The organism is Ottowia sp. VDI28 (genome assembly GCF_049532675.1).
In the GTDB taxonomy this organism is placed as follows: Bacteria; Pseudomonadota; Gammaproteobacteria; order Burkholderiales; family Burkholderiaceae_C; genus Ottowia.
The window spans coordinates 1,082,497-1,138,809 of the sequence record NZ_CP149820.1; the positions used below are offsets into that span (position 1 = coordinate 1,082,497).

The 56,313-nt window shown below is 63.3% G+C and carries 49 protein-coding genes and 9 pseudogenes (2 of these 58 cut by a window edge); 38 read left to right on the forward strand and 20 right to left on the reverse strand.

What is annotated here, in order from left to right:
- Positions 1-1,877 carry the 3' portion of an efflux RND transporter permease subunit gene (locus WJU18_RS05015; protein WP_423459039.1) on the forward strand. 1,291 nt of this gene lie to the left of the window's left edge, so the window shows 1,877 of its 3,168 coding nt (coding positions 1,292-3,168); its start codon lies beyond the left edge, outside the window; it ends in the stop codon at positions 1,875-1,877.
- Between the two features lie 104 nt (positions 1,878-1,981).
- Positions 1,982-3,354: pseudogene (locus WJU18_RS05020) on the forward strand (efflux transporter outer membrane subunit).
- A gap of 19 nt (positions 3,355-3,373) precedes the next feature.
- Here the strand turns inward: WJU18_RS05020 and WJU18_RS05025 are convergent.
- Complete coding sequence (locus WJU18_RS05025) at positions 3,374-4,093, reverse strand: hemerythrin domain-containing protein (protein ID WP_423459040.1); 720 nt, start codon at positions 4,091-4,093, stop codon at positions 3,374-3,376.
- Between the two features lie 180 nt (positions 4,094-4,273).
- On the opposite strand from WJU18_RS05025, the gene WJU18_RS05030 reads away from it, so the two are divergent.
- Together WJU18_RS05030 and WJU18_RS05035 are read left to right on the forward strand one after the other, a co-directional pair.
- Positions 4,274-4,765 (forward strand): hypothetical protein, encoded by a 492-nt coding sequence (locus WJU18_RS05030; protein ID WP_423459041.1) that lies wholly within the window; start codon positions 4,274-4,276, stop codon positions 4,763-4,765.
- Positions 4,762-6,210 carry a GAF domain-containing protein gene (locus WJU18_RS05035; RefSeq protein WP_423459042.1) on the forward strand — a complete coding sequence of 483 codons (1,449 nt, stop codon included), beginning with the start codon at positions 4,762-4,764 and terminating at the stop codon, positions 6,208-6,210. The genes WJU18_RS05030 and WJU18_RS05035 overlap by 4 nt, the downstream gene beginning before the upstream one ends.
- A gap of 38 nt (positions 6,211-6,248) precedes the next feature.
- Here WJU18_RS05035 and WJU18_RS05040 read toward each other — a convergent pair whose 3' ends face one another.
- On the reverse strand, positions 6,249-7,265 hold the full coding sequence (locus WJU18_RS05040) for an asparaginase (protein ID WP_423459043.1): 1,017 nt from the start codon (positions 7,263-7,265) through the stop codon (positions 6,249-6,251).
- Positions 7,266-7,303: 38 nt separating this feature from the next.
- On the opposite strand from WJU18_RS05040, the gene WJU18_RS05045 reads away from it, so the two are divergent.
- Together WJU18_RS05045 and WJU18_RS05050 are read left to right on the forward strand one after the other, a co-directional pair.
- Positions 7,304-7,840 (forward strand): peroxiredoxin, encoded by a 537-nt coding sequence (locus tag WJU18_RS05045; RefSeq protein ID WP_423459044.1) that lies wholly within the window; start codon positions 7,304-7,306, stop codon positions 7,838-7,840.
- A gap of 90 nt (positions 7,841-7,930) precedes the next feature.
- Positions 7,931-8,971 carry a tripartite tricarboxylate transporter substrate-binding protein gene (locus WJU18_RS05050; RefSeq protein WP_423459045.1) on the forward strand — a complete coding sequence of 347 codons (1,041 nt, stop codon included), beginning with the start codon at positions 7,931-7,933 and terminating at the stop codon, positions 8,969-8,971.
- 138 nt (positions 8,972-9,109) lie between these two features.
- Here the strand turns inward: WJU18_RS05050 and WJU18_RS05055 are convergent, their stop codons facing one another.
- Positions 9,110-9,835: a hypothetical protein gene (locus WJU18_RS05055; protein ID WP_423459046.1), complete on the reverse strand. Its 726-nt coding sequence runs from the start codon at positions 9,833-9,835 to the stop codon at positions 9,110-9,112.
- A 140-nt stretch (positions 9,836-9,975) separates the two neighbouring features.
- Positions 9,976-11,636: pseudogene (gene ettA / locus WJU18_RS05060) on the reverse strand (energy-dependent translational throttle protein EttA).
- Positions 11,637-11,857: 221 nt separating this feature from the next.
- Between ettA and WJU18_RS05065 the strand changes: the two are divergent.
- Together WJU18_RS05065 and WJU18_RS05070 are read left to right on the forward strand one after the other, a co-directional pair.
- Entirely contained in the window at positions 11,858-12,232 is a 375-nt protein-coding gene (locus WJU18_RS05065; protein WP_423459047.1) for a DUF1428 domain-containing protein, read from the forward strand.
- Between the two features lie 254 nt (positions 12,233-12,486).
- A complete protein-coding gene (locus WJU18_RS05070) occupies positions 12,487-14,361 on the forward strand; it encodes a DEAD/DEAH box helicase (protein ID WP_423459048.1) in 1,875 nt (624 codons plus the stop codon).
- Here WJU18_RS05070 and WJU18_RS05075 read toward each other — a convergent pair.
- Positions 14,351-15,292: a LysR family transcriptional regulator gene (locus tag WJU18_RS05075; protein WP_423459049.1), complete on the reverse strand. Its 942-nt coding sequence runs from the start codon at positions 15,290-15,292 to the stop codon at positions 14,351-14,353. The two genes, WJU18_RS05070 and WJU18_RS05075, sit on opposite strands and share 11 nt — an antisense overlap.
- Before the next feature lie 157 nt (positions 15,293-15,449).
- On the opposite strand from WJU18_RS05075, the gene WJU18_RS05080 reads away from it, so the two are divergent.
- Together WJU18_RS05080 and WJU18_RS05085 are read left to right on the forward strand one after the other, a co-directional pair.
- Positions 15,450-15,596, forward strand: a complete 147-nt coding sequence (locus WJU18_RS05080) for a hypothetical protein (protein ID WP_423459050.1) — start codon at positions 15,450-15,452, stop codon at positions 15,594-15,596.
- 81 nt (positions 15,597-15,677) lie between these two features.
- A pseudogene (locus tag WJU18_RS05085) lies at positions 15,678-17,161 on the forward strand (amidase).
- A gap of 78 nt (positions 17,162-17,239) precedes the next feature.
- Here WJU18_RS05085 and metK read toward each other — a convergent pair.
- Entirely contained in the window at positions 17,240-18,448 is a 1,209-nt protein-coding gene (gene metK, locus WJU18_RS05090; protein WP_423460937.1) for a methionine adenosyltransferase, read from the reverse strand.
- Positions 18,449-18,608: 160 nt separating this feature from the next.
- Here metK and WJU18_RS05095 point away from each other — a divergent pair, with 160 nt between their 5' ends.
- Positions 18,609-19,436: a lysophospholipid acyltransferase family protein gene (locus WJU18_RS05095; protein WP_423459051.1), complete on the forward strand. Its 828-nt coding sequence runs from the start codon at positions 18,609-18,611 to the stop codon at positions 19,434-19,436.
- A 254-nt stretch (positions 19,437-19,690) separates the two neighbouring features.
- Positions 19,691-20,488: pseudogene (locus WJU18_RS05100) on the forward strand (lysophospholipid acyltransferase family protein); the annotation flags it as partial.
- 42 nt (positions 20,489-20,530) lie between these two features.
- Here WJU18_RS05100 and WJU18_RS05105 read toward each other — a convergent pair.
- Entirely contained in the window at positions 20,531-21,187 is a 657-nt protein-coding gene (locus WJU18_RS05105; RefSeq protein ID WP_423459052.1) for a TetR/AcrR family transcriptional regulator, read from the reverse strand.
- Positions 21,188-21,329: 142 nt separating this feature from the next.
- Here WJU18_RS05105 and WJU18_RS05110 point away from each other — a divergent pair, with 142 nt between their 5' ends.
- The 3 genes from WJU18_RS05110 to WJU18_RS05120 all read left to right on the forward strand — a co-directional run bounded on the left by WJU18_RS05110 (position 21,330) and on the right by WJU18_RS05120 (position 23,847).
- Positions 21,330-22,133, forward strand: a complete 804-nt coding sequence (locus WJU18_RS05110) for a hypothetical protein (RefSeq protein ID WP_423459053.1) — start codon at positions 21,330-21,332, stop codon at positions 22,131-22,133.
- Entirely contained in the window at positions 22,130-23,089 is a 960-nt protein-coding gene (locus WJU18_RS05115; protein WP_423459054.1) for a Bug family tripartite tricarboxylate transporter substrate binding protein, read from the forward strand. The genes WJU18_RS05110 and WJU18_RS05115 overlap by 4 nt, the downstream gene beginning before the upstream one ends.
- A gap of 344 nt (positions 23,090-23,433) precedes the next feature.
- Positions 23,434-23,847: a septal ring lytic transglycosylase RlpA family protein gene (locus tag WJU18_RS05120; RefSeq protein WP_423459055.1), complete on the forward strand. Its 414-nt coding sequence runs from the start codon at positions 23,434-23,436 to the stop codon at positions 23,845-23,847.
- Positions 23,848-24,126: 279 nt separating this feature from the next.
- Here the strand turns inward: WJU18_RS05120 and paaE are convergent.
- From paaE to WJU18_RS05150, 6 genes and pseudogenes are all read right to left on the reverse strand, one after another.
- Positions 24,127-25,229, reverse strand: a pseudogene (paaE, locus tag WJU18_RS05125) (1,2-phenylacetyl-CoA epoxidase subunit PaaE).
- Positions 25,230-25,757 (reverse strand): 1,2-phenylacetyl-CoA epoxidase subunit PaaD, encoded by a 528-nt coding sequence (paaD, locus tag WJU18_RS05130; protein ID WP_423459056.1) that lies wholly within the window; start codon positions 25,755-25,757, stop codon positions 25,230-25,232. It abuts the pseudogene before it with no gap.
- Positions 25,757-26,584, reverse strand: coding sequence for a 1,2-phenylacetyl-CoA epoxidase subunit PaaC (gene paaC, locus WJU18_RS05135; RefSeq protein WP_423459057.1), 828 nt, complete (start codon positions 26,582-26,584; stop codon positions 25,757-25,759). Before paaC ends, paaD begins: the two co-directional genes overlap by 1 nt.
- Entirely contained in the window at positions 26,584-26,898 is a 315-nt protein-coding gene (paaB, locus tag WJU18_RS05140; RefSeq protein ID WP_423460938.1) for a 1,2-phenylacetyl-CoA epoxidase subunit PaaB, read from the reverse strand. The genes paaC and paaB overlap by 1 nt, the downstream gene beginning before the upstream one ends.
- A gap of 20 nt (positions 26,899-26,918) precedes the next feature.
- Positions 26,919-27,871 (reverse strand): annotated as a pseudogene (gene paaA, locus WJU18_RS05145) (1,2-phenylacetyl-CoA epoxidase subunit PaaA).
- A 214-nt stretch (positions 27,872-28,085) separates the two neighbouring features.
- A complete protein-coding gene (locus WJU18_RS05150; RefSeq protein WP_423460939.1) occupies positions 28,086-29,027 on the reverse strand; it encodes a 23S rRNA (adenine(2030)-N(6))-methyltransferase RlmJ in 942 nt (313 codons plus the stop codon).
- Positions 29,028-29,305: 278 nt separating this feature from the next.
- On the opposite strand from WJU18_RS05150, the gene rplM reads away from it, so the two are divergent.
- The 4 genes from rplM to erpA all read left to right on the forward strand — a co-directional run bounded on the left by rplM (position 29,306) and on the right by erpA (position 31,422).
- Positions 29,306-29,761, forward strand: coding sequence for a 50S ribosomal protein L13 (gene rplM, locus WJU18_RS05155; protein ID WP_423459058.1), 456 nt, complete (start codon positions 29,306-29,308; stop codon positions 29,759-29,761).
- Positions 29,758-30,150 (forward strand): 30S ribosomal protein S9, encoded by a 393-nt coding sequence (gene rpsI, locus WJU18_RS05160; RefSeq protein ID WP_423459059.1) that lies wholly within the window; start codon positions 29,758-29,760, stop codon positions 30,148-30,150. Before rplM ends, rpsI begins: the two co-directional genes overlap by 4 nt.
- Positions 30,151-30,299: 149 nt before the next feature.
- Positions 30,300-30,725: a bactofilin family protein gene (locus WJU18_RS05165; protein WP_423459060.1), complete on the forward strand. Its 426-nt coding sequence runs from the start codon at positions 30,300-30,302 to the stop codon at positions 30,723-30,725.
- A gap of 316 nt (positions 30,726-31,041) precedes the next feature.
- Entirely contained in the window at positions 31,042-31,422 is a 381-nt protein-coding gene (gene erpA / locus WJU18_RS05170; RefSeq protein ID WP_423459061.1) for an iron-sulfur cluster insertion protein ErpA, read from the forward strand.
- 98 nt (positions 31,423-31,520) lie between these two features.
- On the opposite strand, the gene WJU18_RS05175 is transcribed toward erpA, so the two are convergent.
- Complete coding sequence (locus WJU18_RS05175) at positions 31,521-32,867, reverse strand: M23 family metallopeptidase (protein WP_423459062.1); 1,347 nt, start codon at positions 32,865-32,867, stop codon at positions 31,521-31,523.
- Between the two features lie 214 nt (positions 32,868-33,081).
- On the opposite strand from WJU18_RS05175, the gene tyrS reads away from it, so the two are divergent.
- Positions 33,082-34,260, forward strand: coding sequence for a tyrosine--tRNA ligase (gene tyrS / locus WJU18_RS05180; protein ID WP_423460940.1), 1,179 nt, complete (start codon positions 33,082-33,084; stop codon positions 34,258-34,260).
- Between the two features lie 46 nt (positions 34,261-34,306).
- Positions 34,307-35,359, forward strand: coding sequence for an FAS1-like dehydratase domain-containing protein (locus WJU18_RS05185; RefSeq protein ID WP_423459063.1), 1,053 nt, complete (start codon positions 34,307-34,309; stop codon positions 35,357-35,359).
- A 124-nt stretch (positions 35,360-35,483) separates the two neighbouring features.
- Here the strand turns inward: WJU18_RS05185 and WJU18_RS05190 are convergent, their stop codons facing one another.
- On the reverse strand, positions 35,484-36,017 hold the full coding sequence (locus WJU18_RS05190; RefSeq protein ID WP_423459064.1) for a hypothetical protein: 534 nt from the start codon (positions 36,015-36,017) through the stop codon (positions 35,484-35,486).
- 59 nt (positions 36,018-36,076) lie between these two features.
- Here WJU18_RS05190 and dtd point away from each other — a divergent pair, with 59 nt between their 5' ends.
- The 4 genes and pseudogenes from dtd (at position 36,077) to WJU18_RS05210 (ending at position 39,906) form a co-directional block, all read left to right on the forward strand.
- Positions 36,077-36,541, forward strand: coding sequence for a D-aminoacyl-tRNA deacylase (gene dtd, locus WJU18_RS05195; RefSeq protein ID WP_423459065.1), 465 nt, complete (start codon positions 36,077-36,079; stop codon positions 36,539-36,541).
- A gap of 188 nt (positions 36,542-36,729) precedes the next feature.
- Positions 36,730-37,767, forward strand: coding sequence for an amino acid ABC transporter substrate-binding protein (locus tag WJU18_RS05200; RefSeq protein WP_423459066.1), 1,038 nt, complete (start codon positions 36,730-36,732; stop codon positions 37,765-37,767).
- A 12-nt stretch (positions 37,768-37,779) separates the two neighbouring features.
- Positions 37,780-38,811 carry an ABC transporter permease subunit gene (locus WJU18_RS05205; protein ID WP_423459067.1) on the forward strand — a complete coding sequence of 344 codons (1,032 nt, stop codon included), beginning with the start codon at positions 37,780-37,782 and terminating at the stop codon, positions 38,809-38,811.
- 35 nt (positions 38,812-38,846) lie between these two features.
- Positions 38,847-39,906 (forward strand): annotated as a pseudogene (locus WJU18_RS05210) (amino acid ABC transporter permease).
- 15 nt (positions 39,907-39,921) lie between these two features.
- Here the strand turns inward: WJU18_RS05210 and ybeY are convergent.
- Positions 39,922-40,389, reverse strand: a complete 468-nt coding sequence (gene ybeY / locus WJU18_RS05215; RefSeq protein ID WP_423459068.1) for an rRNA maturation RNase YbeY — start codon at positions 40,387-40,389, stop codon at positions 39,922-39,924.
- Positions 40,390-40,409: 20 nt separating this feature from the next.
- Positions 40,410-41,360 carry a PhoH family protein gene (locus WJU18_RS05220; protein ID WP_423459069.1) on the reverse strand — a complete coding sequence of 317 codons (951 nt, stop codon included), beginning with the start codon at positions 41,358-41,360 and terminating at the stop codon, positions 40,410-40,412.
- A gap of 105 nt (positions 41,361-41,465) precedes the next feature.
- Between WJU18_RS05220 and ruvA the strand changes: the two genes are divergently transcribed.
- On the forward strand, positions 41,466-42,041 hold the full coding sequence (gene ruvA, locus WJU18_RS05225) for a Holliday junction branch migration protein RuvA (RefSeq protein ID WP_423459070.1): 576 nt from the start codon (positions 41,466-41,468) through the stop codon (positions 42,039-42,041).
- A gap of 548 nt (positions 42,042-42,589) precedes the next feature.
- On the opposite strand, the gene WJU18_RS05230 is transcribed toward ruvA, so the two are convergent.
- Positions 42,590-43,630: an NAD(P)H-dependent flavin oxidoreductase gene (locus WJU18_RS05230; RefSeq protein ID WP_423459071.1), complete on the reverse strand. Its 1,041-nt coding sequence runs from the start codon at positions 43,628-43,630 to the stop codon at positions 42,590-42,592.
- Between the two features lie 548 nt (positions 43,631-44,178).
- Here WJU18_RS05230 and hpaR point away from each other — a divergent pair.
- From hpaR to WJU18_RS05280, 10 genes and pseudogenes are all read left to right on the forward strand, one after another.
- Positions 44,179-44,673, forward strand: a complete 495-nt coding sequence (gene hpaR, locus WJU18_RS05235; RefSeq protein WP_423459072.1) for a homoprotocatechuate degradation operon regulator HpaR — start codon at positions 44,179-44,181, stop codon at positions 44,671-44,673.
- Positions 44,670-45,332 (forward strand): fumarylacetoacetate hydrolase family protein, encoded by a 663-nt coding sequence (locus WJU18_RS05240; RefSeq protein ID WP_423459073.1) that lies wholly within the window; start codon positions 44,670-44,672, stop codon positions 45,330-45,332. Before hpaR ends, WJU18_RS05240 begins: the two co-directional genes overlap by 4 nt.
- Positions 45,329-46,114 (forward strand): fumarylacetoacetate hydrolase family protein, encoded by a 786-nt coding sequence (locus tag WJU18_RS05245; protein ID WP_423459074.1) that lies wholly within the window; start codon positions 45,329-45,331, stop codon positions 46,112-46,114. Before WJU18_RS05240 ends, WJU18_RS05245 begins: the two co-directional genes overlap by 4 nt.
- Before the next feature lie 16 nt (positions 46,115-46,130).
- On the forward strand, positions 46,131-47,600 hold the full coding sequence (gene hpaE, locus WJU18_RS05250; protein ID WP_423459075.1) for a 5-carboxymethyl-2-hydroxymuconate semialdehyde dehydrogenase: 1,470 nt from the start codon (positions 46,131-46,133) through the stop codon (positions 47,598-47,600).
- Between the two features lie 2 nt (positions 47,601-47,602).
- The gene (locus tag WJU18_RS05255) at positions 47,603-48,574 is read left to right on the forward strand and encodes a tripartite tricarboxylate transporter substrate binding protein (protein WP_423459076.1); all 972 of its coding nucleotides are present in this window, start codon (positions 47,603-47,605) and stop codon (positions 48,572-48,574) included.
- Between the two features lie 34 nt (positions 48,575-48,608).
- Positions 48,609-49,532 carry a 3,4-dihydroxyphenylacetate 2,3-dioxygenase gene (hpaD, locus tag WJU18_RS05260; protein WP_423459077.1) on the forward strand — a complete coding sequence of 308 codons (924 nt, stop codon included), beginning with the start codon at positions 48,609-48,611 and terminating at the stop codon, positions 49,530-49,532.
- A gap of 50 nt (positions 49,533-49,582) precedes the next feature.
- A complete protein-coding gene (locus tag WJU18_RS05265; RefSeq protein ID WP_423459078.1) occupies positions 49,583-50,014 on the forward strand; it encodes a 5-carboxymethyl-2-hydroxymuconate isomerase in 432 nt (143 codons plus the stop codon).
- Between the two features lie 2 nt (positions 50,015-50,016).
- Positions 50,017-50,832, forward strand: a complete 816-nt coding sequence (hpaH, locus tag WJU18_RS05270; RefSeq protein WP_423459079.1) for a 2-oxo-hept-4-ene-1,7-dioate hydratase — start codon at positions 50,017-50,019, stop codon at positions 50,830-50,832.
- 135 nt (positions 50,833-50,967) lie between these two features.
- Positions 50,968-51,761: pseudogene (locus WJU18_RS05275) on the forward strand (aldolase/citrate lyase family protein).
- An 18-nt stretch (positions 51,762-51,779) separates the two neighbouring features.
- Positions 51,780-52,542 (forward strand): annotated as a pseudogene (locus tag WJU18_RS05280) (class II aldolase/adducin family protein).
- A gap of 55 nt (positions 52,543-52,597) precedes the next feature.
- Here WJU18_RS05280 and WJU18_RS05285 read toward each other — a convergent pair.
- Positions 52,598-52,924, reverse strand: coding sequence for a hypothetical protein (locus tag WJU18_RS05285; RefSeq protein WP_423459080.1), 327 nt, complete (start codon positions 52,922-52,924; stop codon positions 52,598-52,600).
- A 30-nt stretch (positions 52,925-52,954) separates the two neighbouring features.
- On the reverse strand, positions 52,955-54,187 hold the full coding sequence (locus WJU18_RS05290; protein ID WP_423459081.1) for an ammonium transporter: 1,233 nt from the start codon (positions 54,185-54,187) through the stop codon (positions 52,955-52,957).
- 239 nt (positions 54,188-54,426) lie between these two features.
- Between WJU18_RS05290 and WJU18_RS05295 the strand changes: the two genes are divergently transcribed.
- Complete coding sequence (locus WJU18_RS05295; protein ID WP_423459082.1) at positions 54,427-55,428, forward strand: 2-dehydropantoate 2-reductase; 1,002 nt, start codon at positions 54,427-54,429, stop codon at positions 55,426-55,428.
- Positions 55,429-55,448: 20 nt separating this feature from the next.
- Positions 55,449-56,313: the 5' portion of an EamA family transporter gene (locus tag WJU18_RS05300; protein WP_423459083.1), read on the forward strand. The gene runs 47 nt beyond the window's last position; the window shows 865 of its 912 coding nt (coding positions 1-865); the start codon lies at positions 55,449-55,451; the stop codon falls past the right edge of the window.

A 56,313-nucleotide genomic window follows, 5' to 3' on the forward strand; every position in this document is an offset into this window, starting at 1 on the left:
CCAGGCACTCGATGAGGGAAATCACGCCAGCCCTTGTGGGCATCGGTGTGACCTTGTCCGCGGTGTTCGTGCCCATGGCTTTCTTCGGCGGCTCGACGGGGGTGATCTACCGCCAGTTCTCGATCACCATTGTGGCTGCCATGGCTCTCTCGGTGTTCGTTGCCCTGACATTGACGCCCGCCTTGTGCGCCACGATCCTGAAGCCTCCCGCGCACATGGACCCGAATACGCCCGCACGCCGAGGCTTGCTGGGCCTGAACGACCGATTCTTCCGCTGGTTCAATCATCATTTCGACCTCACCGCAGACCGCTACCAGAAGGGTGTGGGCCGAACGCTTCGGCGCGCCAAGCGCATGATGCTGGTGTTTCTGGCGGTGCTGATCGCGGTCTGGCTGCTGATCAGCCGCTTGCCGACATCCTTTCTGCCTGACGAGGACCAAGGCTATGTATCCGTGACCGTCAACCTCCCATCTGGCGCGGCCGACGCACGCCTGCAGGAGGTGCTCGATCAGGTGCGCGAGTACTTTGCGAAGCAGCCGGATGTCATCAGCTTCAACCAGGTGTCGGGTCTGAACGGCGACCAGAGCTCCGCTCGCGGGTTCGTGCGCCTCAAACCCTGGGCGTTGAGGCCGTTGCCCTCACAATCTGCCGCGGCGATCGCGCACAAGGCGACGCGGGACATGGCCTCCATTCGCGATGCGCGCATTTTTGTCACGCTGCCTCCGGCGGTGCGCGGCCTGGGCTCGAATGCCGGCTTCAACTTCATGCTCAAGGACATGAACGACCTGGGACATACCGCATTGCTGGCAGCCAAAGATAGGTTCCTGGCGGAAGCGCGCAAGCGGCCTGAGCTTGCCAACGTGCGCATTACCAACCTGGAAGATGCTTCTGAGCTGCGCCTGGCCATCGACGACCGGAAAGCTGCGGCGCTGAACTTGTCCTATGCGGACATCAACAGTGTGCTATCGAGTGCCATGGGCGGCACCTATGTGAACGACTTCTTGAACAACAGCCGCGTCAAGCGGGTGTATATCCAGGGTGATGCGCCTTATCGGATGCTGCCCCAGGATATTGCCAAGTGGACGGTGCGCAACAAGAACGGCGAGATGGTGCCCTTCAGTGCATTCTCCACGACCTATTGGGCATACGGTTCACCACAGCTGATGCGTCACAACGGCGCCCCGGCATATGAATTCGTCGGAAGCTCGGCGCCGGGTGTGAGTTCAGGTGTGGCCATGAAGGTCGTGGAAGACATTCTCAAGGAAATGCCCAATGGCATCGGCTACGAGTGGACGGGCGCCTCACTCCAGGAACGCCAGTCTGGTGCGCAGGCACCTCTGCTCTACGCTATCTCCATTTTGTTTGTTTTCCTTTGCCTGGCTGCCTTGTACGAAAGCTGGACGGTGCCGCTGTCCGTGATGCTGGCAGTGCCGCTGGGTGTGGTGGGGGCCTTGCTGGCGACCTATACACGAGGCCTCACCAACGACGTCTATTTTCAGGTCGGCCTTCTGACGACGGTGGGACTGGCTGCCAAGAACGCGATCCTGATCGTGGAGTTCGCGGTTCAGCTTCAGGAGCGCGGCAAGAGCGTATTCGATGCCACGGTGGCCGCGGTTCGCATTCGTTTGCGCCCTATTCTGATGACATCCCTGGCGTTCGGCTTTGGCGTCATGCCGCTTGCAGTGGGGACCGGTGCTGGCGCGGGAGGCCGAAACGCCATCGGCACCGCCGTGCTGGGCGGCATGGTGGCGTCCACCGTGCTGGGCCTGTTCCTGGTGCCGGTGTTCTTCTTGCTGGTGCGCAGCTGGTTCAAGAGCCATTCCCGCCGCGATGACAGCGAAGCGAATGCCGCTTCCACACAGGTATCCGCCGTATGAAAAGTGCTTTCTACCCCCATAAGCTCCGCAGGGTGGCCGAACAGCTGAACCCACTGCGTGGGGGCACGGCTTTGGCGGCTGTGCTCGCGCTTTCCGCCTGCAACATGGCACCCAAGTACGAGCAGCCCCGCTGCCAGTGCCTGCCACCCTGTCCGCGCGGGCAGGAGAGCCCGTGGTAGCGACTGAAGCCAGCCTGGCATTTGCGCAAGCGCAAACCTGGATTCAGGATGCCCAGCTGCGTGAAGTGGTGGCACTGGCGCTCAGCCACAACCGCGACCTGCGTGTGGCCGTTGAAAACATCGAGAAAGCGCGTGCGCAATACGGCATCACGCGTGCCGATCTGCTGCCGACGGTCAATGCGCAAGCGCAGGGCTCTCGCAGCCGGACGGCGGCCGATCTCAGCAGCACGGGGCGGGCGAGCGTGGTGAACCAGTTCACGGCGCAACTGGGGTTCACCAGCTACGAGATCGATTTCTGGGGGCGTGTGCGCAACCTCAACGAAGCGGCGCTGCAAGCTTTTCTTCAGTCGGAAGACAACCAGCGGAACGTACAGATCGCCCTGGTGGCTGATGTCAGCAATGCGTGGCTCACTTTGGCGGCCGATAAGGCTCGTCTGCAACTGGCCAAGGACACCCTGGCCGGACGAGAAAAATCCTACGAGCTGACCAAGCGTATTTTCGACATCGGCTCGACCACCGGGCTGGTACTGGCACAGAACCTTTCCACGGTGGAAACTGCTCGCGGCGATGTGGCCGCGTTCACTTCCCAGGCGGACCGCAGCCGCAACGCCCTGCAGTTGCTGGTGGGTGGGGTAGTGCCCGAGCGCTTGATGCCCAGGGACAGCACGTTGACCATGCCCGGCCGCGAGGCGGCCGCCTTGCTGCCCTCGCCTGAGGGCCTGTCTTCCGAGCTATTGCTGCAAAGGCCGGATCTGCAGGCTGCCGAGCACAATTTGCGCGGCATGAATGCCAACATCGGTGCGGCGCGCGCGGCCATGTTCCCCACGATCTCGCTGACCAGCAGCGTGGGTACCGGCAGCACGGAGCTGAATGGCTTGTTTGGCAGCGACAACTCCACCTGGAGCTTCATCCCGCAGATCAGGCTGCCCATTTTCGACGGTGGGCGCTCGCGTGCGGGCGTCCAGGTGGCAGAGGCGAATCAGCGTATTGCAATGGCTCAATACGACAAGGCAGTACAAACGGCGTTCAAGGAGGTGGCTGATGTCCTGGCGGACAGGGCTCAGTGGAACGAGCGGCTGCGTGCCCAGGAGAGCATGGTGCAGGCCACGCAGAAAGCATTTGATCTCTCCGATGCCCGCTTCAAGGCAGGAGCGGACAACTACCTGACCGTGCTGGATGCCCAGCGCAGCTTGTATGCTGCTCAGCAGACCTTGCTGACCCTGCGCCTGGGGGAGCAAGTCAATCGTGTGACCTTGTGGAAGGCACTGGGCGGGCGAGAAGCTGCATCGCAGTCCTGACCGGCAGGGAGCGCGGCCTTCAAACAACCGCGGCAAGCTTGAGCGTGCTTTCCAGCTTGCCCCATTCCCGCGCGCTCAAATGGGGACGCACGGTGTCGAGCGCGGCAGCGAATGCTGGGGCGGGCGCAGCGGCCTGCATGCCGCCCAGCAACTGGGCGCGTTCAGCAGGGGCTATCGCCGGCACCATCCAGCGCAGGAACATCAGGTTTTTCTCGGGCGGAATGGAGGCCACGATGCTTCCCTCCAGCGCCATCAGTTCCGCATCGCTGTAGCCGGCCTGCAGCACCTGGTTGTGCTTGGTTTCCTCGATGTGCATGTGCATGAAATTTTCCGCCACGAACAGCGACAAATGCAGGTACAAGGTTCGCACCGCGCGCTCTTGCGCCGTACCGGGGTTGGCGGATTTGACCGCGGCCACAGTCTCGCGTAGTTGCGCGATGGCTGATTGGTGTTCCTCGTGCTCATGGGCAATCTTCGAACTGCTGCCCGGTTGGCAGGCTTCCATTGCGGGATGGATGAAGGTGTTTTCATGCGAGAGGTGGCTGGCACAGGCATCTGCCAGAGCCAAGACGCGGTCGCACGCCGCATGCAGTTCGGCGCGGTCATTGACATCGGCGCGGCCCACGGCGTGAAGCGTTTCCGTCATCATGGTGCGCAAGCCCTTGTGGATGTAGGCGTAGATATCCATGCGAGGCGCCAAGGTGGTGTCGACGGGGAGGGAGACGGATGAGTGTGTCATGGTGAGGGTTCTTTGAGGTGAGCGGTCACTTATTGGGAAAGACCCCCGTGGCAACGGGGTACCGTCACTGTAGAAAAACGCTCGGATTTGCGCTGCTAAAAGAACGTTAAATTGGCGCTAAATGCTGGTTAACGGCAGGCGTATCATCCCGAGCACACTGCCTGCCAGGGGTTTTCGTCCGTGCTCGTTCTTCCAGCCGAATGGCGTTTTCATCTGCCGCTGATGCCATCCCTGCGGCTGGGTAGCTGCGAACGCAGCGGGCAACCCTGTGTGTGCCGCGCGCTTGCCGCCGAGGCGTTGGCTGACGGCCGGATGCTGGTGCTGCTGGCTGAAAAAGCCGCTCCGCGCGTGGTTGCAGCGCTGAGCGAGACGGGGCAGTTGGCATTGCTTGCCAATTCGCCTCGCACCAACCGCACTTTGCACATCAAGGGCCGCGATGCCCGTGTGGAGCCGGGGCTGCCGGAGCACGCCAGCTTGCTGGCATTGCGCCAAGCGACCCTGGGCTCCGAGATTGCCGAGATCGATGGTTTCGCCGACGCGCCCTTTCTTCAGTTGTGGTACGGCGCCGCGGCGCGGGGGCTGGCCGCGGTGTATTTCAGTATTTCCGGCGCCTGGGATCAGACACCCGGTCCCAATGCGGGGTTGCCCTTGGCGCTGGAGACCGCGTCATGACAAGGCCGGACCGCTCCCCAATCTTCATTCCGGAGCGCGGCGGCGTGGAGGAGCTCCAGCGCGCGGAGGAGGGCCCTGCGGCAGCGCTGACGCTCTACGGCATCCGCCGAATCCTGGATGGCGCCATCCCTCCTACGCTCTGCACTGCTTCGTCCGAAGGCGTACCGCACGTCAATCTGCTTTCGCACGTCGAGTATGTGGATGAACACCACGTCGCGCTCACCTACCAGTTCTTCAATCGCAGCCGGGACAACGTTCTGGCCACGCGCCGCGCATGCCTGATGCTGGAGGACCCCGGCAGCGGTGCCAATGTGGTGCTGCAGTTGCGCTATCTGCGCACGGAAGCCGAAGGCCCGCTCTTCGAGCGGTTGCGTGCCAAGCTGGCCGGCATTGCGGCGCATACCGGCATGGAGCATGTATTCCGCTTGCGCGGCGCGGACATCTATGAAGTGCTGAGCATCGAGGCGCCGCCCAGCGGCGCTCCGCTGTCCACGCTCCAGGCACGTTGCGATCTGGCCGCTGGTGCGCGTGCCGTTTCCACGCGGCTCGCGGAATGCGAGGATCTTTCCCTATTGCCGCAGGTGGCCATGGATGGCCTGCGCGGCGATCTGGCGGTGCATCACGCCATCCTGTGGCTGCTGGATGAGCCCCGCCAGAGTCTTTATGCGCTGGCCAGCATGGGCTACGCCCAGGCCGGCATTGGCGCCGAATTGCCCGTGGCCGTGGCCGGATTGGCAGGTGTGGCTGTGCGAGAGGGGGTGGCGTTGCGTATTGGCCATATGGCGCGCATGTACCGCTATGGCCGTACGCTGCATCAGGTGGCCCGCGAACACGGCATGGTCGACGAGGCGGCCGAATTGACACTCATTGGCTTGCCCGGTCTGCCTACTCCCTGTAGCCAACTGGCCGTGCCGTTGCGCGCGCGGGGGCGGACGGTGGGGGCGCTGTTGGTCGAGAGTGAAAACAACCAATTCTTCGGCTACGACGATGAAGACGCGTTGGCGCTGCTTTGCGCTCAACTTGCACAGGCATTGCTGGCCCTGCAAAGCGCCGAACTGGAGGCCACCGTGCCGCCAGCGGAACCACAACCTCCTGTGCCGCTCGACGGACCGCCGCTGCGCCTGCGGTATTTCGCGCGCGACGGCACGGTGTTCATCGACGACCAGTACCTGATCAAGGGCGTGGCGGGCGCCATCCTGTGGAAGGTCGCCAGCGATGCGCATTCCAACGGGCGTGCCAGTTTTACCACGCGGGAGCTTCGCCTCGCCGGTACCTCCCTGGGGCTGCCTGAAGTGCAGGACAACCTGGGCGTGCGTTTGTTGCTGCTGCAGCGCCGCTTGGCCGAGTGGGGCGGACCGCTGCAGATCGAGAAATCGCGGCGCGGCTGCTATGTACTGGTGCTGGGGCGGACGTTGGTGCTGGAGCGTATTGACAGCGTTGCGTAGCAGGCAAGACGGAGGTTCTGGATTTTCAATACGCGCGCTCAGTAGCGCCAGAACACTTGCTGCAACGCCTCCGGGCTGTCATGGTGTGCGAGCGCCAATGCGGCAAGCAGGCGCGCTCGCGGAGGGTTCTGGTCATCCGTGACGACCCATCCCTGCGCATCGTCATCGGCATTCGCGTTGCGGATCACCGGACCGGCTCCGGTGCGCGATGCTCTCACCAGCAGCACTCCGCGCGCGCGCAGCATGCTCAGATAGTCCGCCAGATAGGCCGGTACCGTGCCGCCCCCAAAACCGGCATGCACGATGGCTCGCGCGCCCAGCGCCACCCAGGCCTCGTAGATTTCCTGCCGCATGTTGCCATGGCTGCTCACCACGCCCACCAGGGGCAGGGTGTCGATGGCGGTGATGTCGAATTCGCTTTGCGTGGTGTGCGGCCGCGTCAGGGCGCGGTACCAGCGCGGTGTTTCTTCGGCCACCAGGCCCAACGGACCGTGCGGCGAGGCGAAGGCGTCCAGCCGCATGGCGTGTACCTTGGCCACGTCGCGCGCACTGTGGATTTCTTCGTTCATGACCACCAGCACGCCGCGTCCGCTGGAGCCTGGGTGCGAGGCCACGGCCACCGCGTGCAACAAGTTGGCCGGGCCGTCTGCAGCCAGCGCGGTGCCTGGGCGCATGGCGCCGGTCAGTACGACGGGCTTGGGGCTTTTCACCGTCAGGTGCAGGAAATACGCGCTTTCCTCCATGGTGTCGGTGCCGTGGGTGACGACCACACCGTCCACTTCGTCGCGCGCGCACAGCGCTGCTACCTGGCGGGCAAGCCGCAGCAGTTTATCGTCGGTGAAATCAGCCGAATCGATCTGCAGCAACTGCTCCACCTGTAGCTCGGCCAGCCGGGCCAGCTGCGGCACATGCGAGATAAGGTCGCTCGCGCTGACCACGGCCGCCTGATAAGCAGCCGAGGGGAGGCCATTGCTTGCCGTGCCGGCGCCCGCGATGGTGCCGCCCGTGCCTACCAGGGCGATTCGAGGTAGTGTTCTGGATGGGCTTGTGGTCATGGGTGGTATTTTCATCGACGACGGTGCACACTTTGAACATGAAACATCTGACGGCTATTCTGTTTGCCTCCCTCTTTGCCGCCGCCCCTGCACTGGCGGCGCTCAAGCCCGGCGATCCTGCTCCGGTATTCAAGACGCCCGCCGCGGTGGCAGGCCAGGTTTTCGAGTTCGACATGGCCCAGGCCCTGAAGAAGGGGCCTGTCGTGCTTTACTTCTTTCCCAAGGCATTCACGCAGGGCTGTACGGTCGAGGCCAATGCGTTCGCCGAGGCCACACCCGAGTTCAACGCCCTTGGTGCTACCGTCATCGGTGTGTCGCATGACAACATCGACACGCTCAAGCGCTTCTCCCGCGAGGAATGCCGCGACAAGTTCGCCGTGGGCTCCGACCCGCAGGCACGCACCATCAAGGCCTATGACGCCGGCGCGCTCATGCCCGGCATGGCCAGCCGCATTTCCTACGTGGTTGGGCCGAATGGCAAGATCGTGTTGGCCCATGAGGGCAGCGATCCGCTCAAGCATGTCGAGATCACCTTGCAGGCCGTGCAAAAGCTGAAGAGGGGCGCTACACCCTAGGGCAACGAAAGTGCGCATGCGGGTTTTTCTGGAGGAATGGAGGGCTTACAAACGTATTCAGTTGCCACCTTTTCCTTCAAGATAGGTGGCATGCCCAATCCCCATGCTTCTGGCTTGCAGATGGTCGCTTCGCATCTGCGTCGTCTGGCGAGACACTGGATCGTCCTGTCGCTCCCCGGATTGGTGCTCGGCGCCGCGGGGACCGTGGCATCCGCGCAGGCTGGCGATCCGATCGTCATCGTTGTGCCCTATGCGCAGAACGGCCCGACGGATCGAACGCTGCGCGCCATGGTCAAGCCGCTTAGTCAGGCGCTCGGAGGCACGCCGATCACTGTGAAGAACGTGGCAAGCCCAGGGGGCGTCGATGGCCTGGCCGAAGTGGCCAAGGCCCCACCTGACGGCCGCACGCTGCTCTTCACCAATACCAACATCGCGCTGCTGCCCGCATTGGGCGAGAAACTGTCATTCGATCCCAGGAATGATTTCGCTTACCTGGGCCTGGTGCTGGAATCTCCCATGGTGGTGCTGGGCCGCCCCGCGCTGGAGGCACAGACACCTGCGGAACTGGCTGAATGGCTGGCCCGCACCGACGGCAAGCAGGTGCGGTTGGCTGACGCTGGAGCAGGGTCTGCTTCCTATCTGTGCGGGCTGTTCCTGCAGAGCCTGGTGCGCAAGAACTTCTCCAGAGCAGATTTTCCCGGGAGCGCACCGGCCATGACGGCGTTGAAGGACAACAAGGTAGACATCCTCTGCGACCAGACACCGTCGGTCAAAGGCCCGTTGGCCGCCAAGGAGGTGCGAGGCTACGCACTGACCACCAGCACGCCGATGACGATGTCTCCTTTTGCTGGCCTGACTACCCTGCGGCGCATGTTCTCGCGCGAATTGGAGCTCAGTATCTGGCATGGGTTCTATGCGCCCAAAGGATTGCCGGGAAATATCCAGGCCAAGCTCAACGCTGCCATCCGCCAAGCCTCGGCTGATCCGGCCTTCGTGGCTGACCAACAGTCGCAAGGCGTGGTCATGGTGACTGGCCGCCGCCAGACGCCTGAAGGGCACAAGGCCTATATCGATCAGACCATTCCGCTGTGGCAACTGATCGTGGCGGTGAGCAAATCAGGGACCAAATAGCTCAGGCCGCCAACACCGGCATCAGGTCTCGGTATCGCAGGGTGATGGCCTGACCGTCGATCTGGAAAACCTTGTTCTCGAAGTTCTTGCCCGCCAAATGCAGGATGCCGATCATTTCGTGGGGCAGTGTAGGTGCTCTCAGGCACTTCGTGGGCTTGTGCAGCATCGGCATGCAGAAGATGGCCATCCAGTTGTCGATGGCCCTGAGGGGGAAAACTGAATGCCATGCCGGTATATGAGCTTATGAAGCGGAATCTGGTCCGAGAAATAGACATCCTCGCCCCTGTCATGCCTGAGCTTGAGCTGTATTAATTCCGCATTCCACATCTTCCACACCCTTGACTCCGGGCGCATGGCGTAGACCCCGGCATTCACCATGGGCATCCGCAAAGGCATGGTGTCGATATGCCTGGCTTCGTTCTGCTGGTAGATTTTCAGTGTCCGGTCGCCTGGCGTGGGGGAATGGGTGTAGTGGATATCGTATTCCGGATGGATGGAGATCTCATGCCGTGCAGCGCCATTCAGAATCCTTGGCAGGGATTCGCTGCCCTGGAACCAACAATCGGCATCTATCCAGGCGTACATCGAGAACCCGGGGAAAATGTCTGGCAGGCGTGCCTTCAGCCCGGAATAGGCAAAAAAATACCCCAGGGATTCATCGTACCCGGGGCCTAGATCGGATACATCAACCACGAGGTCGAACTTGGCTCTCAGTTGAGGCGGCACCTCGACCTCGCCATAGACCGCAGCCGCCAGCGCATACCGGTCGCCATAGGCAGCTCGATACGAGTCCGCCATGTCCTGCGCCAGATCGAAATGCCGGTGGTTGAAACCCGTCACCACCACAGCGCGTTCAGCTCCCATGTCGCCCCCTGCTCCATTTCTTCTTGTCATGAACCCCGAAGGCCGCGGAGCAGGCCAAACCGGGGCTGCCGCGGAGCGGGCTTCGCCCGGCCGCTGGCGGCGTCCCCCCAGGGGGAAGGCGCGCCAGCGCCACAGGGGGCTTACTGCAAGGCCTTATAGCGCACACGATGCGGCCGGGCGCCGTCTTCACCCAGGCGTTTGATCTTGTCCGCCTCGTATTCCTGGTAGTTGCCGTCGAAGAAGGTCCATTGCGATTCACCTTCCGCGGCCAGGATGTGGGTGCAGATGCGGTCGAGGAACCAGCGGTCATGGCTGATCACCATCACGCAGCCGGCGAATTCGAGCAGGGCATCTTCCAGGGCGCGGAGGGTTTCCACGTCGAGGTCGTTCGAGGGCTCGTCGAGCAGCAGCACGTTGCCTCCCTGCATCAGGGTCTTGGCCAGGTGCAGGCGGCCGCGTTCCCCCCGGAGAGCAGCCCGATTTTCTTCTGCTGATCCTGGCCGTTGAAGTTGAAGCGGCCGGCGTAGGCGCGGCTGGGCATCTGGAACTTGCCGACGGTGATGATGTCGAGGCCGCCCGAGATGTCTTCCCACACGGTCTTGTCATTGGCGAGCGCATCGCGGCTCTGGTCGACAAAGGCCATCTGCACGGTCTTGCCGATCGAGACGGTGCCGCTGTCAGGTTGCTCCACACCGGCAATCAGCTTGAACAAGGTCGATTTACCCGCGCCGTTGGGGCCGATGATGCCCACAATGGCACCGGCCGGCACCTTGAAGCTCAGGTTGTCGATCAGCAGGCGGTCGCCGAAGCTCTTGCTCACGTCCGTGAACTCGATCACTTCGGTACCCAGGCGCTCGGCGACAGGAATGAAGATCTCCTGCGTCTCGTTGCGTTTCTGGTATTCGTAGTCGGACAGTTCTTCGAAGCGGGCCAGGCGGGCCTTCGACTTGGCTTGCCGGCCCTTGGGGTTCTGGCGGGCCCACTCGAGTTCCTTCTTCATGGCCTTGGCGCGCGCGTCTTCGCTTTTCTGCTCCTGCTTCAGGCGCGCATCTTTCTGCTCCAGCCACAAGGAATAATTTCCCTTGTAGGGAATGCCGTAGCCACGGTCAAGTTCGAGAATCCACTCCGCCGCGTTGTCGAGGAAGTAGCGGTCGTGGGTGATGGCCACCACGGTGCCGGAAAAACGCTTGAGGAAGATTTCCAGCCACTCGACCGATTCGGCGTCCAGGTGGTTGGTGGGTTCGTCGAGCAGCAGCATGTCAGGCTTGGACAGCAGGAGCTTGCACAACGCCACGCGGCGCTTCTCACCGCCCGAGAGCTTGCCGATCACGGCATCCCAGGGGGGCAGGCGCAGCGCGTCGGCAGCGATTTCCAGTTGATGCTCGCTGTCGGTGCCGGCGGCGGCGATGACGGCCTCCAGCTTGCCTTGTTCTTCGCTCAGGGCGTCGAAGTCGGCATCCGGCTCGGCATAGGCGGCGTAGATCTCTTCCAGCCGGGCCTTGGCGGCATTGACTTCACCCATGGCCAGTTCCACTTCCTGGCGCACGGTGTTGGCGGGGTCGAGTTGCGGCTCCTGGGGCAAATAGCCGATATCCAGGCCTGGCATGGGGATGGCCTCACCCTCGATTTCCTTGTCGATGCCGGCCATGATTTTCAGCAAGGTGGACTTACCCGAGCCGTTCAACCCCAGCACGCCGATCTTGGCGCCTGGGAAGAAGCTGAGGGAAATGTCCTTGAGGATCTGCCGCTTCGGCGGCACGATCTTGCCGACGCGGTTCATGGAAAAAACATACTGGGCCATGGTGCTCTTTTCTCGGAATACGGTGCAAATCAACAAGGGATTATCGGCGCTGCGGAGAACCGCAGGCCGCTTGTGCGGCATTTCAACCTCTTTGCAGCCCTTGGCAGAGCGGGTTTGGCAACAAAAAATTACCCCTGATGGCAGCGGCGAGATATGGACAGGATGCGCTTATTTCCGGAAAATAAGTGTACGCTGTACACATTTCGGCGAAGGAGACTCTCATGCACTACGTTGACGGATTCGTCCTGCCCGTGCCTCGCGACAAACTGGAGGCTTACCGCGCGCTTGCGCAGACAGCGGGCGAAGTGTGGATGGAGCACGGGGCTCTGCAATATTTTGAATGTGTAGGCGACGACGTGCCAACTGGCAAGCTCACATCCTTCCCGCAAGCCGTACAACTGAAGGACGACGAGGTGGCCGTCTTTTCCTGGATCGTTTACGCATCCCGCGCCGAGCGAGACCGCATCAACGCGCTAGTCATGAAAGATCCGCGCATTTCCGGCACCAAGCCTGAGGACTTGCCTTTTGATGGGATGCGCATGTTTTGGGGCGGCTTCACCGGCTTGGTCGAACGGGGATGGGGCAGCCAGTCTTAGCCGGTTTCCGGTATTGATTTCTATTGTTAGCACCTTCGCCTAGGTGCTTTCCAAAAGGATGGCGGTGAAAATGCGATAATGCGTTTGCTTGTGGAACACCAGTTCGCCCGCAACGCCAGCAGTTTTGCTGGGGCCTCCCGCAAATCACAATGTATGCCGAGGCCCGCATTCAAACCCGACTGCCCTTGACTGGCCGGTGATCCACCGGAGCGGGCAGGCGCCAAGCGCCGACAAGAGACAGGCGCCTCCTTTTGATGAACTTTGATGATCTGAACCTGGCCGAGAACATTCTCAAGGCCGTGCATGAGCAGGGCTACACGCAGCCCACTCCCATTCAAGCCCAAGCGATTCCCGCCGTCCTCGACGGACATGATCTGTTGGCCGGCGCGCAAACCGGCACGGGCAAGACGGCGGCCTTCACGTTGCCCCTGCTCGACAAGCTGAGCCGCACCGAGCCGGCCAAGCCGGGCGCCATCCGTGCCCTGGCGTTGGCTCCCACACGCGAGCTGGCGGCGCAGGTCGAGGAATCGGTCCGCACCTATGGCAAATACCTCGACTTGACCTCCACCGTGATCTTCGGCGGTGTGGGCATGAACCCCCAAATCCAACGCATCAAGCGCGGCGTGGATATCCTCGTGGCTACGCCCGGCCGGCTGCTGGATCTGCAAAGCCAGGGCTTCATCGACCTCTCCAATGTCGAGATCCTGGTGCTTGATGAGGCTGACCGCATGCTCGACATGGGCTTTATCCATGACGTGAAGAAAGTGCTGGCCCTGCTGCCCGCAGCCAAGCAGAGCCTGCTGTTTTCCGCTACCTTCAGCGACGAGATCCGCGAATTGGCAGGCGGGTTGCTGAAAGACCCGAAAAGCATCCAGGTCACCCCGCCCAACACCACGGTGGAGCTGATCAGCCAATTGATCTATCCCGTGGGCCGCACGCGCAAGAAGGAAGTGCTTGCACACTTGATCGGCGAGGGCAACTGGACCCAGGTGCTGGTATTCACCCGCACCAAGTATGGCGCCAACAACGTGGCCGAGTATCTGTCGAAGCACGGCATCAAGGCCATGGCGCTGCACGGCAACAAGAGCCAGAGTGCGCGTACGCAGGCGCTGGCTGAATTCAAGAGCGGCGATCTGCGCGCTCTGGTGGCCACCGACATCGCGGCACGCGGCATCGATATCGACGAGTTGCCGCACGTCGTGAACTACGACATCCCCAATGTATCCGAAGATTACGTGCACCGCATCGGCCGCACGGGCCGTGCCGGCGCCAGCGGCCAGGCGGTCAGCCTGGTCTGCATGGACGAAGAGGGCTTCATGATGGAGATCGAACGCTTCACCAAGCAGCAGATCCCCGTGCAGATCCTGGACGGCTATGGTCCCGCGCCTGACGAAAAGGCTGAGCCGATCGCCATGGGGCGCCAAACCCTGTGGGGTGGCCTGGGCAAGCCGCCCGGCCGCGAAGTGATGGCCGCTGCCGCGAAGGCCGCGCGCCAAGAAATGATGCAGCGCATCCGTGAGAACAAGACTGCGCAAGGCGGGCGCGGGCAAGGCGGCAGGGGCCAGGCGCAAGCTCGCAGGCCTCAGCGTGCCGAGGGTGACAATGGCATGCATGGCGCCCCCGAGGGTACCGAGGCCTCAGCCGAAGGCGCATTCGAGGACGGCCAGCCGCCGCGCCAGCACCAGAACGGCACGCGCGCACCGGGCCAACCCGGCAATGGCAATGGGCGCAACCGCCGCCGCCGTGGGCGCGGTGGGAACGGCAATGTCAATGGCAATGCCAGCAACGGCCAGCGCACGCAGCCGCAAGGCCAGCCGCGCGACACGGGATTCGACAGCGACTACGACGATCGCGAGCCGGATCGCCTGCCTCGGAACATCGATCCGCTGCAGACCAACCTGCATGGCAAGCGCCATCGCTCTGGCCCCAGCCACGGCGCTGCAGGCCAGCCTGACCCCATGCGCACCAGCATCGACCTGATGGGCAAATCGGGCGGTAACCGCAATCGCGGCCGCTCCGGTGGTGGTTACGGCGGCGGCGGTGGTGGTGGTGGTGGCTACGGTGGTGGCGGCGGCGGTGGCCGTGGCGGCAACTGGCGTGGCGGTGGTGGCGGTGGTTTCAACCGCTGATCGGCTTCCTTTGGGGCGTGGCCAGCGCCACGCCCAGATCATCGAGAAAAGCGCGGCAGGCCACAGGAAGGGTGCGGCCAGCCATGGTCTGCACTTCGAAGTGCCGCTCGTTCATCTCGCGGTCGCGCAGCGGAATGGCCGCGACTGACCCTCTCTCCAGATAGTCGTGCAGCGTTTCCTGGCCGCAGAACGTAATGCTGCCGCCAGCCGATGCGAACTTGATGAGTGGCCCCAGACGGTCGCATTCGAACACGGTTTCGAAATGCAGGCCCTGGCGGCTGCGGCTGATGTCCAGCAATTGCCGAAGCGTCGTGAATGGGGGCGGCAGCGCGAGCGGATAGGCCGCGACCTGCGCCAGCGTGAGCTGCTTCTTTCCCGCGAGCGGATGCTGCTTGCCGAGTACCGCGAGGATTGGGGACGGCTGGCGCAACTCCACGTTGATGCCGCGCTCGGAAGAGAGCCCGAAGGTGATTCCGATGTCCACATCGCCCTCGCGCACCATCCGCACGATTTGCGCTTGCGTGTTCACGCTGAGCGAAAAACCAATTCCCCCATAGCGCTGGCGGAATGCCGCGATGAGCGGAGGAAAGAACTCGTACGCGAAGCCTTCGGTGCTCGCGATGCGCACAGTTCCCGTGCGCAAACTTCGCACGGCGCGGATGTCGTCCGCGACGCGCTCGATATCCTGCCAGGCGCGCTTGGCATGTACAGCCAGCAGTTCGCCTGCGGCATTGAGCGTCATGCCCCTCGCACGGCGCTCGAACAGCAGGGTATCCAGATCGCTTTCCAGCCGGGCGATCTGCCGGCTGACCGCGGAGGGTGCTACTCCCAGGCGATTGGCGGCTTCAGTGACGGAGCCGGAGCGCACGACTTCCAGGAAGTGGCGCAGTGCCGATTCCTGCAGCACGCGCGCGTTCATTGATCGAGGCATGGCGAATCCAGGGTGCGGAGAGTGAAGGGCAGGGCAGAGCGCAATAGGGTGAAAGCATTGCGAAAATCGCAACGATAAATTCTAAACATTGACCTTGCTGAGGGTGCTGTATCGTCTTAGCATGTCCCATGCCCGCACGTCTATTTGCAGCATGAAATTGTCACCACCCTCTATTGCCAGCCTCGGCGGCGTGCAAGGCGTGGAGGCCCGTTTCGAGAGCGGCGTCAAGGCTGCTGCGCAGATCGAACGTGAGCTGCCTCTGATGCGTGCAGTGGCTGCGCGTACCGATATCCAGGCCAACTGATTTTTCTTCTTTGACTACGCCGTGAGTGATACCACTTCCCCTACCCGGATCGTCGAGCATTCCGCCGTTGCCCTGCGGCAGATGATCGGGAACAAGACCCTTTCGCCTGTCGAACTGCTAAACGCCTGTATCGAGCGCATCGAAGCGGTCAACCCCTACGTCAATGCCGTGACGGCGACGTGCTTCGATCGAGCGCGCAGCGAGGCGCGCACGGCTGAGCAAGCGGTGATGCGCGGCGAGCCCCTGGGCCTGCTGCATGGTTTGCCGCTGGGCGTGAAAGATCTGGAACCAACGGCCGGTCTGCTGACCACTTTCGGCTCGCCCTTGTTTCGCCAACATGTGCCGAACCAGGATATAGAGCTTGTAGCCCGTCTGCGCAGGGCTGGTGCCATCGTGACCGGCAAGACCAATGTGCCGGAAATGGGCGCAGGTGCCAATTCGTTCAACGCGGTCTGGGGCGCTACCGGCAATCCATTCAATCCCAACCTGAATGCGGGCGGCTCTTCTGGCGGCTCCGCCGCGGCCCTGGCCTGCGACATGCTGCCGGTTTGCACCGGCTCGGACACCGGCGGCTCGCTTCGGATTCCCGCGGCCCTGTGCGGTGTGGTGGGCATGCGTCCTTCGCCCGGCGTGGTGCCCAGCGCGCGCAAACTGCTGGGGTGGTCGTCTCTTTCCGTGGTCGGCCCCATGGGACGCACGGTCGATGAGGCCTGCCTTCAACTCGCCGCCACGGCGGGCGTGCATGCGAGTGATCCGCTCAGCTACCCCTTGGATCCTGCTGCCTTCCTGAACCTGCCTGCCGCCGATTTGGGCAAGCTGCGCGTAGCCTACACCGCAGATTTCGGCGCCTGTGATGTGGACGACGACATCCGCGCGAGTTTCGCCGAAAAAATCGGGGCCATGCGCCACCTGTTTGCCCGCTGCGACGAAGTCAGCCTGGAATTGGGTGATGTGCACCGCGCGTTCGATGTGCTCCGTGCGGAGGCTTTCGTGGCGGGCATGAGGGAGGCCTATGAGAAGGACCCCCACAGTCTTGGCCCCAATCCCCGCGCGAACTATGAGATGGGCGCGCGGATGAGCCTGGTGGAGAGCGCCTGGGCGCAAGCGGAGCAGACACGCATCCTGCAACGCTTTCAGCCAATCTACCGGGACTATGACCTGCTGCTTTCGCCCACCACGCCGGTATCGCCTTTTCCCTGGACGGTGCCTTATGCTCAGGTGGTGCAGGGGCGCGAGCAGGTGAACTACTACCGTTGGTTGGCGCTGACCTATGTGGTGACGCTCGCCACGCATCCGGCCATTTCCCTGCCTTGCGGCACGGATGCGCGAGGTATGCCTTTCGGGCTGCAGGTGGTGGGCGGATTCCGGGGGATCGGCAGTTGCTTTCGGCAGCGCGAGCCATGGAAGAGGCTTTTGCCGCCCACCCTGTGCTGCGCCGTCCGCGCCCGGATCTGGCGCGATTGGAGCCTGCAGTGCCGGCCCTCGATTCGATCGTGACGGCGCCGCCGCCACGGGATTGGCATGGCTCTGGCGCGGCGGACGGCGGGACCGTTTCCGCTGTCTAAGTGCCTAAGAAAGTGTCTCCATGCGGGACAGGGTCGGGGTGAGGGGCTTTCACAGTGCCCCTGCCCAGCCGCCAGTCTTTAAAGCACCGTTTCGGGCGTGCGGTCGGCCAAACCGACCTCAGCTCTCAGCAGAGCCGCCTTGTCGGTCTTTTCCCAGCTGAATTCCGGTTCTTCGCGGCCGAAATGGCCGTAAGCTGCGGTTTTCTGGTAGATCGGGCGCAGCAGATCGAGCATCTGGATGATGCCTTTAGGGCGCAGGTCGAAATGCGCGCGCACGAGCTTGGCGATTTCGGTGTCGGGAATGACGCCGGTGCCTTCGGTGTAGACCGTGATGTTCATCGGCTCGGCCACCCCGATGGCGTAGGCCACCTGGATCTGGCACTGGCGCGCGAGGCCGGCTGCCACGATGTTCTTGGCCACGTAGCGGGCGGCGTAGGCGGCGCTGCGGTCCACCTTCGTGGGATCCTTGCCGCTGAAGGCGCCACCGCCGTGCGGGCAGGCACCGCCATAGGTATCGACGATGATCTTGCGGCCCGTCAGGCCGCAGTCCCCCTGCGGGCCGCCCACGACGAAACGGCCTGTCGGGTTCACCAGGTATTTGGTGTTCTTGAGCCATTGGTCGGGCAGTACAGGCTTGATGATTTCCTCGATGATCGCCTCGGTAAAGCTGGCTTTCATCTTGGTCTGCGTCTCGCTCTGATCAGGGCTGTGCTGAGTGGACAGCACCACGGTATCGATACTGTGCGGCTTGCCGTCCACGTAGCGCATGGTCACCTGGCTCTTGGCGTCCGGGCGCAGGAACGGCAGCTTGCCGCTCTTGCGCAGCTGGGCCTGGCGTTCCACCAGCCGGTGCGCGTAGTAGATGGGCGCGGGCATCAGTTCGGGCGTTTCGTCGCAGGCATAGCCGAACATCAGGCCTTGGTCGCCCGCGCCAGTGTTCAGATGGTCATCGGAGGCGTGATCCACGCCTTGTGCGATATCATTGCTCTGCTTATCGTAGCAAACCATGACAGCGCAGCCTTTGTGATCGATACCGTATTCGGTATTGTCATAGCCGATGCGCTTGATGGTGTCGCGTGCCACCTGGATGTAGTCGACCACCGCATTGGTGGTGATCTCACCCGCCAGCACCACGAGGCCTGTATTGGTGAGGGTTTCGGCAGCCACGCGAGAGCGTGGGTCCTGGGCGAAGATGGCGTCGAGAATGGCGTCCGAAATCTGATCGGCTACCTTGTCGGGATGGCCTTCGGAAACGGACTCGGATGTGAAGAGAAAGCTGTTCGCCAGTTCCATTGAATAAACTCCAGCAGTTACGGGAAAACGCGTTGCCGTATAAACCTTGGGGAGTCAACCTCGGGGGAGCAGGCGAACGCTTTAGCAGAATTTTTTAATGTCGCCCTGCAAGTTGCTCTGTTAACTCGGCGACGGAAACCATCTTAACCGATCCATGCTCACCCTGTTTCGCTTAGTGTCGGCTTGGCCTCTTGCACTGCTGCATGCCGTGGGCGCCGCACTGGGCTGGCTGTCATGGCTGCTGTCGCCCACCTACCGGCGCCGTTTCGCCCAGAATGCGGGCCTGGCCGGCTATGATTTTGGCCAGGTGCGCGCGGCCGTGGGGCACGCTGGCCGCATGGTGGCTGAAACGCCACGCCTATGGTTCGGCCCGCCGGTGCCCATGCAATGGGCGGGCACGGAAGCGGTGGATGCCGCCTATGCGGCGCGGCGAGGCATCGTGTTCCTCACGCCGCACATGGGCTGCTTCGAAATCACCGCGCAAGGTCTGGCCGAGCGCTATCACGCTGAATATGGGCCCATCACGGTGCTCTACCGCCCGGCGCGGCAGCCAGCCCTCAGCGAGGTGATCGAAACTGCGCGCCGCCGCGAAGGGCTGGAAACCGCGCCCACCACGCTGGCTGGCGTGCGTCAGATGATCAAGGCACTGCGGGCTGGCCGTGCCGTAGGGTTGCTGCCCGACCAGGTGCCGCCCGACGGCATGGGGCAGTGGGCCTCCTTTTTCGGGCAGCCTGCCTATACGATGACACTCGCCGCCAAGCTGGCGCTGCAGACCGGCGCCACACCGCTGCTGGTCTGGGGCGAGCGGCTGCCGCGCGGGCAGGGCTTTCGCCTGCGCTTTCAACCGTTGGCCGAGCCCCTGGCCGATGACCTGGAGACGGCGGTGGAGCAGATCAACCATGAAATGGAGGGGTTGATCAGGCAGTGCCCGCAACAGTATTTGTGGGGTTATGGGCGCTACAAGCAGCCCCGGAAGCTATGACGCTCCCCCTGAGGCGCTGACGCGCCTTCCCCCCGAGGGGGACGCCACCAGCGGCCTGGCAAAGCCGGATCTGGGCTCCCCCTGTGGCACTTCGTGCCTTCCCCCGAGGGGACGCACCCAGCGGCCTGGCAAAGCCAGCTCCGCGGGTGCTCGCGCATGGCCTGCTCCGCGGCCATCTGATGTTGTCTTCCTCCCTCTTTGGGAGGAAGGGGAAAGAAAAACGATAAAACATGCAGCACCCAGGCATTCTTTTCATGCGCGCACTGGCGCCCCTGCCGCTGGCTTTGATCCGTGGCCTGGGCAGCGTGGTCGGGCATGTGCTTTTCGTGCTGGCGCGCCAGCGCCGGTACGTCGCGCTGACCAATCTGCGGCTGGCATATCCGGATTGGTCCGAGGAGCGGCGGCGTGCGGTGGCACGGCGCAGTTTTGTCTATTTCAGCCAGGCATTTCTTGACCGCTCCTGGCTTTGGCACGGCGATCCGGAGGTGGTGCGCCAGCGGCTTCGCATCACCGGCGCCACCGAGGATCTCACCCGCGAAGGCGCGGTGGTCATGTTCGCGCCGCATTTCTATGGCATGGATGCCGGCGGCAGCGCTGTCATGGACCAGATCGATCGCCCGGCCTGCACCATCTACACCACGCAGCCGGATGCGGTGCTGGATGCCTGGATGCAGCGCGGGCGCAAGCGTTTTGGCGATGCCACCTTGCTGAGCCGCACCGAAGGCGTGAAACCCATCGTGCGGGCGCTGCGCGAAGGCAAGATGCTGTATTTGCTGCCCGACATGGATCTTGGGCCGACAGAATCAGTTTTCGTGCCGTTCTTCGGGATCAGCGCCGCTACCGTGCCCTCGCTTTCGCGCTTTGCCAAGCTGGGCCATGCGCGCGTGGTGCCTGTGGTCACGCGGCTGACCAAGACCGGCTACGAGGTGCGCGTGTACCCTGCGTGGCCCGACTATCCCAGTGCCGATGCACTGGCCGACACGGCCCTGATGAACAAGCGCCTGGAGGGCTATATCAACGAAATGCCCGAACAGTACTACTGGGTGCACAAGCGCTTCAAGACCCGCCCGGAGGGGAGAAGCCGCTGTATTGAGTCAGGGCTTCCCGTGCTGCAATGGTGCCACGGCGTGCGCCGGACTGGCATCGGCCACCGCCTGGATGAACGTCGTCAGGACGGTGCGGAAACTCAGGTCGCGGTCATACTTCGTGCGGAACGCGCCGCTGGCCTCGAGCGTTCCAAACCCGTGGACGATGCTGCGCAAGCCGCGCAGGGCATGGATTTGCGCCTCTTCATCCAGGGACAGTCCCGCGAAGACCTTGTAGAAGACCGCCAGCCACTGATCGGCGGCCTGCCGCAAAGGCACATCCTCGGGTTGGGGCGTGGGCACGGTCGCTGAATACAGGCCGGGCTCTGTCCGCACAAACCGCAGATAAGCGGTGCACATCTCGAACAGGGCGGCCGGGCCGCTCAATCCCACTGCGCTGTCACGCAGGGTTTCTGCCAAGGCCTGGTGCCCCCACAGCGCCAAGGCACGCTTGATTTCATCCAGGCCGCCGATATGCGCGTAGACCGACGGCGGCCGGATACCCAGATGGTCCGCCAGAGCCCGTACGGAAAGCCCTTCGATACCCTGCGCATTGGAGAGCACCCGGGCCGCCTCCAGCACCTGTTGCCGGCCGAGTCCCTTTTTGGTGGAGGCGCGCTTGAGGTCCTGGGTGGAAGAGTGCTCGGATGCTTTTTGTCTAATCATGATATATATTCGCCTAATTGAATTAGGCAATCAACCAGAGATCGTCTTGGATGGCGGTCCCGCACATCATGAAGGAGACACGGTGCAAATAGCTCATTCCGATTCCACTGCTTGGAGTCCCGTACGGACGGTTCGAGGCGGGGTGATCCGTTTCAAATACCTGCTGGACGGGCAAGAAGGCGCTCCAGGCAATTTTTCACTGGTGATCGCGGATACGGATGTATCGTTCAAATCGCCCCGGCATAGGCACAATTTTGATCAGATCAGGGTCAGCCTGGATGGCGTCACCAATTATGGTCCCCGGGAAAACATCGAGGTCGGCGACGTCGTCTACTTTCCGGAGGGCACCCACTACGGGCCGCAGGACCAGGAACTGGCCCGGCAATCGAGCCTGGCCATGGTGATCCAGTTCGGCGGCGCCTCGGGCAATGGCTACATGAGCCTGAGGCAGCTGCAGGAGGGACAGGAGCGGCTTCAGCAGAAAGGCAGATTCGAAGGGGGCGTGTTCCGCCGCGAGCCCGATCCGGCGAACACCCGCAAGAATCAGGATGCGTATGAGGCGATCTGGGAATTCCAGAACGGCCGGCCAATCGAATATCCCAAGCCGCGCGTCAGCGACCCGATTCATTTCCATGCGCGGAACCTGGCCTGGACCGGCATTCAAGGGGAGCCGGGTACGTCCGTGCGCGACCTGGGGCGTTTCACCGACCGGAACATCCACATATACACGCTCAAGGTAGGTGCGGGCGCGCGTCATGTGTTTGTCCCGGGGGCGCAAGGCCGTCTCCTGTTTGTGCTGGAGGGCGCCGGTCAATTGGGGCATGAATGCTTCGCGCGCCACAGTGCCGCGCACCTGAGCGCGGGCGAGCAGGCGGCGTTGACGGCTGAGCAGGAAACCGAATTGCTGGTTCTTGAGCTGCCTCGCTTCGAGGAGAGCGCATCATGAAGCGCCGCGAATGCCTGACGATGGCCCTTCTCGCGGGCTTGCCGGTTTCCTCGTCATTTGCACAGGCAACCTCGGACAAGCCCGTGCGCCTTCTCGTCGGTTCGGCGCCCGGAGGCGGCACGGACGCGATTGCGCGCATGATCGCCGATGCGCTGGCGCCCATGCTCAAGCAGTCCGTGGTGGTGGACAACAAGCCGGGTGCCGGGGGCATGCTGGCCTCCGAGCAACTGACGAGAAGCGCGCCCGATGGCTACACCTTGCTCGTGGCCCAGAACGGGCACACGACCAATCCGGCTTTCTACAAGAAGCTGCCCTATGACACGCTGAAGGATTTCACGCCCGTCGCTTCGCTGGCGATATCGCCGCTGGTGCTGGTGGCTTCGAGCGAGAGCGGCGTCAAGGACGTCAAAGGGTTGATCGAGTTCGGCCGCCGGAACCCGAAAGCCATGTCGTTCGCCGTCGGCGACTCCTCTACCCGCATGGCGGTGGAGCAGATCAGCAGCGCGCTTCATCTTTCGGCCGCCTCAGCCATATACAAGGGCACAGGGCCCGCTGTCGCGGATGTCGCGGGAGGGCATGTGCCCTTCAGCGTCACGACGATTGCGTCGGTGCTGCCCTTCCGGTCTACCGGCAAGCTCAACTTCGTGGCTGTCGCCGCTGGGCAGCGCTCGTCTTTTCTGCCGGAGGTGCCCACGTTGGCCGAGCAAGGGCTGCCAGGCATCTCGGCACAGGGATGGTGGGGTGTTCTGGGGCCGGCGAACATGCCTCAGCCCGTGGTGGACAGGCTGAACGGGGAGATTGGCAAGATCCTCGCGACGCCGGAAGCAAAACGCCGGATGTTGGGGCTGTCCGCGGAGCCATGGATCCAGACGCCACATGATTTCGATGCATTCATCCGCAAGGAGGTGCCTGAAATCGTTGGCTTGGCGCGCAAGGCCGGGATTCAGCCGGAGTGAGTTTGGCAGGTTGGGCTGAGCACACACGGCGAAGTCCAACCTGCGATCAGTGGATTTGAAAACTAAGGTGGTAAATGAGTTGCAAATCTTGACGTTTTTGACTGGTTACTCGAATTTTCCTGCGGTTTGATGCCGTTAAAATCCGCCGCATGTTACGGGACACCTCTCCCGGCGCCCTTCACGGCGCGCCGGCTTCGGGAAGTGCTCACCGTTCGCCAGTAGTCCGATGGTTGTTGATCGGAGCTTGTTGTCTGGTGGCTGGGCCTCTTGCGGCTCAGACGGTGCGCTCGGACGCTTCCAATTTATTTTCGTCGCCTTGCTCTTCAGCCAAGGCGGTTCATGACATGCGCTGCCCCAATTACGTTGGTTTCAAGGGGCGGCTGGGTACACGCGCTGATGCGCCGCCAGCGGCCGAAGCGGGGCGTGATCTGCAGCGTGGGATCGCTTCCTGGTACGGGCCTGGCTTTCATGGCCGCAAGACCGCCAGCGGCGAACCCTTCGATATGGCGGGGTTGACGGCCGCCCACAAGACGTTGCCTTTCGGCACCCGCGTGCTGGTGCACAACCCGCGCAACGGCAAGGAAGTGGTGGTGCGCATCAACGACCGGGGACCTTATGTGGCCGGACGCGTGATCGACCTCAGCAAGGCTGCCGCAGCCGCTTTGGGTATCAAGAGCCGCGGGCACGATACGGTCGTATTGCGAGAGGCGCCAGAGCAGGGCCAGGACGACGTGCTGGCCAGCATTTCTTCCGAATAAGCGGCGCGCTCTTTAACAACTGGCCCGCGCCAAAGGCCTCGCGTGAAATATCTCCACGCGCCGAGATCGTAAATACGCTCTGAAACCCAAAACTCGAAAGGCAGCGGAGCATGCCATCCGCGGGCACCCGCGGAGCTGGCTTTGCCAGGCCGCTGGGTGTGTCCCCGTGGGGGAAGGCACGAAGTGCCACAGGGGGGAGCCCAGGTCCTGCTTTGCCAGGCCGCTGGGTGCGTCCCCCTTAGGGGGAAGGCGCGTCAGCGACTCAGGGGGGACATTTCATCAGCGCTCGTCGTAGCTCACCACCAGCTTGTCCGTGGTAGGGCGGGCTTGGCAGCTCAGCACAAAGCCTTGCGCCATTTCGTCTGCCTCCAGCGTGAAATTCTTGTCCATGCTGACGCTGCCTTCCAGCACCTTGGCGCGGCAGGTGCAGCATACCCCCGCCTTGCAGGAGTAAGGCAGATCCAGGCCGGCGGAGAGCGCGACGTCGAGTACGTGCTGGTTACTGCTCATGGCCAGTTCGTGTGATTTGCCATCGATCATCACCGTGAGCTGAACCTGGCCGACAGGCGCTTCAGGGTCAGGCTGGGCAATGGCCGCGCGGCGGGCCTCGGGGCTCATCTCCTCCAGGCGGGGGAGGTGAAGCGCTCCGCGTGGATGCGCTCCTCAGGCACGCCCGCTTCCTTGAGCGCGGTCTCCGTGGCCTCGATCATGGCCTCGGGCCCGCAGATGAAGACTTCGTCCATGCTGGCGGCCGGCAGGAGTGTGCTAATCAGTTGCTGCACCTTCGCGCCATCGATGCGGCCTTCCAGCAGAGGCACTTCCTGCGCCTGGCGCGAGAGGATGTGGATCAGCGTGAGGCGGTTCTTGTATTTGTCCTTGAGGTCCTGCAGGGCCTCGTTGAACATCACGCTGGCCATGCGACGGTTGCCGTAGACCAGCGTGAACTTGGCCGTGGGGTGCTCTTCCATCGTGCTGGCGATGATGGAGAGGATGGGCGTGATGCCCGAGCCGGCGGCAAAGCCCACGCGGTGCAGCGCGCGCGGCTGCTTGGAGACGAAACGGCCGTCGGGCGGCATCACGGACAGCGTGTCGCCGGCCTTGAGTTCGGTGGCGGCCCAGTTGGAGAAGAGCCCGCCTTCCATGGGGCGAATGCCCACTTCCAACTCGCCCGCCGCGGCGTAGCGGCTGCGGGTGGAGCAGATCGAGTAGTTGCGCCGCACATCCTCGCCGTTCAGCTTGGTGCGCAGGGTGAGAAACTGGCCGGGCTCGAACTGGAAGCTGGTCCGCAGCTCGGGCGGCACGGCGAACGTGATGGCAACCGCACCGGCCGCTTCGGGGCTGACGCGGGCAATGGCGAGATCGTGAAAGCGCGGGGTGGACATTTAGATGGCCTTGAAATGGTCGAACGGTTCCATGCAGTCGAGGCAGCGGTAAAGCGCCTTGCAGGCAGTGGAGCCGAAGTGCGAAGTCTCGGTGGTGTTGTTGGAGCCGCATTGCGGGCACGCCACCGCCATGTGTTTCTGGGTAGAAAAGCGGATCACGGCTTCGCCTGGAGCCGAGTGGCCGCAGTGTGGCGGGGCGATGCCGTAGGCGCGCAGTTTTTCGCGGGCGGCATCAGTCATCCAGTCGGTGGTCCAGGCAGGGGCAAGCTGTGTGACCACACGCCCGGCCACGCCTTCGCTTGCCAGCGTCGCGGCGACGTCATCGGCGATCTGCTCCATGGCCGGGCAGCCGCTGTAGGTGGGTGTGATGACCACTTCCACCTCGCCGTCAGCGCCGCGCCGCAGATCGCGCAGGATGCCCATCTCGCGCAGGGTCACGACGGGGATCTCCGGATCCGTCAGCGTATCCAGCGCTTGCCAGAGGCGGCCGAGTTCCGCTTCTTGGGGGGCTTCCTGCAGGATGGTCATTACCAGGTGGCTCCGGGGTGGGCGCGCGCCAGGCTCTGCATTTCGGCGAGCAGATAGCCCAGGTGCTCGGAGTGGATGCCTTGCTTGCCCTGCGTCACGTAGCCTTTCACGGCAGCAGGGCGCGTCAGCGTGGCCTCCGCGAGGGTTTCGTTCACCATCTGATCCCATTCGGCGCGAAGGCTGGCCACGTCGATGCCCGTGCCACTGGCGCTTACTTCGCTTTCCAGGGCGTTGGGCGTCCAGAATTCGTCGGTATAGGGCAGCAGGTGGTCCACGGCGCTCTGCGCGCGGCGATGCGATTCCTCGGTGCCATCGCCCAGGCGGATCACCCAGTCGCGCGAATGGCGCAGGTGATAGCGCACTTCTTTCAGGCTTTTGGCGGCGATGGCGGCGAGTTGAGGGTCGGCGGACTGCTGCAGGCGCTCCCACACCATGATCATCAAGCTGCTGTAGAGGAAGTTGCGCACGACGGACGTGGCCCAATCGCGCTCCGCCGCGGCCGAGGGCAGCAGGGCAGGGCTGTGCGGCAACTCCAGCAGGGTGTAGTTGCGGAACTCGGGCACATCCCGGAAATAGGCCAGGGTGTCTTCGGTGGCGCCATTGCCCTTGAGGGTGGCGGCATGCTGGTAAAGCAGGCGAGCCTGACCGATCAGATCGAGGCTGTTGTTGGCCATCGACAGATCTTCTTCCAGGATCGGTGCGTGGCCGCACCATTCGGCGTTGCGCTGGCCCAGCACCAAGGCATTGTCGGCCAGGTGCAGAAGGTAGTCGGCGGGCGCAGCCCCGGATCCGGACTTGGGCTGGTTGGACGTTGAGCTTTGAAGCATCACATGTGTCCCACTTCTTCGGGGATCTCGTAAAAAGTGGGATGGCGGTAGATCTTGTCGCTGGCCGGCTCGAAGAACTCGGCCTTGTCGTCCGGCTCGCTGGCGGTAATCAGATGCGAGGGGATCACCCAGATCGAAACGCCTTCTTGCCGGCGCGTGTAGACATCGCGTGCCATCTGCAGCGCATGCTGGGCATCGCTGGCGTGCAGGCTGCCGCAGTGCTTGTGCTCCAGGCCTTGCTTGCTGCGCACGAAGACTTCCCACAGAGGCCAGTCACGAAGGGCTTTCGTGCCGGCCTTTTTACCTGTGGGCATGGTGTTTCCAGTGGACTCGGTCATGCTGCTTCCTTCATCGCGCGTTGCTTTTGTTTCTCCGCGTGCGCCAGGGCCGCCGCGCGTACCCAGGCGCCGTCTTCGTGGGCTTTGACCCGCGTGGCCAGGCGCTCCTTGTTGCAGGGGCCATGGCCGTTCACGGTTTGCCAGAACTCATCCCAGTCAATGGCACCGTAGTCATGGTGGCCGCGCTCCTCGTTCCACTTGAGATCGGGATCGGGCAGGGTCACGCCGAGCACTTTGGCCTGAGGCACAGTGGCGTCGACGAATTTCTGACGCAGATCGTCATTGCTGATGCGCTTGATGCCCCAGCGCCGGCCCTGCTCGCTGTTGGGGCTGTCGGCGTCGGGGGGCCGAACATGGCCAGGCATTTCCACCAGGTGCGGTTGACGGCGTCCTGCACCATGTCCCGCTGAGCTTGGGAGCCTTTCATCATCACCAGCAGGGCCTCATAGCCCTGGCGTTGGTGGAACGATTCTTCCTTGCACACGCGCACCATGGCCCGCGCATACGGGCCATAGGAGCAACGGCAGAGCGGGATCTGATTCATGATGGCCGCGCCGTCGACCAGCCAGCCGATCACACCCACATCGGCCCAGTTGAGCGTGGGGTAGTTGAAGATGCTGCTGTACTTGGCCTTGCCTGTGTGCAGGGCGTCGAGCATTTCGTCGCGGCCGGTGCCCAGGGTCTCGGCGGCGCTATAGAGATACAGGCCGTGGCCGCCTTCATCCTGCACCTTGGCCAACAGAATGGCCTTGCGCTTCAGGCTGGGGGCGCGGCTGATCCAGTTGCCTTCGGGCAGCATGCCGACGATCTCGGAATGCGCATGCTGGCTGATCTGGCGCACCAGGGTCTTGCGATAGGCCTCGGGCATCCAGTCGCGCGGTTCGATACGGCCATCGTCATTGATTTTGGCGTCGAAAGCAGCCTGCAAGGCGGATTCCGCCTCGGTCATGGGCTTGGGCACAGGCTTCAGGCCTGCGGTTTTGGTGTCGGCCTCGTCGGGCACTGAAAACGACTGGGTATACATGCGGATCTCCTTGGCGCTCGCACGCACTCTTTCCGGAAGACCCTAGTATAAATAATTAGCCGACCAATCGGTCGGCTAATTTTCAAATCCCTTTTAGGGGTTTACCCGATCAATGCCCCAAAGCTGTGTTCGGCAGCCTTCAGTTGGTGCCAGCTTCCACCTGCCAGCGTTGGCCGGAGCCGCGGCCGAGGGCTTTCAGCACGGGGGGCAAAGCCGCTTCCAGGCTGGCTTTCAAGGGGTGCGGCGGGTTGATGAGGAACATTCCGCTGCTGGTGAGGCCTCGCCGCTCCGGACGGGTGGCGTCGGCGGCGGTATCGGCGGCCGGGGCGCCGATGTTCAACGTGGCATGCAGCCAGGAGCGTCCCGCCTGGGTGGCCATGGTTCTGAGGCGGCGCGGCAGGTCATGGGCTTCCGGACGGGCGATGATCGGATACCAAATCAGATAGACGCCGGTGGGAAAGCGCTTCAGGGCATCCTGCATGGCGGCCTGCACCTTGGCGTAGTCGTTCTTGAGCTCGTAGCTGGGGTCGATCAGCACCAGGGCGCGGCGCGATCCGCCCGGCGCGGCGGGCGGGGGCAGCAGCGCCTTCAGGCCCTCGAAGCCGTCCTGAGCCAGCACGGCGATCTGGCGGCCGGCTTCCAACTGAGCGATATTGGCTTGCAGGGTCTTGGTGTCGGTGGGATGCAGCTCGAAGAGCTTGAGCCGGTCACGCACACTCGCGCGCTCGGGCTGGCTCATCAGGTGGTGCATCACGAAGGGCGATCCCGGGTAGACCCGCCAGGGGGTGCTCTCGGCATTGAACGCGCCGACCACCCCGAGATAATCGGCCAGTGCGTCATCGCCGGACTCGGCGGCAGGCCCTGGCGGGAGATCTGCGAGGCGCAGCACGCCATCCTCGGCTTCCCCAGAGGTTTGCGCATAGTCGCCATCGAGCCGGTAGAGGCCTGCGCCCGCGTGGGTGTCGATCAGCGTGAGCGGCGCCGGTTTTTGCATCAGGTGCCGCAAGGTGGCGATCAGCGTCAGATGCTTGAGTACGTCGGCATGGTTGCCGGCATGGAAGGCGTGGCGATAACTGAACATGGAGCGATGGTAAGGGCTCCAGCCGCGCGCGGCCACTGCTTCGGCAAGTCTTTTCAGGCCCACAGGAGGCGAACGGGTGGGCAAGAGCGCTTGCCGGGACGGGCGCGCGGGCCTATAATGCCAGGTTCTGCAGCGCATTGGCCCCGCGGCAGAGGCCTTGGGCAGGCAGTTTTGGCTTGAGGCGCATCCCACCTAAGAGGCTCCCGAAAGAGGAGCGCCGACCGTGGAAAAGGGCTGTTTAACGGGTTTGATTTGTCAAACCCTCCAAGGAAAAACTCATGAAAACGTTCAGCGCAAAAGCAGCTGACGTGACGCACGAGTGGTTCGTGATTGACGCCACCGATAAGGTGCTCGGTCGGGTTGCCAGCGAAGTGGCCCTCCGTCTGCGCGGCAAGCACAAAGCCATCTACACGCCTCACGTCGATACCGGTGACTACATTGTGGTCGTCAACGCCTCCAAGCTCCGTGTGACCGGTGCCAAAGAGCTCGACAAGAAATACTATCGCCACACCGGCTATCCCGGTGGCATTCGCGAAACCAACTTCCGCGATCTGCAAGCCAAGCATCCCGGCCGCGCGCTGGAAAAGGCCGTCAAGGGCATGCTGCCCAAGGGCCCGCTGGGTTACGCCATGATCAAGAAACTGAAGGTCTACGGTGGCGCCGAGCATCCGCACAGCGCTCAGCAACCCAAAGTGCTTGAAATCGCAGCTCTTTCCAACGGGGTGGCTCAATGATCGGTGATTGGAACAACGGCACCGGCCGACGCAAATCCAGCGTAGCCCGCGTGTTCATCAAAAAAGGCAGCGGCAAGATCACTGTCAATGGCAAGGATATTGGCGAGTTCTTCGGCCGCCAGACCTCCATCATGATCTGCAAGCAGCCTCTGGTGCTGACTGACCACGTCGAAACCTTCGATGTGCAGGTCAACGTTCATGGCGGCGGTGAATCTGGCCAAGCTGGTGCTGTGCGCCATGGCATCACCCGCGCTCTGATCGACTACGACGCCAACCTGAAGCCGGCACTGAGCCAGGCTGGTTTCGTGACGCGTGACGCCCGCGAAGTTGAACGTAAGAAGGTCGGTCTGCACTCCGCACGCCGCCGCAAGCAGTTCAGCAAGCGTTAATTCGCGTTTCATGGCGGCTTTCCCACTTTCTTGGTGGGGTTTCTCCCGCTCTTGGATCGCTTCAAGCCGTGCATTTCTGCGAAATGCGCGGCTTTTGTTTTTAGCGTGGTAAAAGAGTGCTGAAGATAGACGCTCAGGAGTTTTCAGCCATGTTGGGTATCAAGAAGCAGATCTCCGTACGCAGCACCATTGGTGCGGGCATGCGGGTATTGGGTGACTGCACGTTTCAGGACGGCTTGCAGATCGAGGGCGAGGTGATTGGTAATGTGACCGCCGAGCCGGGCACTTCGAGCGTATTGGTGATCACTGACACCGGTAGTGTGCAGGGGGCGGTGAGTGCCGACCATGTGGTGATCGGCGGCAGCGTGACGGGGCCTGTGCAGGCGCGTGAGATGCTGGAGCTGCAATCCAGGGCACGTGTGCAGGGAGATGTGAAATATAAGACACTCGAGATGCAGCAGGGCGCGGTTATCGCTGGCCAGTTGCAGCCGCAGGTCACGCGTCCCGCCGTGATCGAACCTACGGAAACCCGGCCCGAGCTCACCGAGCCCACGCTTGACCCTGACGGGCATTAGGGTCTGTTGGTATTTAATTCACCCCCGCGCCGGAGACTGCCGGGCTGTAGTGCAAGGCGCGCCTTGCCGCCAAGGTGCGATCCTTGGCAAGAGGCGCAACGCGGCAATACGGCCTGGCAGTCCCCGGCCCGGAGGGTGAGGCACTGGCCAGCCGCACTCGGCGTTGCAACTCCTCGCCGGGTGTCCAACCCGGCTGCGGGTTGCGCCTTGATTGCGGCCGGCCAGTGCCTCACGCGGGGGTGAATTAAATACCAACAGACCCTAATCCGACTATTTTGATATACTTTTACCAAGACAAATTTTTAGGAGTTGCACCATGAGCGCTCTGGCCCAGGATATCCAAACCTCCACTGCCATGCCCGACCCGATCATTTTCACCGACAGCGCGGCTGCCAAGGTGGCCGATCTGATCGCGGAAGAAGGCAACCCCGATTTGAAACTGCGCGTGTTCGTGCAGGGTGGTGGCTGCTCCGGCTTCCAGTATGGCTTCACGTTCGACGAGATCGCCAACGACGACGACACCACCATGACCAAGAATGGTGTGTCCCTGCTGATCGACGCCATGAGCTATCAGTACCTGGTAGGCGCGGAAATCGATTACAAGGAAGATCTGCAAGGCGCGCAGTTCGTGATCAAGAACCCCAACGCCACGACCACCTGCGGTTGCGGCTCGTCGTTCTCGACGGCCGAAGGCTAAGCCGCCAGCCTATCAGCCCCGGGCTGTCCTGCAGGGACGGCTTGGAACACAAAAAAACCCGCTGCTCGAGCGGGTTTTTTGTGGTCGGGAGGAAGTACTTATTCGGCGCTGGCGCTCGAAATCTGTCCTGCCGCGGCCAATTGGAGCTTCATGCCTGCCGCCAGCTTGGCGAAAGCAGCCTTGCTGCCGGGCGAGACAGGAACATTTTCGCTCTGTTCGGCCAGCACGCTCGGATCCTGTGGCTCGTTGTTGACGCGGTACTCGAAGTGCAGGTGAGGTCCGGTGGCCATGCCGGTCATGCCGACAGCGCCTATGGTTTCGCCCTGGATCACGTTGTCGCCCACCTTGACGCCGATGCGTGACAGATGCGCATAGACAGTGGTGTCCTTCTTGTTGCGGTGCTTCACGTAGATCACATTGCCGTAACCACTTTGCACGCCAGCGAATTCAACCACGCCATCGCCCACGACCCGTACAGGCGTGCCGGTCGGTGCTCCGTAGTCGACGCCCTTGTGTTCGCGCTGATAGCCCAGCACCGGGTGGGTGCGGGTGCCGAATCCGCTGGTCATGCGCGAAACCTGGAGTGGTGCCACCAGATAAGCCTTGCGCAGGCTCTGGCCGTCGAAGGCGTAATAGCCACCCTTCGAACCTGGTTCCTGGAACCACATGGCCTGGAGCGTCTTGCCCCGATTGATGAATTCAGCGCTCAGGATACGGCCGGCGCGCATGGGCTCGCCGTCAGCTTCCAGGGTCTCATAGACGACGGAGAAACGGTCGCCCTTGTGCAAGCCTCGGTGAAAGTCGACATCGCTGTCAAACATTTCCGTGAGCTGCTTGGTGATGCTGTCGGGCATACGGGCGTCGTCCGTGGCCGAAAACAAAGTGCTCTGGATGACGCCGCTGGCCAACCGCTGCGTGGCCACCAGAGGCGCGGTTTCGACATGCGCGGTGAAGCTGTTGCCGGCTTTTTCGACGACCAAGCGCTTGAAGTGATCGTCGGAGTCTTTTTCGATCCACTGCGTGCGCAGCGAGAGCAGCCCTTGCTGATCGGTGACCTCGGCCGTCACGGTGCGGCCGGCGCGCTCGAAGAGCGCTTTCCGGGTAGTTTCATTGCGGCGAAGGAAGGCCGCAGCTGCAGGATCGGCCAAGCCCAGACGTTTGAGCAGGCTTTCCGGCGTCTCGGGTGAACGGGTGACTTCGGAGCGGTACAGCTTGAAGGCGTACAGATCAAGCGCATCGCTCTGCTCGGAGAGAGACAGCGGTTGGACCGGTTCAGCTACCAAGCGAACCGGATCCGTGGGTGCCGTGGGCGCGAGAGAGGCGACGGCGAACGCACCACCGCCACCGCCGAGCAGCAAGGCTGCAATGACGGCAGAAATACGCTTCGGGTGGCGGTGAATGAAGTCGGCGAGCACGAGGCCCGTGGAGATCAGCTCTTGCTTCACTATTGGAAAAGTGCTCTGAAATCTGAGGTGTTTTGGGCACGGTAATGGGGAAAATTACCGCTTTCAGTCACTCTTGCGAGCGGTGAGACCCGTAAAATCACGGGTCTTAAGCTGGCGAAGTATACCGATGTAGGTTATTGCCTACAAGGCCAAAAATTTTTATGAGTTCAATCCCCCTAACAACCACCCGGTGACGGATGCTGTGCGCGACGCCATGGCGGTCAGTCTACGCGGCTGCGAGGAACTGCTGCCACAGGAGGACTGGCTGAAAAAGCTGGCCCGGGCAGAAGCCACGGGCAAGCCGCTTCGCATCAAACTGGGCTTGGATCCGACGGCACCTGACATTCATATCGGGCATACCGTGGTGCTGAACAAGATGCGCCAGCTGCAGGACCTTGGACATACGGTGATTTTCCTGATAGGCGATTTCACCACCCTGATTGGAGATCCATCCGGGCGAAATTCCACCCGCCCTCCGCTTTCCGCCGAACAGATCAGGCAGAACGCCGAAACCTACAAGACCCAGGCTTTCAAGGTGCTCGATCCATCGCGGACCGAGCTGCGCTACAACAGTGAATGGAGCGATGCGCTGGGCGCGCGCGGCATGATTCAGCTGGCGGCCAAGTACACGGTGGCCCGGATGATGGAGCGCAACGATTTTCACGACCGCTTCAAGGCCGGCACGCCGATCAGCGTGCATGAATTCCTTTACCCCTTGATGCAGGGCTATGACTCGGTGGCGCTGCAAAGCGATATCGAGCTGGGCGGCACCGACCAGAAATTCAACCTGCTGATGGGACGGCACCTGCAGGTCGAGTATGGGCAGGAGCCGCAGTGCATCCTCACCATGCCTCTGCTCGAGGGTCTGGACGGCGTCGAAAAGATGTCGAAATCCAAGAACAACTATATTGGCATCACCGAAGACGCCAACACCATGTTCGCCAAGGTGCTGTCGATTTCCGATGAACTGATGTGGCGCTGGTATACGCTGCTGTCGTTCAAATCGATGGCAGAGATTGAGGCGCTGCGGGCCGAGGTGGCCCAAGGCCGCAACCCGAAAGACGCCAAGGTGATGCTGGCCAAGGAAATCACCGCGCGCTTTCATTCGGCGGCGGCGGCGGATGCCGCGGAACAGGATTTCATCAACCGCAGCAAGGGCGGTGTGCCCGATGACATTCCCGAGGTGTCGCTCACCGGAGCACCGATGGGGATCGGCGCGGTGCTCAAGGCGGCCGGTCTGGCGCCTTCCACCAGTGAGGCGGGCCGCTTGATCGATGGCGGCGGCGTGCGGGTGGATTCCACCGTGATCAGCGACAAAGGGCTGAAACTGGAAGCGGGCACTTACGTGGTGCAGGTGGGTAAGCGGAAATTTGCCCAAGTCACGCTGGGGTAGCCAGACGCACGGGGCTTGCATCCTTGTCCGGGATCAAGTTAGCCGAATGAACACGACCCTCACGTCCTTGCCTGCCGGTGAGCTCCGGCCCGCTCTCACCGAGCCCTATACCAGTGCTCACCTGGTGCGCTGGTGCGCCGCGCAACAGAACTGGGACAAGATCCACTACGATCTGGAATACGCCCGGGAATTCGCTGGGTTGCCGGAACGCGTCATCAATGGCGCGCTGAAGCAGCATCTGCTGGCGCGCTATCTTGTCGATTCATTTGACGCATCGGCACGGATCGTGCGGCTGAACTACAAGTTCACTGGTCCTGATTTCGTCGGTGAGCGCCTCGAGTTGCGCGGCCGCGTGCTCCGAACCGAGAGTCTGGGCGATCATCGATTTGCGCATGTGGAGCTTGAGATCGGTAACCCCGCCCAAGCGAAAACGACGACGACAAGCACCGCCATTCTGATGCTTGACACGCCATCCTGGCAGTCAGTCGACTGGGGCAGCTTGCCCCCGCAATGGCGCCTCGACGAAGTGGTCGGTGCCGATGACGATGACGCTGTGCCTCGAGAGGTTCGTGACCTGCTCGGGCGCGACGACGAGCAACTCAGGTCTTATTGCGCACTGGATGCCAGCCGGCTTCGGCTGTTCGCCGATGCCGTTCAGGGCCTGCGCGCATGGCACTTCGATTCGAATGCCGCCGCAGCGGCAGGGCTGGAGACCCTTGTGGCCCCGGATCTCTTTCCAATACATGCCATAGAGGCCGAGCCCGGCACGCTGCCCCTCTCGCAAGAGCGGAGTGCGATCGGACGTGAAGCTGTCAGCGAAGTGGGCCGCAATTTCGCACGCCGCTTTGGCTTCCCGGCCAACGGCATGGTCAACGGCGGGAACGAAACCGAGATTCATTCGTTGCTGCGCTTGGGCGAAACCGCGTGCGCCGTGAGCCGGCTGCTGTCGGCCCGTGTCAAACCGGGGGCTCGCGGCGGAGACATGCTGTTCATGACGAGCCTCAATACCTATAGGACGACGACCGGCCGGTTGCTGATGCGCGAGAAGCAACTGGGTATTTATCGCAATTTCAACGTCGCCGCGCCGGCGGCCCTTTGAGCCGTTCGCTTTATCAGAGATGGGGCGGTTGCATGTGGCTTAACCCGGAGTCTCCTCCATAGCAGGCCGCCAACCAGGTTGCCGGGTTGGCGCCACATATTTCCTTCGCCGAGTCCAGGAAGTTTCAATTGGCCATGGGCTGGCTGCGCGGCTTGATGGCGGTGCATTCGGCGACCGTGTCCCATTTGCCGTTGCAGTGCTTCCAGCCGCAGGCATCACGCTTGAATGGGTTGCCGCCCGCCTCCTTCAGGCACTGGCCCAGGGGCGTATTGGAGGCACCCTTGTTCGCCATGAAGTCGCCGCCACTCGCCGGGCAGTCACCCTGGCCCCAGCGGCCCTCGCAGTGCTTGCGCATGCAGCGGTCGCGGGAGAGGGGGTTCATGCCGGCGTGATCCATGCAACTCTTCAAGCTGGCGTTGGGGTCGGCATTCGGGTTGGCGCTGGAGCGGTAAGCCCGCGGCTGCGAGGGTGCCGGGGCGGCGTTGGTGGCACGTGCGGGAGCGGCGCGCGGCGCCGTGGTTTGGCCTTTCTCGGCTCGGTATTTGCGCGCGGCTTCCACGGCCTCCTTGGAATTGCTCTGTGCCTGGACGGCCATCGGCATCAGCAGCATGGTATGCGCCACGGCAAATGCGGCCGCCATGCGCGTGATTGTGCTCAAGAACCTCATGCCATACTCCTCTTCGATTAACAATTGAAAACGTATCAACGATATTCGAAATGCAGGCCCTGATCCAGCGAGTTTCGCAAGCACATGTGACAGTAGAGGGCCGGGAGATCGGCCGGATCGGGGCCGGCCTGCTGGTGTTGCTGTGCGCCGAGCGTGGCGACGAGCAGCCGCAGGCTGATCGTTTGCTGGCCAAGCTGCTCAAGCTGCGCATTTTCTCCGATGCCGCTGGAAAAATGAATCTCAGCGTGCAGGATATCGCCGGAGGCTTGTTGGTTGTCAGCCAGTTCACGCTGGCGGCGGATACCAGTGGGGGCAACCGGCCCAGCTTCACCGCGGCAGCGCCGCCTGAGCAGGGGCGGCAACTCTATGAGTATTTCGTAGCCCAGGCGCGTGCGCAGCATCCGGAAGTGGCTTGCGGTGAATTCGGTGCCGACATGCAGGTGGCACTGATCAACGATGGCCCGGTAACGCTGCCGTTGCGCGTGGCGGCAGGGGGCGATGCCCGGGCCAATTGACAGAACAGACAGAACAGCCCATGGCGCGTGATTTCCCGGCATGCCATAGGATAGGCATATGGATATGCATATGACGAAAACAGGCTTTGTGCCCAGGTAGTATCCGCAAGTTTCATTCATTCGGCCAACCGCTTGAGTCAGTTGTTTCAGCCAGTCGTTTTCTGCCTCTCAAAATCAGGAGTTTCATCATGCCCTTGCCGTATTCATCCACTTTGCGCGCCACGCTGGCGGTGGCTTCTCTGGCCCTGATGGCCGCCTCGGCGCACGCGGGCACCACGCTCGACGCCGTGAAAAAGCGCGACAGCGTGAGGTGCGGCGTGACCAACGGCGTGGCGGGCTTTTCGGCGCCTGACGGCAAGGGCCAATGGAGCGGCCTCGACGTGGACACCTGTCGTGCGATCGCCGCGGCCGTGCTGGGCGACGGCAACAAGGTGGAGTTTGTGCCGCTGAATTCGCAGCAGCGCTTTTCGGCACTGCAAGCCGGTGAAGTGGATGTGCTGGCGCGCAACACCACGGCCAACCTGACGCGCGACGCCTCGCTGGGCCTGCACGCCACCACCATCAACTACTACGACGGCCAGGGTTTCCTGGTGCCCAAGAAACTCAAGGTGACCAGTGCCAAGCAGTTGAAGGGTGCGACCATCTGCACTCAATCGGGCACCACGAACGAGAAAAACGTGACCGACTATTTCCGGGGCCAGAACATTCAAGTCAAGACGGTGGTGTTCGAGAGCTTCGAAGCTTCGTTCAAGGCCTTCTTCTCGGGCCGCTGCCAAGCGTTCACCACGGACGTATCGGCGCTGGCCGGCCTGCGCAACAAGGAGGCGCCTAACCCCGACGACTACGTGATCCTGCCCGAGCTGATCTCCAAGGAGCCGCTCGCGCCCTTCGTACGACGTGGCGATGATGAGTGGTTCGCCATCGTCAAGTGGGTGCCCAATGCGCTCATTGAAGCGGAGGAGGTGGGCATCACGCAAGCCAACATCGATCAGCTTCGCGCCGGCAGCAAGGATCCTGCGCAGCAGCGCCTGCTCGGGACGGGAGATGACCTGGGCAAGTTGCTGGGGTTGTCCAAGGACTGGTCGTACAAAGCCATCAAGACCGTGGGGAACTACGGAGAGATCTTCGAGCGCAACGTGGGGCCGAATTCGGTGCTGAAGCTGCCGCGTGGCAATAACCGCCAGTGGAACCAGGGCGGCCTGCTGTACGCGCTGCCCGTCAAGTAAGTAAGGGTCTCCTTGCCCACCACGCCCTCCCAGGCGGGAACGCCCGGCCCGCAAGACCAGCCTGCGCGCGCGCGCTGGGCCCTGGTGCGGAAGATTCTGCTGCAGCTGGTGTTTGTCGCCGCGCTGTGCGGACTTGTCTGGTGGGTGGTCCAGCATGCGCTGGACGTGCTGCGTGCACGCGGCGTGCGCTCGGGCTTCGATTTTCTGCTCGACGCGGCCGGCATTCCCATCAGCGAGGGCTGGCCCAGCTATTCACCCGGAGAGCCGTTCTGGCGCGCCTTTCTCACCGGTGTGGGCAACACCCTGCGCGCGGCCGTGCCGGCCAGCATACTGGCTGTGGTGCTGGGTCTGCTGCTGGGGGTGGGGCGGCTGGTGCCGCATCGCCTGGTGAGCGGGCTGTGCGCGGGCTACATCAATCTGGTGCGCAACATTCCGCTGCTGCTGCAGTTGCTGATGGTGAGCTTTGCCGTGGGTTCGCTGCTGCCCGATCCGATCGAGCCGCTGCAACTGCTGCCCGGCGTCTGGCTTAGCAAGGCGGGCCTCGCCATGCCCTGGCCGGTTCATGGCGAGGCGGGCTGGGTGCTGGAGTGGCCTGAGCGGGGTAACTTCGGCCCGACAGGCGGCGCTGCGCTGAGCCCGGAATATGTGGCGATCGTGGCGGCTCTGGCTCTGTATTCCGCGGGGTTCGTGGCCGAGATCGTACGCGCGGGCATCCAGGCCGTGCCCCAGGGCCAATGGCTGGCCGCGCGAGCGCTGGGGCTGAAGCCGGGGCAGGAGATGCGCTACGTGGTGCTGCCGCAGGCGCAGCGCGTCATCGTGCCGGCACTGACCAACCAATTGCTCAGCCTCACCAAGAATTCATCTCTGGCCGTGGCCGTGGGATATCCTGAACTGGTCTCCGTGGCCAACATGACCATCGGCACGACGGGCCGTGCATTCGAGTGCATTGCCATTGTCATGGCGGTGTATCTCCTGTTGTCGCTGCTTATCGCGGGCGGCATGAATCTCTACAACAAGCGCGTGGCGCTGCGGGGCTGGGCATGACGGCCACGCAGACGTCGGCCGCACCCCCGCCGCGCATGAGTGGCGGAGGCCGTACCTGGGCGCAGGATCTGTTCGGCTCGCCTGCGCGCTGGGCGTTCACTTTGGCTGTCTGCGCGCTTCTGGCCTGGTCGCTGTGGCATCTACTGCCCTGGGGCCTGATGAACGCCACGTTCACGGCCAGCGCCGATGCCTGCCGTGCCCACCGCGAGGGGGCCTGCTGGGGCGTGGTGGCCGAGAAGTGGCGGCCCGTGCTGTTCGGCCGCTACCCTTACGCCGAGCAATGGCGTGCCGCTTGCGCGGGGGCTGCTGGCGGCCATGACGCTGGTGAGCGCCTGGCCGCGCGTCTGGCGCTGGTGGCTGGCGCCACTGTGGGCGGCCGTGCTGGCCGCGGCTTTCGTGCTGATGGGGGGCGGCGCACTCGGTTTGTCCAAGGTGCCGACGGGGCAGTGGGGTGGACTGCCGCTGACCATCCTGCTGGCGGTTCTGGGTGTGGCCATGGCGTTTCCCATCGGCCTGGGCCTGGCGCTGGGGCGGCGGTCGGATTGGCCCGTGGTGCGCACCTTGTGCGCCAGCTATATTGAACTCGTGCGTGGCGTGCCGCTGATTTCCGTGCTGTTCATGGCCACGTTCCTGCTGCCGCTGTTGTGGCCTATCGGCGCCCAGCCCGACGTGCTGCTGCGTGTCGTCGTCGGGCAGGGCCTGTTCATCGCTGCTTATCTGGCCGAAGTGATTCGCGGTGGGTTGCAGGCTGTGCCCCAGGGGCAGCTCGATGCGGCGCGCGCGCTGGGTTTTACGCGCTGGGGTGTGCAGCGTGCGATCGTGCTGCCCCAGGCGCTGCGCATGGTGGTGCCTGCGCTGACCAACATTGTGCTGGGCGCGCTGAAGGACACATCACTGGTGACCGTCGTCGGCCTCTTCGAGCTGACGGGGGCGCTCAGCCTGGCGCTGGGGGGCGATCCCAACTGGCGCCCGTTCTATCTGGAAGCCTATCTGTTCGTGGCCGCCATTTACTGGCTGCTTTGCTTTGGCCTGGCACGCTACGGCTTGTGGCTGGAAGGATTCTTGCGCCGCGAACATACCTCTGCGCGAGGCTGAGAACGCGCGCGCGTGCTAAGCGGCGTAGGGATCAGGCAGTCCAAGCGCCGCCATGATCTGCGTCTCAAGCGCCTCCATGGCTTCGGCATCAGCTTCGCTGGTTTCATGATCCCAGCCTTGCGCATGCAGCGTGCCATGCACCAGCAGGTGGGCATAGTGCTCGGCCAGGGGTTTTCCCAACTCGGCTGCTTCGCGCTCGAGCACTGGGGCGCAGAGCACCAGATCGGCGCTGACCACGGGCGCTTCGGGCGGCCGGGCGTAGTCGAATGTGAGCACGTTGGTGGCGTAGTCCTTGCCGCGATAGGACTGATTGAGCGCACGGCCTTCTTCCGCGTCCACGATGCGTACGGTGATTTCGGCGGGGGCCTGCAGCGCATGGCGGATCCAGCGCACGGCCTTGTGGCGTGGCAGGGCGGCACGGTGCGCCGCAGCGCCGTCGAAGCGTGCCCATTGGAGTGAAAGCGTCAGGGGCGGCAGGGACATGGCAGTGGTTTCTCTGGGGCTCAAGCGGGGCGTGCGCGGCTCGATTGGGCGTCGTAAGCGTCGACGATGCGGGCCACCAACGGATGGCGCACCACATCGGCTGAGGTGAAGCGCGTGAAGGCCAGACCCTTGACGCGCTTGAGCACGCGCTCCGCATCCACCAGTCCGCTGGTGGCGCCCTTGGGCAGGTCGATCTGGCTGATGTCGCCCGTGACCACGCAGCGCGCGCCGAAGCCGATGCGGGTGAGGAACATTTTCATTTGTTCGGGCGTGGTGTTCTGCGCTTCGTCGAGGATGACGAAGGCGTTGTTCAGCGTGCGCCCGCGCATGAAGGCCAGCGGGGCGATTTCGAGCTGGTTGCGTTCGAAGGCTTTCATCACGCGATCGAAGCCCATCAAGTCGTACAGGGCGTCATACAGCGGACGCAGATAGGGATCGACCTTCTGCGTCAGATCGCCTGGCAGAAAGCCCAGGCGCTCGCCGGCTTCCACGGCCGGCCGTGTGAGCACGATGCGCTGCACGGCGCTGCGCTCCAGCGCGTCGACGGCGCAAGCCACCGCCAGATAGGTTTTGCCGGTGCCGGCGGGGCCGATGCCGAAGGTGATGTCGTGCGTGGCGATGTTGTCGAGGTAGACGCTCTGGTTGGGCGTGCGTGCTTTCAGATCGGCGCGGCGCGTGTGCAAGCGCTGGGTGCCATCTTCGTCTTCGGACAGGGGCGAGCCTTCGCCCGCCAGCATCAGTTGCACGGTTTCGGGGCGGATCGGGCGGTCGGCGAGCTCGTAGAGCGCCTGCAATACCTCGAGCCCGCGTTCGGCGTTTTTCTTGTGGCCATCGATCTTGAACTGCTCGTGGCGATGCGCCACGGCAACCTGCAGCGCCATCTCGATCGTGCGCAGGTGTTCATCCATGGGGCCGCACAGGTTCGACAGGCGGGTATTGTTGTGAGGGGTAAAGGTATGTCGGAGGATCACCAGTGAGATTGTCCACGAAGTGTGGAAGGGGTGCTACTTTTGGTGAGCGTCTTATGATTGGCTCACCGGCGCTCTGCGCGCCATCCCTTTTTACTGAAAGCTCCTGTGATCGGACGTCTTTGCGGCTTGCTGGCCGAAAAAAATCCACCTCAATTGCTGATTGACTGCCACGGCGTGGGCTATGAGGTGGACGTGCCCATGAGCACGTTCTACCACCTGCCGGCCGTCGGGGAGCAGGTCACGCTGCTCACGCATTTCGTGGTGCGAGAGGACGCGCAGATTCTCTATGGCTTCGCTACCGCACCCGAGCGTGAGGCTTTTCGCCAGTTGATCCGCATCAGTGGCGTGGGGCCGCGCACCGCGCTGGCGGTGCTTTCCGGTATGAGCGTGGCTGAGTTGTCTCAGGCGGTGACTGTTCAGGAGGCGGGGCGCCTGGTCAAGGTGCCTGGGATCGGCAAGAAGACGGCCGAGCGGCTGCTGCTGGAGCTCAAAGGCAAGCTGGGGCCGGATCTGGGGACGGCGGCGGCTTCTGTGCAGAGCGATGCGGAGTCCGATATCTTGCAGGCGCTGTTGGCGCTGGGGTACAACGATCGGGAGGCGGCGGCGAGTATGAAGGCGTTGCCGGCGGGGGTGGGGGTGAGTGATGGGATTCGGTTGGCGCTACGGGCGTTGGCGAAGTAGTTGCTGTTTTTCTTTTCGAGGGTTTTGCTGCCTCTCCCTCTCCCTCTCCCTCTGGGAGAGGGTTGGGCGGGGCAGGCCATCCTGTGAGGGCTTTCACGGCTGGTTGAACTGGACGGCCTTCTGCTTCCTGATGACCTTCAGCTGTTTGAATTGAAGTCGGAGGCCGGGATTGCCCCCGGCAGTGCAGTCACCTTCTTTTGCGTCGCCAAAAGAAGGTAACCCAAGAAAAGGCGACCCACTGCCCGCGTCCCTGCGCTGCGCTCCGGGCAGCCTGCGATGCTCGGTCAAGGGGCGGTGCTGCAGAACTCGCTATGTTCACTTCGTTCACGCCGCTCAAACAGCTGCAGCAAGCTAGAGCACGAAGCAAGGGCATCTTGCAGTGCCCTTGCCCGCCCCTTGCCCTGCGCTTCTCAGCGCGGGCAGAGGGGACCCATGGCTCGGGCCATCGCTGCGCTCGGCCTGCGACTTAACAGGCTTCGCCGTCTTTCTCACTTATCCGCCGGGGCGTCCTGGCGCAGGGGGAGGGCTTTCGCCGTGCTATCTGCGCTCTACTTGAATCCTTCTGCCAATCTATGAGTAATTTCCGCAGCCGGCCCGGTGGTACATGCACTCGCGTTCTGTCCGCTCCAAAGCGGCGTGAAATCGGTGCAACCCACTTTTTCCGCGGCCGCTCGCAGCGGACCAATGGCGTTGGTTGCTTGCGGGAATTCAGGCGCGGCACTGCTGATCGGCCCTAGTTCGCGCATCAGCCGGTTGACGATGCCGCGCGCGGGCCGGCCGCTGAAGAGATTGGTCAGTGCGGTATGGCGTGCGGCTTCGCTTTGCAGGGCGGCACGGTGCATGGCTGAGGTGGATGTTTCGTCGGAGCACAGATAGGCAGTGCCTACCTGTACAGCGGAGGCTCCCAAGCCCATGGCAGCGCGCACGCCTGCCGCATCGGCAATGCCGCCTGCGGCAATGACCGGAATGCGCACGGCAGCCACGATTTGTGGCAGCAGGGCGAAGGTGCCCATTTGCTCGGTCAGGTCCATGCTCAGGAAATGACCGCGATGCCCACCCGCCTCCAGGCCTTGCGCAATCACGGCATCAGCGCCGCGTTCTTGAAGCCAAAGTGCCTCACGGACGGTGGTCGCCGATGACAACACGAAGGCTCCCCATGCCTTGACGCGCGCCAGCAGCTCCGGCGAGGGCAACCCGAAGTGAAAGCTCACGATCTTCGGTTTGAACTCGGTCAGCACATCAGCGATCTCGGCACTGAACGGCTGCCGTCCCGGCCCATTGGGAATGGCGTTCACATCAAGCCCATATTCCGCGTAATAAGGCGCCAGAGCCTGGCGCCAAGAGGCATCGCGCGCGGCGTCGGGTAGAGGCGGGGTATGGGCGAAGAAATTGACGTTGTAGGGAAGGCCGCTCTGATTCAGCTTTTGCAGCTCGGCACGCAACGGGTCGACCGCCAGCATGGCACTGGGCATCGAGCCGAGCCCTCCTGTTCCGCCTACCGCCAGGGCCAAGGTACTGCCTTGTGCACCGGCCATGGGCGCCTGGATGAGAGGGAGGGCAATGCCGAGTTGAGCGCAGAGGGTGTTCATGAGCGTATTCTGGCAGTACGTCACTCTTTTGTCTGGCCACACGTACCCGCTGATTCGCGGGCCGAGCGCAGCGATGGCCCGAGCCATGGGTCCGCTCTGCCCGCGCTGAGAAGCGCAGGGCAAGGGCGGGCAAGGGCACTGCAAGATGCCCTTGCTTCGTGCTCTAGCTTGCTGCAGCTGTTTGAGCGGCGTGAACGTAGTGAACATAGCGAGTTCTGCAGCACCGCTCCTTGACCGAGCATCGCAGGCTGCCCGGAGCGTAGCGTAGGGACACGTCCAGTGGGGTCGCCTTTTCTTGGGTTACCTTCTTTTGGCGACGCAAAAGAAGGTGACTGCACTGCCGGGGGCAATCCCGGCCTCCGACCTCAACTCAAACAGCAGAAGGTCATCAGGAAGCAGAAGGCCGTTCAGTTCAACCAGCCGTGAAAGCCCCCACCCCGGCCCTCCCCCAGAGGGGGAGGGAGTAAACCCCCAGGCGAAAACCCGAGGCCATCGCAAAAGGCACCGAAATACTTGCACTTCATCCAAATATTTAATATATTAAATAAATGCCCAGGCCAACCCAGAAACCTGAACTCAAGCACCGCAACCTTCCCTTGCTGCTTCTCAAGGCGCGCGAGGCGATGATGGTCAGCCGCCGCCCCGCGCTGCGCAGCCATGGCTTGTCGGACCAGCAGTGGCGCGTACTGCGCGTGCTGGCCGAGCCGGTTCATGTGTCGGGCCTGGAAACCGGCCGCCTGGCGCGCGAGGCGCATCTGCTCGGCCCGAGCCTGACGGGCGTGCTGACCCGTATGGAGCGCGATGGCCTGGTGCAGCGCCAGCGCAGCGAGGCGGACGCGCGCCGCAGCGTGGTCAGCATCACCGAGGATGGGCTGGCCGTGGCGGCTTCGCTTTCGGTGGCCATTGAATCGCAATACGACGATCTGGAAGCGAAGGTGGGCCGCCCCAAGCTGGCCCAGCTCTATACCCTGCTGGACGAGCTGATCGCCGTGCAGCAGATTGACCATGAAGAGGAGATTTCCATGACCGAGGACGCTGCATGAGCGCTGTTATTCCATGGCTTCCGCAGGGTACCGTGTACGGCACGCTGCTCAACTTCCGCCGCGAGTTCGAGTTGTGGACGCCCAAGATGAGCGAAGCGCCCTACAAGGCGCCGCCCAAGGCGCCCGTGCTCTATATCAAGACGGCCAACACCTTTGCGCCGAACGGCGCCGCTGTCGCCGTGCAGGAAGAGGTGGAGGTCGGCGCCGCGCTGGGGCTCGTGATGGGCGATGCCTCCGGGCAGGGCACAGACGCGCTTCCCCGAGTGGCGGGATACGTGCTGCTGGGTGATCTGAGCCTGCCGCATGCCAGCTATTACCGCCCGCCAATGCGCTTTCGCAACCGCGACGGATTCCTGGTCTGTGGCCCGGCCATGCGGCCTATCGCCGAAGCGGGAGACCCCGCCGCCATGGCGCTTGAAGTCCGCATCAACGAGACGCTGGCGCAGCGTGTGCAGCTGTCCACCCTGGTGCGCGATGCCGCCACGCTCCTCGCGGAGGTCAACGGATTCATGACCTTGCAACCGGGTGATGTCCTGATGCTGGGCACGGATTGCCTGGAAGACGGCACACGGCCGCGGGCCAAGGCAGGGGATCGTGTGCAGATCAGCGCCTCCGGCTTCGAGCCGCTCACGCACACCTTGATCGCGGAGAAAACATGAAACATTCGCGCATTGCCTGGGCCGGCGCCGTACACGACGCGATCGAACGCGATGGCCAGCTGGAACTCCAAACCCCTGCTTTCAAGGGCCAACTCCTCGGTTTCGACGAAGTCGTGTGGCTGCCTCCGCTCGCCCCCACGCCCACGAACCGGCCGCGCTCCGTGCTGGCACTGGCCATCAACTACGCCGACCACGCGAGAGAGTTGGCCTTCAAGCCGCCCGAGGAGCCGCTGGCGTTCCCCAAGGGCGCTGCGTCGTTCATCGGCCATCGCGCTTCGACCGTGCGGCCTCTCGATGCGACCAACATGCACTATGAATGCGAGCTGGCCGTGGTGATCGGCAGCGAGGCACGGCGCGTGAAAAAGGCCGATGCCTACGATTTCGTGCGCGGCTACACCGTGGCCAATGATTACGCCATCCGCGACTACCTTGAGAATTGGTACCGGCCCAATCTGCGCGTGAAGAACCGGGACACCTGCACGCCCATCGGCCCCTGGCTGGTCGACGCCGCCGATATCCCTGATCCCATGAAGCTGCGGCTCAAGACCACGGTGAACGGCCAGGTGACCCAGCAAGGCACCACGGCCGACATGGTGTTCGATGTGCCCGCGCTGATCGAATACTTCACGAGCTTCATGACGCTCTATCCCGGCGACGTCATCCTGACCGGCACGCCCGACGGCGTGGTTGATTGTCCTGCCGGCAGCCATGTCGTATGCGAAATCGAGGGCATCGGGGCCCTCGAGAACACCATCATGCATCCACGCCGCACCGCGCCGTGAAACCTGCGAGATACCCATGAAAATCGACCATCTCATTGACGGCAAACCGGTTGCCGGCACCGATTACTTCGAAACCGTCAACCCCGCCACGCAGGAGACGCTGGCGGAGGTGGCCTCAGGCGGCGAAGCCGAGGTTAACGCGGCCGTGGCCGCCGCCAAGGCGGCCTTCCCCAAGTGGGCCGGTTTGCCTGCGACGGAGCGCGCCAGGAAAATCCGGGCCCTGGGCGATCTCATCGCCAAGCACGTGCCGGAAATCGCAGCAACCGAGACCGACGACACCGGCCAGGTGATCGCCCAGACCGGCAAGCAACTGGTGCCGCGCGCGGCCGACAACTTCTACTACTTCGCCGAGATGTGCACGCGCGTGGATGGCCACACCTACCCCACGCCCACGCACCTGAACTACACGCTGTTCCACCCCGTGGGGGTGTGCGCGCTCATCAGCCCGTGGAACGTGCCCTTCATGACGTCCACCTGGAAAGTGGCGCCCTGCCTGGCTTTCGGCAACACCGCCGTGCTCAAGATGAGCGAGCTCTCGCCTCTCACGGCCGCGCGCCTGGGCGAGCTCGCGCTGGAGGCGGGCATTCCGGCGGGCGTGCTGAACCTGGTGCACGGCTATGGCAAGGAAGCCGGTGAGCCCCTGGTGGCACACCCCGACGTGCGGGCGATCTCCTTCACGGGTTCCACAGCCACCGGCAACCGCATCGTGCGCTCGGCCGGCCTGAAGAAGTTCAGCATGGAGCTGGGGGGCAAGAGCCCGTTCGTCATCTTCGAAGATGCGGACTTGGACCGTGCGCTCGATGCGGCCGTGTTCATGATCTTCAGCAACAATGGCGAACGCTGCACGGCGGGCAGCCGCATCCTGGTGCAGAAGAGCATCTATGCGGACTTCGCAGCCAAGTTCACCGAACGGGCCAAGAAGATCATCGTGGGCGATCCCCAGGACGAGAAAACCATCATCGGCCCGATGGTCTCCAAGAACCACTTGGCCAAGGTACGCAGCTACATCGAGCTGGGGCCGAAGGAAGGCGCCACGCTTCTGTGCGGCGGGCTGGACCGTCCGGGCTACGCCCCCGAATTGCCCGGCCGCGTGGCCAAGGGCAACTACGTCTGGCCGACCGTGTTTGCCGACGTCGACAACCGCATGAAGATCGCCCAGGAGGAAATCTTCGGCCCGGTGGCCTGCTTGATCCCGTTTACCGACGAAGCCGATGCGATCGAAAAGGCCAACGACATCGAGTACGGCCTTTCCAGCTACGTGTGGAGCGAGAACATCGGGCGCGCCCATCGCGTGGCGGCCGCCATCGAGGCGGGCATGTGCTTCGTCAACAGCCAGAACGTGCGTGATCTGCGCCAACCCTTCGGCGGTACCAAGGCATCCGGCACCGGGCGTGAAGGAGGCACCTGGAGCTACGAAGTGTTCCTCGAGCCCAAGAACGTGGCGGTGTCCATGGGTTCTCATCACATTCCGCACTGGGGGGTCTGATCATGAAGCGCCGTCAGTTATTGCTTTCCACCGCGGCTGCTGCCGCCACCACCGCGCTGCCGCTGGCCGTGCGCGCCCAGGCCGCATGGCCTGCCAAGGCGATTCGCATCGTCGTGCCGTTTACCCCCGGCGGCACCACTGACTACGTCACGCGCCTGGTAGCTGCCGAGGCGGCGAAGTCGCTCGGCCAGACGATCGTGGTGGAGAACAAACCGGGCGCGGGAACGGTGATTGGCGTCGACAACGTGGCCAAATCGGCGCCTGACGGCTACAGCTTCGTGACCGTGGCCAACAGCTTCTGCGTGAACGCCACGCTGATCAAGAAGCTGCCCTACGACACCCGCAAGGATCTTCGCCCCGTGGCGCTGATGGGTTTGTCGGAGCACGTGCTGGCCACGCATCCGAGCAGCGAGCTGAAGACGGTGGCCGATATCGTCTCGCAAGCCAAGGCAGGCAAGAAGCTCAGCTACGCTTCTTTCGGCAATGGCACATCGGCGCATCTGGCGGGGGAAATGCTCAAGACCCAGCTCGGTCTGGACATCGTGCACGTTCCCTATAAAGGGCAGGCACCGGCACTGGCCGATCTGCTGGGTGGTCAGGTGTCGATGATGTTCGGCAACTGGCCGGAATTCCGCAGCCACGTGCAATCGGGCAAGTTGGTGGCCGTGGGCATGGCCACGGCCGCGCGGTCAGTTTACGCGCCTGATATTCCCACGCTGGCCGAGCAGGGGCTGAAAGTCGAATCCAACTCGTGGAACGGCTTGTTGGCACCCGCAGGGGTGCCAGACGACATCGTGCAGCGCATGAACACCGCAGTGGCCGAGGCCATGAAAGCGCCAGCCCTGGCTGAGGCCTTCCAGAAAGGCGGCATCTCGGCCAAGACCGGTACACCCGCGCAGTTCGCGGCCTACATCGACAGTGAGATCGCTCGCTACGCCGAGGTAATCAAGAAAGCCGGCATTACCGCCGACTAAGCGTCCGTTACGCCCATTACGCAGGAGAAAGATCATGGGGCAACTCGCTCTCGCAGCCAAGATAACCCACGTACCCAGCATTTACCTGAGCGAGCTGCCGGGGGAGCGCCAGGGCTCGCGCCAGGATGCGATCGATGGCCACAAGGAAATCAGCCGCCGGTGCCGCGAACTGGGCGTGGACACCCTCGTGGTGTTCGACACGCATTGGCTGGTCAACGCCAACTACCACCTCAATTGCGCACCGCACTGGTCGGGCACCTACACGAGCAATGAGCTGCCGCATTTCATCAGCAACATGTCCTATGGGTTCCCGGGCAACCCGGAGTTGGGGCGTCTGCTGGCCAAGGTATGCAGCGAGCAGGGCGTGGAAACGCTGGCTCACGACGCCACCACGCTGGCGCCCGAGTACGGCACGCTGGTACCCATGCGCTATATGAACGCGGACGAACACTTCAAGGTGGTCTCGGTCTCGGCGCTGTGCACCAGCCACTACCTCAACGACAGCGCACGGCTTGGCTGGGCCATGCGCGAGGCCGTGGAAAAGCACTACGACGGCAAGGTGGCCTTCCTGGCCAGCGGATCGCTCTCGCACCGCTTCGCCCAGAACGGGCTGGCGCCCGAGTTTGCGTTCAAGATCTGGAGCCCTCTGCTCGAGAAGTTGGACCGCGAAGTCCTGCGCATGTGGCAAAGCGCTGAATGGCACGACTTCTGCGCGATGCTGCCCGAATACGCCACCAAAGGACACGGTGAGGGCTTCATGCATGACACCGCCATGCTGCTTGGCTCACTCGGTTGGTCCAGTTACGACGGCAAGGTGGAAATCCTGACGCCCTACTTCGCCGCATCGGGCACGGGACAGCTCAATGCCGTGTTCCCGGTCACGCCGCAAGACGGCCAAGCCGTGCCGCAGCCCGAGGCTTCGCGCGCGACCAGTTATCGTGCCTCCGCCAGGCTGTAATCCCTGGCGATGATCCCCGGTCGTGATTCCTGATTTTTAGAAAGCTTCCCATGCCCCACCTCGTCGTTCTCTATACCGGCAATCTCGACAAACTCACCGACATGAACACGCTGTGCCGCAGCCTGGCCGACGCCATGCTGTCCGTGAAGGACGAAGCGGGTGCCCAGGTGTTTCCCACCGGCGGCACGCGTGTGCTGGCCTACCCCGCGCCGTATTACGCGGTGGCCGATGGCGGCGCTGCAGGCAAGGCCGCGGGAGGGGATGGTGACTATGCCTTCATGTACCTCAACTTGCGCATGGCGCGCGGGCGCAGTGCGGCGACCCAAAAGCGCGCGGGCGACGCTGTGCTGGCTGCCGTGCGGGAGCGCATCGATCCGCTGATGAAAGAGCGCCACATTGGTGTCACGGTTAACGTGGACGAAGGCGCGGAAGTGTTCGATGCCAAGCACAGCACCATCCATTCTCTCTTCAAGAAACCCTGAACATGCTGACGCCAGAACAGATCGCTGAACTCGCCCGCGAGCTGGATCAATCCGAGAAGACACGCGTGCAGGTGGAGCACTTTTCCAAGCGCTTCGCAGGCATGACCGTGGAAGATGGCTACCGCATCAGCCGTGCCTGGGTGGCGCTGCAACTGGCGGAGGGCCGGAAGGTGATCGGCCACAAGATCGGGTTGACCTCCCGCGCCATGCAGATCAGCAGCCAGATCGATGAGCCCGACTACGGCACGCTGCTCGACCACATGCTCTACACCGCGACGTCCGGCCAGGTGCTGGAGATTCCAGCCAGCCGCTTCATCGCGCCGCGCGTGGAAGTGGAATTGGCCTTCGTGCTGAAATCAGCCTTGAAGGGCCCGGACATCGATGTGGAGCAGGTGTTGACTGCCACCGACTACGTGACACCGGCGATCGAGATCATCGATTCGCGTATCGAGCAGTTCGACCGCCACAGCAAGGTCATGCGCAAGGTGTACGACACCATCAGCGACAACGCGGCCAACGGCGGCATCGTGGTCGGCGCTGGGCGCGCAGGCCCGCGTGCTACCGATCTGCCCTGGGTGGGCGCCATTCTGCGTCTCAACGGCGTGGTGGAAGAAACCGGACTGGCGGCCGGCGTGCAAGGGCATCCGGCGGTAGGCATTGCCTGGCTGGCCAACAAACTCGCGCCTTGGGGCGAATCACTGCAGCCGGGGCAGATCGTGTTGGCCGGTTCTTTCACACGCCCTGTGGCGGCCAAGGCCGGCGATGAGTTCGAAGCCGACTACGGACCGCTCGGCAAGATGGCTTTCAAGTTTGTTTGAAAGACTCATGCATTCCCGCATCTGCCGAGCCAGCGCAATGCGTGCGCACTTCGTGCACGCCCTACCTCTGTGCTGCCGCTCAATGTCGTTATTGAGGTAACGCGAAGTCATTGGTCATTCGATCGAGAGAGAAACATGGAAACACCCCAAAATTCCTTCAAGCAAGCCCTGCTGGACAAGCGTCAGCAAATCGGTTTCTGGCTGAATGTGCCCAATACCACCACGGCGGAAATCTGTGCTGGCGCGGGTTTCGATTGGCTGCTGATCGATGGTGAGCACACCACGCACAGCCTGCAGACCATCCTGCACCAACTGCAGACCATTGCCGCCTATCCGGGCACGCAAGCCGTCGTGCGCGTACCCATGGGCCACGGCCACGTGGGGGAGATGCTGATCAAGCAGTATCTTGATCTGGGCGCGCAAACCCTGATGGTGCCGATGGTGGACACGCCAGAGCAGGCGCAGGCCGTGGTGCAAGCCGCGCGCTACCCCGGCGCTGACGGGCTGGGCGGCATCCGGGGGTGGCCGGCGGACGGGCTGCCCGCTGGGGCCGGCATCCGCGCTACCTGCATGAGGCCAACGATCGCGTGAGCATCATCGTACAAGCCGAAACCCGCACCTCTCTCGACAACCTGGAGGCCATTGCCGCCGTGGATGGCGTGGACGGCATTTTCATTGGCCCGGCCGATCTGTCGGCTTCCATGGGCCATCGCGGTAACCCCGGACACCCGGACATGCAAGCGGCCATCGGGGACGCCATTCGCCGCGTGGTGCGTGCGGGCAAGGCCGCCGGCATTCTTACCCCCGATGAGACCATGGCGCGCCGCTACCTGGAGTGGGGCGCCACCTTCGTCGCCGTGGGCATCGATACCGTAAGCCTGGTGCGCGAGACCAGCCGGCTGGCGGCGGCATTCGCGGCCAGCAAATAAGAAGAGGCAGGAGACGCCATGAGTGCACAGGATATGAGCGCGGAGGAAAAGGCCGCCCGCCGGCAGCTCGCCGCCTGCTACCGCATCTTCGCCATGCTGGGCTGGACGGAGATGATCTACAACCATATCACGCTGCGCCTGCCGGACAGCGCTGACGGCGAGAAGCAATTCCTGATCAACCCTTTCGGCTTGCACTACACCGAAGTGACTGCCAGCAATCTGGTGAAGGTCAACCTGGCGGGTGAGGTGCTGGATGGCTCAGCTCATCCGATCAACCCTGCGGGTTACACGCTGCACAGCACCATCCATGGCGGTATCGACACGGCCCACTGCGTAATGCATACACACACCACCGCTGGTGTGGCCGTAGCCTGCCTGAAGGACGGGCTGCAGCAGACCAATTTCTACAGCGCGCAGTTGCACGGCATGCTGGCCTACCATGATTTCGAGGGCATCACCATCCATGCCGAAGAAGGGCCGCGCGTGCTCGCCAGCATCGGCCAGCGGCCCGCGGTGATTCTGCGCAACCATGGCTTGCTCGCTTGGGGGCAGACATTGCCGCAAACTTTCGCCATCCTGTGGACCTTGCAGCGCGCTTGCGAGATCCAGATGGCCACGTTCAGCATGGGGGGCGCAAGCGGTGATTCCGGTGCCGGACGCCATAGCGGCGAAGTGCACCCGCGATTCCCTGCAATTCGATCCGAAGCACGGCGCGGGGCAGGATGTGTGGGATGCGCTGGTAAGGCAACTGGATCGCTCGGACAAGAGCTACCAGGGATGAGTGTCCGGGGCCATGGCGTGCCGCAGCGCCATCATGAAGCCCTGACGGCGTGATGTCAGCGCAATCCGCCGACATAGCGGCGCACCGGCTGCACCAGCTTGGCCAGCGCCTGCCCGGTTTCGGGTGTGCTGGGGGCCGCGGGCGCCGGTGCGGGCTTGTCTGCCTGCGCTTGTGTGCTGTTCAGGCTGGCACGCAGGAGCAAGGCCAGTCTTTGCAGTTCGGCATCGTCTGTTTCCTTGGCGTGAGCCAATGCCAAGGCCGACATAGCCATCCCATACGTGACGTCGGAGGCCATCCATTCGGTGTCAGTCACGCGGCCCGTCTTGCGGCGCAAGGCCACATGAAGGCGGGCGGCAATGGCCAGGCGTTCGCTGTCGTGCATGCATTTCCTTTCTCCGTCGTTGGCGGTGCTTCACAGTTGCCGCTCCCGGTGCAAGGTGACATCCAGCCCTTCATGCTCCTGCTGCGGCGAGGCGCGCAGGGGCAACACCAGATCGATGCCCAGCAGCAGTACCGCCGTGGCGATGGCGCTGTAGGCCGCCACGGCACCTACGGCGATAGCCTGGTTCAGCAGGTTGGCATCCACGCCGCTGATGGCACGGTCGGCAAACACCCCTGTCAGCAGCGAGCCCACAATGCCGCCTATACCGTGCACGCCGAAGATATCGAGGGAGTCGTCTACACCCAGGCGGCGCTTGAGCCAGGTGGCGCCCCAGAAGCACGCCACGCCCGCGATCAGCCCGATGAGCACCGCACTGCCCAGTTGCACGAAGCCTGCCGCTGGGGTGATGGCCACCAGCCCGGCCAATATGCCCGACAGCAACCCGAGCAAGGTCGGGGCGCCGCGCAAGGCCCATTCGGTCAGCATCCAGGCCAGGCCGCCGCTGGCCGCGGCGAGCATGGTGACCAGCATGGCAAGCGCAGCGCGCCCGTCGGCGGTCAGCGCCGATCCGGCATTGAAGCCGAACCAGCCGATCAGCAGGAGCGCTGCGCCCATGGCCGTCCAGCCCAGGCTGTGTGGCTCGAAAGCCTGTTGGCCATAGCCCTGGCGCCGTCCCAGCAGCGCGGCGCACACCAGCCCTGCCATGCCGGCATTCACATGCACCACGGCGCCGCCAGCGAAGTCCAGCGCCCCCAGGCGGTTCAGCCATCCGCCCGGCTCCCAGACCCAATGGGCGATCGGCGCGTAGATCAGCACGCTCCACAAGGCCGCGAACAGCAGCAGGGCGGAAAAGCGCATACGCTCGACCACGGCCCCGATGATCAGGCAGGTGGTGATGACGCAAAACGTCATCTGGAACATGGCGTAGGCTGCCTCGGGCACTTTGGGGGCAAGGTGGCTGACGGTCAAGGTGCCTGCGGCACTATCGAGGTGCATGGCCGTAAAACCCAGGTACGCCAGGCCGCCCAGCCAGGCCGACCCCTGCCCGAAAGCCAGCGGATAGCCCAGCGCGAACCAGAGCAGGCTCACCAGGCAGGCCACGGCGAAGACGGAGGCCAGCGTGTTCACCACATTCTTGCGCCGCACCAGCCCGGCATAGAACAGCGACAGGCCCGGCAGCGTCATCATCAGAACCAGCGCCGCCGAGACCAGCAGCCACGCTGTATCTGCCTTGTCAATGGCCGAAAACTGCACCACCTGCATACCAGACTCCCTTCAGGATGCGCTGCGCGCCGATCCGGGTCACGCATCCGCTTATGTTTGTGTGATCGGTACTGTGGCTTAGCAGCTTCCATGCCAAGAGGGGCAAGTGGGCAAGAGGGCAAGAGGGCAAGAGGGCAAGAGGGCAAGAGGGCAAGAGGGCGCAAAGACCTGATGCCTACAATTCATAGAGCAAGCTTTTGTATGAAGCCAGCGTTTGGAACGCAAGGAGACAGCGGCGTATGTTCAAGAAGATAGCGATCTACGGAGCCGGCGCCATCGGCGGCTGGATAGGGGCGCGCCTGGCGGAAAAGGGCGCGGAGGTCAGTGTGGTGGCGCGCGGGGCCACTCTGGAGGCCTTGCGGCAGGGCGGCCTGCGTTTGCGCCAGAAGGGCGCCGATGCCGTGGAGCATGAGTCCGCCCAGGCGGTGCGCGCCAGTGCCGACCCGGCCGAACTGGGTGTGCAGGATCTCGTGATCGTGGCTGTCAAGGCGCCGGGCATGGCTGATGTAGCGGGCCGGATCGGTCCGCTGTTGGGCCCGAAGACGGTGGTGCTGACCGCGATGAATGGCGTGCCATGGTGGTTCCTCCAAGGCTTTGGCGGCCTGATCGCCGGGCAGCGTCTGGAATCGGTGGATCCCGGTGGCGCGATTGCGCGGGCCATTGCGCCGGCGCATGTCATCGGCTGCGTGGTGCATGCCAGCTGTGCGCTGGATGCCCCAGGGGTGATCCGCCATCACTTCGGCCAGGGGCTGATCATCGGCGAACCGGCAGGCGGCGACAGCGCGAGGGTGCAGGCGCTGGCCGGCTTGCTGCAGGAAGCGGGCTTCGAGGCCACGGTATCGCCTCAGATCCAGAAAGACGTCTGGTACAAGCTCTGGGGCAACATGACGGTGAACCCCGTCAGTGCCTTCACCGGCGCCACCGCCGATCGCATCCTCGATGACGATCTGGTGCGCGGCTTCATCAGCGCCGTGATGCTGGAGGCCCGAGAGATCGGCGCACGCATCGGCATCCCCATCGAGCAGCAGCCGGAGGACCGCCACATGGTCACGCGCAAGCTGGGCGCCTTCACACCCTCCATGTTGCAGGACGTGCGAGCCGGCAAGCCGGTGGAGATCGATGCGCTGGTGTCAGCCGTGCGGGAGCTCGGGGTGTTGACTCAGACGCCTGCGCCTTTCACCGATGCTTTGTTGGGGCTGGCCCGGCTGCACGCACGGGTGCATGGGCTCTATCCTGAATGAGCCAGAGCGAATAAGCCGGAATGACCCGCTCCAGCCCGGGCCGGGCGCTTAGCGGCGCAGCTTTCGCTTCGTTGCTATCCATCGCTCTCCTGATGGGGGCCAACCACGTGGCTGCCCGGCTGGCCTTCGATCATGGAACGGATGTGGCCACCGCAGTGGTGGTCCGCAGCTTTTTCACTGCATTGGTAGTGGGCGCCTTGCTGGTAGGGCAGCAAGGGTCTTTTTCTCTGACGGTGCGCCAGCGCAAGGCGCTGCCGGCGATCGGCCTTTTGATCGCAGTGCAAAGCCTATGCCTGTATTCCGCCGTGGCCCGGTTGCCGGTGGCACTGGCGCTGCTGGCCTTCAATAGCTATCCGCTCTGGACGGCGTTCTGGGCTCGGGTTCTCTATCAGCACAAGCCTGAGCGCGCCATGCTCCTGATCATGCCGGTTATTTTGCTGGGCCTGGTGCTGGCTCTGGATGTATTTGGCGCCGCTTCGGGGCTGGGCGCTGCCGGGCAGTGGCGCAAAATTGGGGTTGGCGTGGCCTTCGCGCTTGCCGCGGCGGCCACGTTTTCCCTGGCGCTGGTGCTGACGCAGCACGAGGCAGGCGATCTCGACGGCCGGTTGCGCACGTTTGCCACCATGGCCATAGTCAGCGTGCTGGCGGCAGCCGGCGTCTGGTGGCAAGGGGGGCCCCACCTGCCTGTGGCATCAGCAGGCTGGTGGGGGTTGGCACTGCTGACCTTGCTCTACGGCAGCGGTATCACACTTCTTTTCACTGTGCTGCCCCGTCTGGGCGTGGTGGGCAATGCAGCCATCATGAACGTCGAGCCTGTTGCCGCGCTGGTTCTGGCTTGGCTGATCCTGGGGCAGGCCATCGCGCCAGTGCAGGTGCTAGGTGCAT

Coding starts and splice junctions, on each gene's coding strand:
- WJU18_RS05025 (WP_423459040.1), bottom strand. CDS start 4,093: ATGACACACTCATCCGTCTCCCTCCCCGTCGACACCACCTTGGCGCCT.
- WJU18_RS05035 (WP_423459042.1), top strand. CDS start 4,762: ATGACAAGGCCGGACCGCTCCCCAATCTTCATTCCGGAGCGCGGCGGC.
- WJU18_RS05040 (WP_423459043.1), bottom strand. CDS start 7,265: ATGACCACAAGCCCATCCAGAACACTACCTCGAATCGCCCTGGTAGGC.
- WJU18_RS05045 (WP_423459044.1), top strand. CDS start 7,304: ATGAAACATCTGACGGCTATTCTGTTTGCCTCCCTCTTTGCCGCCGCC.
- WJU18_RS05050 (WP_423459045.1), top strand. CDS start 7,931: ATGCCCAATCCCCATGCTTCTGGCTTGCAGATGGTCGCTTCGCATCTG.
- WJU18_RS05055 (WP_423459046.1), bottom strand. CDS start 9,835: ATGGGAGCTGAACGCGCTGTGGTGGTGACGGGTTTCAACCACCGGCAT.
- WJU18_RS05065 (WP_423459047.1), top strand. CDS start 11,858: ATGCACTACGTTGACGGATTCGTCCTGCCCGTGCCTCGCGACAAACTG.
- WJU18_RS05070 (WP_423459048.1), top strand. CDS start 12,487: ATGAACTTTGATGATCTGAACCTGGCCGAGAACATTCTCAAGGCCGTG.
- WJU18_RS05075 (WP_423459049.1), bottom strand. CDS start 15,292: ATGCCTCGATCAATGAACGCGCGCGTGCTGCAGGAATCGGCACTGCGC.
- WJU18_RS05095 (WP_423459051.1), top strand. CDS start 18,609: ATGCTCACCCTGTTTCGCTTAGTGTCGGCTTGGCCTCTTGCACTGCTG.
- WJU18_RS05105 (WP_423459052.1), bottom strand. CDS start 21,187: ATGATTAGACAAAAAGCATCCGAGCACTCTTCCACCCAGGACCTCAAG.
- WJU18_RS05115 (WP_423459054.1), top strand. CDS start 22,130: ATGAAGCGCCGCGAATGCCTGACGATGGCCCTTCTCGCGGGCTTGCCG.
- WJU18_RS05120 (WP_423459055.1), top strand. CDS start 23,434: ATGCGCTGCCCCAATTACGTTGGTTTCAAGGGGCGGCTGGGTACACGC.
- paaD (WP_423459056.1), bottom strand. CDS start 25,757: ATGACCATCCTGCAGGAAGCCCCCCAAGAAGCGGAACTCGGCCGCCTC.
- paaC (WP_423459057.1), bottom strand. CDS start 26,584: ATGCTTCAAAGCTCAACGTCCAACCAGCCCAAGTCCGGATCCGGGGCT.
- paaB (WP_423460938.1), bottom strand. CDS start 26,898: ATGCCCACAGGTAAAAAGGCCGGCACGAAAGCCCTTCGTGACTGGCCT.
- WJU18_RS05150 (WP_423460939.1), bottom strand. CDS start 29,027: ATGTTCAGTTATCGCCACGCCTTCCATGCCGGCAACCATGCCGACGTA.
- rplM (WP_423459058.1), top strand. CDS start 29,306: ATGAAAACGTTCAGCGCAAAAGCAGCTGACGTGACGCACGAGTGGTTC.
- rpsI (WP_423459059.1), top strand. CDS start 29,758: ATGATCGGTGATTGGAACAACGGCACCGGCCGACGCAAATCCAGCGTA.
- WJU18_RS05165 (WP_423459060.1), top strand. CDS start 30,300: ATGTTGGGTATCAAGAAGCAGATCTCCGTACGCAGCACCATTGGTGCG.
- erpA (WP_423459061.1), top strand. CDS start 31,042: ATGAGCGCTCTGGCCCAGGATATCCAAACCTCCACTGCCATGCCCGAC.
- tyrS (WP_423460940.1), top strand. CDS start 33,082: ATGGCGGTCAGTCTACGCGGCTGCGAGGAACTGCTGCCACAGGAGGAC.
- WJU18_RS05185 (WP_423459063.1), top strand. CDS start 34,307: ATGAACACGACCCTCACGTCCTTGCCTGCCGGTGAGCTCCGGCCCGCT.
- dtd (WP_423459065.1), top strand. CDS start 36,077: ATGCAGGCCCTGATCCAGCGAGTTTCGCAAGCACATGTGACAGTAGAG.
- WJU18_RS05200 (WP_423459066.1), top strand. CDS start 36,730: ATGCCCTTGCCGTATTCATCCACTTTGCGCGCCACGCTGGCGGTGGCT.
- ybeY (WP_423459068.1), bottom strand. CDS start 40,389: ATGTCCCTGCCGCCCCTGACGCTTTCACTCCAATGGGCACGCTTCGAC.
- WJU18_RS05230 (WP_423459071.1), bottom strand. CDS start 43,630: ATGAACACCCTCTGCGCTCAACTCGGCATTGCCCTCCCTCTCATCCAG.
- hpaR (WP_423459072.1), top strand. CDS start 44,179: ATGCCCAGGCCAACCCAGAAACCTGAACTCAAGCACCGCAACCTTCCC.
- WJU18_RS05240 (WP_423459073.1), top strand. CDS start 44,670: ATGAGCGCTGTTATTCCATGGCTTCCGCAGGGTACCGTGTACGGCACG.
- WJU18_RS05245 (WP_423459074.1), top strand. CDS start 45,329: ATGAAACATTCGCGCATTGCCTGGGCCGGCGCCGTACACGACGCGATC.
- hpaE (WP_423459075.1), top strand. CDS start 46,131: ATGAAAATCGACCATCTCATTGACGGCAAACCGGTTGCCGGCACCGAT.
- WJU18_RS05255 (WP_423459076.1), top strand. CDS start 47,603: ATGAAGCGCCGTCAGTTATTGCTTTCCACCGCGGCTGCTGCCGCCACC.
- hpaD (WP_423459077.1), top strand. CDS start 48,609: ATGGGGCAACTCGCTCTCGCAGCCAAGATAACCCACGTACCCAGCATT.
- WJU18_RS05265 (WP_423459078.1), top strand. CDS start 49,583: ATGCCCCACCTCGTCGTTCTCTATACCGGCAATCTCGACAAACTCACC.
- hpaH (WP_423459079.1), top strand. CDS start 50,017: ATGCTGACGCCAGAACAGATCGCTGAACTCGCCCGCGAGCTGGATCAA.
- WJU18_RS05285 (WP_423459080.1), bottom strand. CDS start 52,924: ATGCACGACAGCGAACGCCTGGCCATTGCCGCCCGCCTTCATGTGGCC.
- WJU18_RS05290 (WP_423459081.1), bottom strand. CDS start 54,187: ATGCAGGTGGTGCAGTTTTCGGCCATTGACAAGGCAGATACAGCGTGG.
- WJU18_RS05295 (WP_423459082.1), top strand. CDS start 54,427: ATGTTCAAGAAGATAGCGATCTACGGAGCCGGCGCCATCGGCGGCTGG.